The organism is Streptomyces sp. NBC_01471, from assembly GCF_041438865.1.
Lineage (GTDB): Bacteria > Actinomycetota > Actinomycetes > Streptomycetales > Streptomycetaceae > Streptomyces.
In genome coordinates this window covers 112,840-169,695 of sequence record NZ_CP109450.1, presented here as the reverse complement: position 1 = coordinate 169,695, position 56,856 = coordinate 112,840, and the positions used below count along the sequence as shown (strand labels likewise).

Sequence of the window (56,856 nt, the reverse complement as noted above, 5' to 3'; positions counted from 1 at the left end):
GGCCACCTCCACCCAGAGCCAGCTCGCGGCCAACTCGCTGTAGTTGCGGCCGAGATCGCCGAGGTGCAGCGTGCGGTGCAGGCTGTCGAACCAGGCCCGGACGGGCAGCCACTCACCGGTGGTGCGCAGGGTGCCGAGGACTTGACCGTTGTACGGATTCACGAAGGCGGTTCGGGTGTCGCCCTCCGGCAATCCCTTCACGTCGAAGGTGACGCGCGTGCTGTCGGTGGCGCCCGCCCCTCGCGTCACCGACACCAGATGACCGCCGGGGACGGCGAGTCGCGCCGCCTCGACCTGCGCGGCGAGCGGTTCCCTCGCACCCTGCGCGCTGACCTTCAGCTCGTGCCCGTACACCACCGACTCGATCTGCGGAGTCGCCGTGTACAGCAGGCCCGTGACGGCGGCCGTCAGCAGGATCGGCCCCATCAGGATGCCCGCATAGAAGTGCAGCCGCAGCAGCAGGGGCCGCAGCCCGCTCCAGGTGCCCGGGCTGCCGGGCGGATGCGCGTCCTCTCCCGTGGCGGAGGGGAGCGGTATCCGGCCGGCGGGTACGGGCCCCGCCGGAGGAGATGAGTGGGGAGGAGCGGCAGGTGCGGTATCGGTCATGAGTGGCTTCCTTGTACGGGAACCGGGGACGGGTCTCGCACAGGAGTCGGCTCACCGGACCGATGAGTTCCCGTGAATCTTGCGTGAGGGCGGCCACCTCTCCGTGCCACTTCCGCGCCCGGCGTCTCGGTCGTCCACTGCTCTCAGCTACCGCTGCGGCGGGCAGCCCGGAGTCCAGAACCGACGCTCCGCCGAGCACGGCGAGTGCGAGCGAAGCCACGTGAGTCGCTCTTGGCTGTTACCGAACCGAGCGACAGGTGCCTGACCGGTGAAGTGCCAGGTCAGGCACCTTTTCGTAGGTCCCTAGAAGAACCCGAGCTTCTTCGGCGAGTAGGACACCAGAAGGTTCTTCGTCTGCTGGTAGTGGTCCAGCATCATCCGGTGGTTCTCCCGCCCGATGCCGGACTGCTTGTATCCGCCGAACGCCGCGTGCGCGGGGTAGGCGTGGTAGCAGTTCGTCCAGACGCGGCCCGCCTGGATGGCGCGGCCCGCACGGTAGGCGGTGTTCATGTCCCGGGTCCATACGCCCGCGCCGAGTCCGTACAGCGTGTCGTTCGCTGTGCTGATCGCGTCGTCGAAGTCGGAGAAGGACGTGACGGCGACGACCGGGCCGAAGATCTCCTCCTGGAAGACCCGCATCCTGTTGTCGCCCTCGAAGATCGTCGGCTGTACGTAGTATCCGCCGGCCAACTCGCCGTCGTACTCGATCCGCTGCCCGCCGGTGAGGATCTTCGCGCCCTCCTGCTGGCCGATGTCCAGATACGAGAGGATCTTCTGCAGCTGGTCGTTGGAGGCCTGTGCGCCGATCATCGTGTCCGTGTCCAGCGGGTGCCCCGGCACGATCTGCCGGGTGCGGGCGATACCCGCCTCCAGGAATTCGCTGTAGTGACCGCGCTGGATCAGCGCGCGCGACGGGCAGGTGCACACCTCGCCCTGGTTGAGCGCGAACATCGTGAAGCCTTCGAGCGCCTTGTCGCGGAAGTCGTCGTCCGCCGACCACACGTCGTCGAAGAAGATGTTCGGGGACTTGCCGCCGAGTTCGAGCGTGACCGGCTTGATGTTCTCGGAGGCGTACTGCATGATCAGCCGCCCGGTCGTGGTCTCGCCGGTGAACGCGATCTTCGCGACCCGCGGACTCGACGCCAGCGGCTTGCCCGCCTCCGAGCCGAAGCCGTTGACGATGTTGACCACACCGGCCGGCAGCAGGTCGGAGATCAGACTCATCCAGAAGTGGATGGAGGCCGGGGTCTGTTCGGCCGGCTTGAGGACCACCGCGTTCCCCGCGGCCAGAGCCGGAGCGAGCTTCCACGTCGCCATCAGGATCGGGAAGTTCCACGGAATGATCTGGCCGACCACGCCGAGCGGCTCGTGGAAGTGGTACGCCACGGTGTCGTCGTCCAGCTCGCTGAGCGTGCCCTCCTGGGCTCGCAGCGCGCCCGCGAAGTAGCGGAAGTGGTCTATGGCCAGCGGGATGTCGGCGGCCAGCGTCTCACGGACCGGCTTGCCGTTCTCCCAGCTCTCGGCGACCGCCAGCTCCTCCAGATGCGCCTCCATCCGGTCGGCGATCCGGTTGAGGACCGTCGCCCGGTCACCCGCCGCGGTCCGGCCCCAGCCGGGGGCCGCGGCGTGCGCCGCGTCCAGGGCGCGTTCGACGTCCTCGGCGGTGCCGCGGGCAATCTCGGTGAACGGCCTGCCGTTCACCGGGCTCGGGTTCTCGAAGTACTGCCCGCGGGCGGGCGGGACGAACTCCCCGCCGATCCAGTGGTCGTAGCGCGACTCGTACGAGACGATCGCGCCCTCGGTGCCTGGCGCTGCGTAACGGGTCATCTCAGTGGCCTCCCGGAATCCGCGCCGCCCGCCCTTGGACGGCGCTCGGAGCCGAGAGTAGGGACCATGACGTTGCAACCACGTTGCGAAGACGGGGGATCGCACCCCGGCCACATGGGCTGCGCCCCGGGCCACGCGGGACATCGCCCCGGCCACGTCTCCCGTCCGGGCCGGCCCACCGATCAGCCCTCGATCAGCCCTCGATCCGTTTCCGATCAGCCCGGTTGATCAGCCCTCCTTGATCATGTCGGCGCACTTCTCGCCGATCATCATGGTGGTGATGCACGGATTCACGGTCGGCAGGAACGGCATGACCGACGCGTCGGCCACTCGCAGCCCGGTCACGCCCTTCACCCGCAGCTGCGGGTCGAGCGGGGAATCCGGGTCCCCGGCCGCGCCCATCCGCACGGTGCCCGCGGGGTGGTACACGGTGTTGTGGGTCTCGCGGATGTACGAGAACAGCTCGTCGTCGGAGCGTGCGGCCGGCCCCGGCGCCAGCTCCGTGCCGGCCCATTCGGCCATCGCGGGCTGGGAGACGATCTTCCGCGCGAGCCGCAGGCCGTAGGTCATCACCCTGATGTCGTGGTCGTCGGTGAAGTAGCGCGGATCGACGCGGGGCTTGTCCCGGAAGTCGCGGGTACGCAGCCGGACCGTGCCCATCGAGCGGGCCCGGGTGACGTTCGGGGTGAGACAGAACGCGTTGTCCGTCGTCGGATAGCCCCGCCGATAGGTGTTCATGTCGAAGGGCACCGAGCCGTAGTGGAACATCAGGTCGGGCCGGTCCAGGTCCGGTTCGGTGTCGGAGAAGATGCCGATCTCCCACCACTGGGTGGAGGAGGTGACCATGGGCCGCTTCGCTTCCCACATGATCACGCCCTCCGGGTGGTCCTGAAGGTGGGATCCGACGCCGGGGGAGTCCACCCGTACGCCGATCCCGCTCTCGCGCAGGTGCCCGGCCGGTCCGATGCCCGACAGCATCAGCAGCTTCGGCGAGTCGATGGCCCCGCAGCTGACGATCACCTCGCGGCGTGCGGTCACCGAGCCGCTGTGCACCGTGTCGGGCTCCAGGTACTCCACACCGGTGCACCGCTCGTCCGCGTCGAAGAGCAGCCGCTTGGCCTGGAGCCCGGTCCGGATCTCCAGATTCGGCCGGTCCGCGAGCACCGGGTGCAGATAGGACACCGAAGCCGACGAACGCGTGCCGTCCTCACGGGCGTTGATCTGGAACCAGTGCGCCCCGCGCACCACCGTCGTCCCCGTGTTGAAGGGGGTACGGGGAATCCCGGCCTCCGCGCAGGCGTCCAGCAGCGCCGCGCCGCACGGGTCGGCCGGCGGGACGGTCCGGATGGTCACAGGACCGGAACGGCCGTGGTGGTCACCGGGCGCGTCATTGCTCTCCAGCCGTCTGTAGAGCGGAAAGCAGTCCGCCGCGCTCCAGCCCGTACAGCCCAGCGCGCCCCACTCGTCCAGGTCCTCGGCCGGTGCCCAGAAGGCGATGCAGGAGTTGTGCGACGAGCAGCCGCCCAGGACCTTGGCCCTGGCGTGCCGCATGAAGCTGTTGCCGTTCTCCTGCGGCTCCACCGGGTAGTCCCAGTCGTAGCCGGACTCCAGCAGGGCCATCCACCGGTCGAGCCGCAGCACGTTGTCGTCGCCCGCATCCGACGGACCGGCCTCCAGCACGCAGACCGTGACGGAGGGGTCCTCGCTCAGCCGGGCGGCGACGACCGCGCCCGCGGTACCGCCGCCCACCACTACGTAGTCGTACGTGCCGCGGTCGCCGGCGCGCTCGGACGTTTCCTCGGACATCGCTGCTCCAGATCAGGGGGTTCCGGCGGGGGAGAGGGGAAGAGGGGGAGGAGAGGGAGGGGGAGGTAGAGAAAGCCTCGTGGGTGGGGTGCGGCCGGGGGATTCATACGGCGGGCGGCTGCGGGTCCTCCAGGACGGCGCGGTGTGCGTCCAGCACGCCGGTCTTCTTGCGCTGGACGAACCAGTAGTACGCGAACCCGCCACCGCCGACGATGCCGATGAAGACGAACGCGCCCCACTGGAGGTACCAGTGGTGCGGGCCCGTCGCGTTGTAGACCTTGCTGCGGGGCCAGGCCAGGTTGAGCGACATGGCGAAGCCCCACAGCACCGCGAGGATGTTGATGGGCAACCCGAACCGGCCGAGCGAGAAGCGCCCTTCGGCCGGCTCCCAGGTGCCGCGCAGCCGCCGGATCAGCATCGGGGTGGTGACCAGCAGATACGCCACGTAGATCATGATGATCGCGATGCTCGTGATCACCGAGAAGATCTGCGGCTGGTTGATGTTGATCACCAGGATCACGATGCCGACGATCCCGATGATGATCGCGGGAAGGACCGGTGTCTTGAACCGCGGGCTGACCCGGGCGAGCAGGGACGACGCCGGCAGGCAGTTGTCGCGGGCCATCGCGAAGGCCAGCCGGATGCCCGCGGCGTGCACGGCCAGTTCGCAGACCGTGATCGCGACGACCACACACCACAGCACGATCTGGCCGATCGTCGAGCCGAGCGTGGAGAGCACCACGTACTGGAGACCGTCAGCGGCCAGCTTCTTCGAGGTCAGGTCGGGCACGGCCAGCAGCGCGAACAACAGGATGAGCCCGCCGAGCAGGAACGAGAAGAACAGGGCCCGCAGAATCGCCCGCGGAGCGTTCCGGCTGGGATCCACGCTCTCCTCACCGAGCGAGGACGCCGTGTCGAAGCCGTACATCACATACGCGGAGGCGAGCGAAGCGGTCAGGAACGCGCGGAAGTAGCCCAGGGTCTGCCCCGCGCCGATGCCGTGGGTTTCGGTGATCGCGGAGGGGCCCCGGGTGATGTGCGCGGCCAGCAGGATGATCAGGACGACGGCCGCGATCAGCTCGACCATGACACCGGCGGAGTTGATCCGGGCCATCAGCTTGACCCCGAAGGCGTTCACCAAGGTGGTGAAGAGGATCAGCACGCTGCCCAGCAGGACGGCGTTCTCCGCCGCGTCGGTCTTGCCGGTCCCGTCCCCGACGAACTGGAACGTCGCGGAGATCTGCGGCAGCGTGATCTGGTACGCGAGCGCCACGGCGGCCAGCGACACCATCGTGGCGGTCATCATCATCCAGCCGCCGAGCCAGCCGACGTGCGGGCCGCCGAGCTTCTTCGCCCAGTTGTAGACGGAGCCCGCCACGGGGTACCGGGCGGCCAGCTCGCAGAAGCAGAGGGCCACCATCAGCTGGCCGATGAAGACCATCGGCCAGGACCACCAGTAGGCGGGCCCGCCGAAGCTGACACCGAAGTAGAACAGCTGGAAGGTACCGGTCAGGATCGAGATGTAGCTGATCCCGGCTGCGAAGGTGTGGAAGTTGCCGAGGGTGCGCTTGAGTTCGGGCTTGTATCCGAACGCCGAGAGCGAATCGTCGTCGTCCTGGCTCTGCGTACGGGCCGCGCCCGCGGGATCCGGTGTGGTGCCCTCCCCGCCGGTACCGCCCGCTCCGGCCGAGCCGGGCCGCCTCACTCGAACCACCTCAGCGGACGCGGCGACAGGTTGCGCCACACGTGCTTGGCCTCCTGGTACTCCGCGAGACCCGCGGGGCCCAGCTCGCGGCCGAAGCCGGACTGCTTCATTCCGCCCCACTCGGCCTGCGGTACGTACGGCTGGAAGTCATTGATCCATACGGTGCCGGCCCGCAGCCGGGACGCCACCCGGTGGGCCCGGCCGACATCCTGGGACCAGACCCCTCCGGACAGTCCGTAGACCGTGTCATTGGCGAGGGCGACCGCTTCGTCCTCGTCGCTGAACCGCTCGACCGTCAGGACCGGGCCGAACGACTCGTCACGCACCACGGACATCTCCGGAGTGCACTCGTCCAGCACCGTCGGCAGGTAGTAGAAGCCGTCGTCCAGCGCCGGGTCCTCCGGCCGTGCGCCCCCGCAGCGGAGCACCGCGCCCTCGGCGAGGCCGGCCGCGACATACGCCTCGACCTTCTCGCGGTGTGCCGCCGAGATCAGCGGACCGGTACGCGCACGCTCGTCGAAGGGGCCGCCCAGCGGGATGGCCCGCGCCCCGGCCACGACGTCCTCGACGAACCGGTCGTGCAGCTCGTCCTGGACGAGCAGCCGCGCACCTGCCGAGCAGACCTGCCCGGAGTGGAGGAACACGGCGGTCAGGGCGTAGTCGACGGCGCTCTCGTACTCCGCGTCCGCGAAGACGATGTTGGGGTTCTTGCCGCCGAGCTCCAGGGCGACCTTCTTCACCGTGGGTGCCGCGGCGGCCATGATGCGGCGTCCGGTGACCAGCCCGCCGGTGAAGGACACCATGTCGACCCGCGGGTCCTCGCTGAGCGGTGCGCCGACGTCCGGACCGGTGCCCAGGACGAGGTTGGCGGCCCCGTCCGGCAGCCCGGCCTCGGTCAGCAGCCGCATCAGGAAGACAGCGGTGTGCGGCGTCAGTTCACTCGGTTTTAGGACGAACGTGTTGCCGGCGCCCAGTGCCGGCGCGACCTTCCACGCGGTCTGGAGCAGCGGATAGTTCCAGGGGGTGATCAGCGCGCACACACCGACCGGTTCGTGCACGATCCGGCTGTCGACACCCGGGTCCCCGGTGTCGACGACACGGTCGGTGCCGCCGGACGCCACCAGATTGCCGAAGTAGCGGAAGCAGTTGGCGATGTCCGCCATGTCGTACTCGCTCTCCACGAGCCGCTTCCCGGTGTCCAGGGACTCGGCGCGGGCGAGCGCGTCCTGGTCGCGTTCGATCAGGGCGGCGACCCGCAGCAGCAGCGCACCCCGCTCGGCGGCCGGGGTCGCGGGCCACGGCCCGCGGTCGAACGCCTCACGCGCCGCGGCGACCGCCGCCGAGGCGTCCCGCGCCCCGGCCTCGTCGACCGTGGCCACCAGGGTGCCGTCGGCGGGGCAGCGGATCTCGCGGAGCCCCCCGTCAGCGGCGGCCGTCCAGGTCCCGCCGATGAACAGCTCAGGCATGCGGACTCCTCGGGGTTCGGGCGACCGGCTTGCGCGCGGACGGTCCATGCGGTCGCTGTACCGACCGGCGGTGCGTTACCGACCGACGGTGCTTCACCAGCCGGTGGCGCCACCGACCGGCAGTGCTGTACGAACCGAGAGTAAGGAGCCCGGGGCGTCCGCGCAGTGCGGGCGGGGCAGCCGGGGGAAGCGGGCGCCGGTCAGGAACGCTGCCAGGTGTCCAGTTCGCGCACCCGCGACACGGCGGCCGACCGCTGCCGGTCGGGCTGCGTGGTGGCGAGCGCCCGCCAGACGGGGAGGTCGTCCTCGCCCCAGGGGCTGTACGCCCAGTCAGCGAGCAGCCCCGGATCCCCGCGTGTGATCAGCGCGTCCCGCAGCTGGTCGGCGAGACGCCGGCGCAGCCGGACCACAGCGGGCGCCCGCGATCCGGGCAGCAGGGGACCGGCGTACGCGTTCATCGCCAAGGTCACCGCCCCGGACGCCAGCAGGCGGGCCACCCCGGCGAAGTCCGTGTCGACGGGGCCGGCCAGCCGGTAGGGGCGCGACCGCAGCAGTTCCGGACCGAGCAGTCCGCGCAGCCGGAACAGCTCCGCACGCAGGGTCACAGGGGTGACCGTCTCGTCCTCGTACAGCTCGACGAGCAGCTCGTTCCCTGTGAGGCCCTCCGGGCGCTGGGCGAGCAGCGTGAGGATCTCACTGTGGCGCCGGCTGAGCTCGTACTTGCGGCCGTCCGCCACGAGCAGCGCCGCGTCCCGCCCCAGCACCGACAGCTGCACGGATCCGGCGGCGGGCGGCGGCGCGAGCAGCGCGAGCTGTGACTCGGCGGCCCGTGCGACCGCGCCGACGAAGGCCAGGCTGTGCGGATGGGCGAGCCGGTCCCCGCCGGTGATGTCCACCGCGCCCAGCAGCCGCCCGGTGCCCGGGTCGTGGACGGGCGCCGCGGCACAGGTCCACGGGTGGACGGGCCGCTGGAAGTGCTCGGCTGCGAAGACCTGGACGGGACGGTCCACGGCTATGGCGGTGCCGGGCGCGTTGGTCCCGGTGGCCGCCTCCGCCCAGCGCGCCCCGGGAACGAAGTTCATCAGGCCCGCCGCTCTGCGGGCTGTCGCGTGCCCCTCCACCCAGAGCAGCCGCCCGTGGGCGTCGCACACCGCCAGCAGATGTTCGCCGTCCATCGCGTAGGCGCCCATCAGCTCGCGGAAGAGCGGCATCACCCGGGCCAGCGGATGGCCGTCCCGGTACGCGGCGAGCCCGTCGTCGGACAGTTCGACGTGCGCCGTGCCTTCGCGGCTGACCCGTGCGCGGGCCGAGCGCCGCCAGGACTCCGCCACCACGCTCCGCACGGGGCGCTCGACCCGCCCCGCGGCCGCGAACGACTCGTACGCTCCGCGCAGCGCCCTGCGGCGCCGCGCGGGATCGGCTCCTGTTTCCAGAGCCACCCATGTGTCGGTCAACTGGCCTCCCCGGCCCCGGTGCACGGGACACTGTCCATCGTCACCCCGGCGGCGGAACGGGGCAAGCGTCCCGTCAGGCGCGGTTGACCAGCCGCAGGTACCGCACCCAGTCCCAGTGGGGGCCGGGGTCCGTGTGGTCGGTCCCCGGGACCTCGACATGTCCGATGATGTGGGTGCGGTCCTTCGGGATGGAGTAGCGGTCGCAGACGGACGCGGTGAGCGCCGCCGACTTCTCGTACAGGGCGTCGGTGAAGTACTCGGGCTTGTCCACCCAGCCCTCGTGCTCGATGCCGACGCTGCGGGTGTTGTAGTCCCAGTTCCCGGCGTGCCAGGCGATGTCGTGCTCCCGGACGCACTGGGCGATGTACCCGTCGGCCGAGCGCACCACGTAGTGCGCGGTGACCGCCTTCGCCGGAGTCCGGAAGATGGTCAGGGTGTTGGCGAAGGTCTCCTGGGTGACGTGGATGACCACCCGGTCCACCGCGTACGCCGACGGGCGCGTGGACCGCGTGTAGTTGGCGGTGGACGCGGGGGTCCAGTGGGCGGTCGGGTAGTCGGTGTCCGCCGCGCTGTCGGCGTCCGCGTGGCCCGCGGGCAGCAGGACGCCCGCGGTGGCCATGAAAGCCGCGCTCTGCAGCAGGCGTCTGCGGCTGGGACCTGATCCGTTGGGTGCCATCTGTCTCTCCTGTGGTGGGGGGGAACGTGTATCTGTGGCGGTGCGGTCGGGGTGCGGTCAGGGCCGGGGGAGTACCGCTGCGGTCTCCCTGAGATGACGGTGCAGACCACGGTGCGGTTCGCCGGCCGGCAGCCATTCCTTGCGGATCTTCGCGACACACGTGTAGTTGGTGTCGCACACGTTGGCGAGCGGGGCCTCGCCCGCCTGGGAGAGCAGTTGGTACGCGTCCAGTTCGGACAGCCCGTAGTCGCGCGCCAGCCATTGCACCAGATCGAGCTGCGAGATCCGGAACGCGTCCTCCAGCGGGCGTGCCGAACCGGTCGACATCAGGTGGGTGTCCGACTCCAGGCGGGGCCAGGGCGTCGCCACCCCCTTGAGGAGCTCGACCACGATGACGGTGTTCATGGCGCACTCCACGGCCACCCCGCAGGTCTCGCCCTCGCCCTGCCGGGCGTGTCCGTCACCGAGGCTCAGCAGCGCGCCTTCGACGTTCACCCCCAGATAGCAGGTGACGCCCGCGCGCATCTCCGGCGTGTCCATGTTCCCGCCGTGTGCGTCGGGCACCAGCGCGGAGCGCACCTCCAGATTGGCCGGGGCCACCCCGACCGTGCCGTGCATCGGGTCCATCGGCAGCGCGATCTCGATGTCGCTGTCCCGCGCGCGGAAGAGGCAGGTGCGCCGCTCCCGGTCCAGCTCCCACATCCACACGACCTCGGGCAGCGGGGGCTGCAGGGAAGCCGTCGCGTGGGTGGACGTCAGGGCGCCGAACAGCGGGACGGTCGTCGACGCGGCCCAGTCGCGGGCCGGTTCGACCGACACGAAGTGCACGGCCACCGTGTCGCCGGGCTCGGCGCCCTCGATGTGGAAGGGGCCGGTCTGCGGATTGAGGAAGGGGAACTCGCAGACCTCTGACACCAGGTCTTTCTCGGAGCGCACCCGCCCGGCGAAGCAGTCCTCGGTGAACAGGTCCAGGACGGTGCCGGGAGCGATGCGCGCCACCGGGGCCGCCCCGCCGAACGTCCAGGCGTACTCACCCTCGCCGGGCCGCACCGTCAGGATGCGCGGATCAGTCATGCGCGTAACTCTCCCGTCTCATCGGTCGTGTTGCCGGTCGCAGTACCCTTCCGGAAAAGGACCTCGTGCAGCCCGATGGCATCGCGTCGCAACCCCGGGGCTGATTCCCCGGGATGCTCCGACCTCCTGGGTCCGTCGACCGGCACGAGTCCCGCGCGCCATACCGTACGGGCAGACGCGGGAGGCGTGGAAGGGGCCGACGCGCCCGCGCGGCCCGGGAGTTGAACCGGACGGCGGGTGGGTGGGAGCGTCACTCGCGGTGCTCCTTCCCGCGCAGCAGCGTGCCCGCCTCGGAGAGTGTGGCCCCGATCCGGTGCAGAGCCGGCTCGTCCACGGCGAGCGGCGCGTACTGGGGGCCTCGCGCGGTGTCCCACCGCCGTGCGACCCCGGTGGCGTCCTCGCCGAGCAGCAGCCCCGCCGCCTGCGCCGCCGCACCCAGCGCCACCAGTTCCTTCGCCACCGGCACCTGGACGGGCCGCCCCGACAGCCGCCGTACGGTCTCCCGCCAGGCGGCTCCCTGGGCCCCGCCGCCGATCAGCAGCAGCGGGGCGCCGGGGTCCGCGTCCTCGTCCAGGACCCGGCCCAGGGCGGCGAGCAGCGCGTAGACCGCGCCGTCATAGGCGGCCTGGAGCAGTTGCCCGCCCGTCGTGTCGTGGCGCAGCCCGTACATCAGGCCTGCCGCGTGCGGCAGATGAGGGGTGCGTTCGCCGCCGAGGAAGGGCAGCACCACGGAACCGCCCCCCGTTTCGACGGCCTCCCGGTCGAGGTGGAGCAGCGCGGCGATCCGGTCCACGGCCAGGGTGCAGTTGAGGGTGCAGGCCAGCGGCAGCCAGTCACCCCGCGCGTCGGCGAATCCGGAGACCGTGCCCGAGGGGTCGACGGGGCGCTGCCGTGACACCGCGTACACCGTGCCCGAGGTGCCGAGGCTGAGCACGGGCCGGCCGGGACGCAGCCCGAGGCCGAGCGCGGCCGCGGCGTTGTCGCCGGTGCCCGGCGCCACCAGGGTGCCCGGGGCGAGCGGCAGGCCGGGCAGTGCGCGCACGGTGCCCGCTGCCTCCGACGGACCCGCGACCTCGGGCAGCAGGTCGGGGGAGAGACCGGCGAGCAGCAGGATCTCCTCGTCGTACTTCTCGGTCCTGGTGGCCCACCATCCGGTACCCGAGGCGTCGCCCCGGTCGGTCGTGCCCCGTCCGGTGAGCCGTTCGGTGAGGTAGTCGTGCGGCAGCCGGACCGCCGCCGTGGCACGGGCCGCGTCCGGTTCGTTCTCCAGCAGCCAGGCCCATTTGGTGACCGTCATGGCTGGCCCGGGCGGACCCCCGGTGCGCTCGGCCCAGGTGCCGGCGCCCAACTGCCCGATGAGGCGCTCGCTCTGCGGGGCGGAGCGGACATCGTTCCACAGCATCGCCGGGCGAACCGGCCGTCCGGCCGCGTCCAGCGTCACAAGGCCGTGCTGCTGTCCGCCGACCGCGATGGCGGCGGCCCGGCCCGCGGCAGGGCCGCACTGCTGGAGCGCGTCGGTGAGGGCCCGCCACCACTGCTCGGGATCGCTTTCGCGCGCGCCGTCGCTGCCGGTGACGGTGTGCGGGGCCTGGCCGTGTGCGACGACCTCGCCGGTCGCGGAGTCGACGACCAGCGCTTTGGTCGACTGGGTGGAGGAGTCCACGCCGATGACCAGGGGGCCTTCGGGTGCTGTCATCGATCTGCTCCGCTCTGAGGGCCGGGCGCCGGGTGGCTTTCCGGCGGCGCCCTGGATACTAATTTGTTAAGCCTCATGACGAAATGGGCCGACGGCGGGGCGGGTTCTCCCGTCGGTACGGAAGCGGGTTCTCCCGTCGGTACGGAGGGGTCTCTCCCGTCGGCGACGTGCGGATCGGGCCGGAACAAGGGGATGCAGCCGCAGTTCGCCCCTGAACCGGTCAGGACTACGTTGCCGCAGGTCAAGCCGGCCGTTCAATCGCCCGGGCGGGCGGGTGCGCGGACCCGTGTTCCCGGCGCGCGAGGATCATGTCCTCGTGCGCCGGTGCTCCGCTCCCCTCAGGTCCGCCCGGTTCGGCCCCGTTCCGCGCCGCTCTGCGGAGCGCGACCGCGCCGCTTCTCGTCCGGCCCCGCCCAACTGCCTTTCCGTCACTCGTCGTCGGTCACCGCGGCCAGCGCGGCCGCCGGGTCGGGATCGGCGGGCCCGGCGGGAGTCCAGCGGCCCGACTCCTCGCGGTAGGGCCACCAGCGGCCGTCCTGCCCGTACCGCAGCTGGGCACCTGCCCCCACCACGGTCCAGCGGTTGTCGGCCAGGTCGAACCGCGGACAGGCTCCCTGCTCCCACGCCTGGTCCAGCTGTACGCGCGCCCTCGTCAGTGCCTCCGCGCCGGGCGTCCACCGTTCCTCCAGTACGGACAGCGCCGCCGCGCCACCGCAGCGCCAGGCCCGGACCGCAAGGGCCAGTTCGGAGCGCTCGCGTCCCGAACCCGCGGCGAGACGGTCCGTCAGCCACGCGTCCGTGGCCGCGGCGGCCAGCCGTACGGCATCCTGCTGGGGTGTCAACTCCACGGCCGGAGGGCGGTGTTCGTGGTCCGGAGCGAGCGCCTCGGCCAGCAGGAGCACCGCCCTGCGGGCCGCGTCCGCCGCCAGGAACTCCAGTGCGCCGGGGTCCAGGCCGGGCGCCGGACCCGTCTCGGTGTCGAGGGACGGCGGCTGTCCCGGCGCGTCCGGGACCGGCGATGGCGAAGGCAGCGGCGGCAGTGTGTCCACCGCGGCGAACGCCTCGTCGGCCCGCACGCCCCCCTGCTCACGGTCCTCCCCGCACACCCCGGCACTCTCCGGGCCGGCCGTCTGTCCGGCGCTGCGTCGCTGCAGCTCGTCCAGCAGCTCCCGCTCACCGCGCCCGCGCATCAGCAGCAGTACGAACGGGTCCTCGTCGAGGAGACGCGCCACCTGGTAGCAGAGCGCGGCCGTGTGCGGGCAGTGGTCCCACGCGTCGCAGGAGCACTCCGGTTCCAGATCGCCGAGCCCCGGCAACAGGTCCACCCCCGCGGCGGCCGCGTCCTCCACCAGGTGCGGCGGCATCTCGCGGTCCAGCAGCGCCGCGATGTGCCCCGCGCTCTCGGCCGCCATCCCGAGGAACCGGTCCCACTCCTGGTCGCTCAACTGCTGCAGCAGCACATCGCTGCGGTACCGCGATGAGTCCGGATCCCGTACGACGGCTGTGATCCTCCCCGGCAGTACGGACACCGCGCCGACGGCGCCCTGGCGGGCGTACCTGCGGCCCTTCTTCAGCTGCTGTCCGTCGAGAGCCGTGTCCTCCAGGGCTTTCAGCCAGGCCACGCCCCACCAGGTCCCGGCGAAGGCGCGGCCCTGGGCCGGTGCCAGGGCGGCGAAGGTGCGCTCCGGTGTGTCCGTACCGCTCATCGTCCACTCCCTCGCAGTTCCACCAGATCCGCCAGCTCGGCGTCGGTCAGCCCGGTCAGCGCGGCCTCGCCGCCCCCGAGCACCGCGTCGGCCAGTTCGCGTTTGCGGTCGAGCATCTCGGCGATCCGGTCCTCGATCGTTCCCTCGGCGATCAGCCGGTGCACCTGGACCGGCTGGGTCTGCCCGATGCGGTACGCGCGGTCGGTGGCCTGGGCTTCGACGGCCGGGTTCCACCAGCGGTCGAAGTGCACCACATGCCCGGCCCGGGTGAGGTTGAGGCCGGTGCCCGCGGCCTTCAACGACAGCAGGAAGACGGGCACTTCGCCGGCCTGGAAGCGGTCCACCATGTCCTGCCGGCGGGCGATCGGGGTCCCGCCGTGCAGGAGCAGGGTGGGCACCCCGCGGGCTGTCAGATGCCGGTCGATGAGCCGCGCCATCCGTACGTACTGGGTGAAGACGAGTACGCCCGCGCCCTCGGCGAGGATCGTGTCGAGCAGCTCGTCCAGCAGCTCCACCTTGCCCGAGCGCCCCTCGGTGAGGGGTTCGTCCTCCTTGAGGTACTGCGCGGGGTGGTTGCAGATCTGCTTCAGCGCGGTCAGCAGTTTCACCACGAGGCCGCGGCGGGCGAAGCCGTCCGAAGCGGAGATCTCCGCGAGCGTCTCCCGCACCACGGCCTCGTACAGACCGGTCTGCTCTCTGGTGAGCGATACGGCGCGGTCGGTCTCCGTCTTCGGCGGCAGCTCGGGCGCGATGCCTGGGTCGGACTTGCGTCTGCGCAGCAGGAACGGAGCGACCAGCCGGGAGAGCCGCTCCGCCGCGGCCGGGTCCTTCCCGCCCTCGACGGCCTGTGCGTAGCGCGTGCGGAATCCGCTCAGCCTGCCCAGCAGACCGGGTGTGGTCCAGTCGAGGATCGCCCACAGCTCGGAGAGGTTGTTCTCCACCGGGGTGCCGGTGAGCGCCACGCGGGCGCGGGTGCCGATGGTCCGCAGCCGGCGGGCCGTCGCGGAGTACGGATTCTTCACGTGCTGCGCCTCGTCGGCGACCACCAGCCCCCACGGGGTTCCGGCGAGCCGATCGGCGTCCAGCCGCATGGTGCCGTAGGTGGTCAGGACGAACTCCCCGCCGGCCAGGTGCTCCAGGCTGCGTGCCGCACCGTGGAAGCGGCGTACGGGAGTGCCCGGCGCGAACCTCTCGACCTCCCGCTGCCAGTTGCCCATCAGGGACGCCGGGCAGACCACCAGGGTGGGGCCCGCCGAGTCCTTGTCGCTCTGCCTGTGCAGATGCAGGGCGATGAGGGTGATGGTCTTGCCGAGCCCCATGTCGTCGGCGAGGCAGCCGCCGAGACCGAGCGAGGTCATCCGGTGCAGCCAGTTCAGTCCGCGCAACTGGTAGTCGCGCAGGGCCGCGTCGAGTGCGGCGGGCTGCCCGATCGTCTGCTGGCCGGTGCCCTCCGGGTCACCGAGACGGTCGCGCAATCGCGCGAGCGGGCCCGTCGCGGTGACCTCCACCTGCCGCCCGTCCACTTCCGTCGTACCGGTGAGCGCCGCGCCCAGCGCCGCGATCGGAGCGATGGCGCGGCCCCGGGTGTCGCGGGCCTCGCGGGCGCGCCGTATCTCCTCCGGGTCGATCAGCACCCACCGGTCGCGCAGCCGCACGGCGGGCCTGCTCGCCTCGGCGAGCTGGTCGACTTCGGCGCGGCTCAGCTGCTGATCTCCCAGCGTGAAGCGCCAGTTGAAGGCGAGCAGGGTGTCGGCGGACAGCACGGACGGCAGATCCGTGGCGGGCCTCTCCGCAACCCGTGCCGAACCAGCAGCGGTGTCCGCTGCCGAACCGGCGTCGTCGTCCGTGCCGATGACGGCCCGCGCCGTCAGCGTGCGGGAGAACTCCCGGGGCCAGTGCACCTGTACGCCCCCGGCCGAGAGCGACCGGGCCGCCTCGCCGAGCAGTTCGGCGACTTCCTCGTCGGCCAGCTCGACCGCGTCGGGAACGGCGGCCGAAAGCAGCGGTCTGAGCGGAGCCCAGGCGCGGGCCGCCCGGCGCAGGGCGAGCAGGGCGTCCATCCGGGCCCGCGGCCCGAAGCCGGGTGCCGAGCCCGACCAGACGTCCGCCGCGTCGGCGGTGAGGGAGGGGTCGCTGACGCCATGCATCTGGAGGACGGCACGGAAGGCCGGCCCGTCGTCGGTTTCCGCGCCGGTGGTGGACAGCCCTGTCACCTCCACCCGTAGGGAGACGCGGACGCCGGCGTCCTGACCGGCCGCGACATCGGCGGCCCAGGCCTGCTGCCCGGGCAGCTTCCGCGGTTCGGCGGCGGCGAACGCGGGGCCTCCCGCGGCGAACGAAGCGGCGGGTGTCCGCGGCAGCCCGTCCGCCACGGCATCCAGGAAGGCGCGCACCAACTCCTCGGGCGCGGGCAGGCGTACGGGGTCGGCAGCCGGGTCCAGCGGCACGGCGTGCGCGGCGGGCGGCATGGCCGCGGCGAGGTCCCGCACGCGCACCAGATCGGCGGCGTCGAGGGGTCCGGCCCGCCATGCCTCGTAGCCGCCGGGGCTGAGGCCCGGCAGCAGCCGCCCGCGGGCGGCGAGTTGGAGAGCCAGCAACGCGGCCGATCCCCAGAAAGCGACAGCCGCTGACGCGTGTGCGCCGCCACGGCCACGGGTGAGGACGGGCAGGGCTTCCTGTACGGTCAGGACAGTCGCCCGTACGGAGTACGGGCGGATGTCGCCGCCGACGACGAGCAGCTCCTCCATGGAGCCGGGGCTCGTGGGCGGCTCGCTGCCATCGGGGTGCCAGAAGGCGACCCTTCCGGTACGTGCCGGGTCCGCAGGCAGGAAGACCGCGGAGCAGCGGGAGAGTTGGGCGATCTCGGAGAGCGTTGCCGTGGGGAGTCCTTGCACAGCGATAGCGCATTCCTCAAATTTGACTACTGTGGGTCGGGATCGCCGAGGGTACCTCATCAGAGGGCCGCCGGTGACGCCGTCACTGTGCGGCGCGGCATGCTCCGGCGCGCAGTGGAGGTAGCACCACCTCTTCGGCAGGGGGCTGTCCCCCTCTCTCAGCCGGGTGGTGGCGCCATGGTCCCCGCAGTCCCGAAACCATACGTTTCATGAGGTCAGCGCATGGGCCAACAGACCGGAGACCGACATGCCACAGACCGCCTCGCTGCTCGTGGAACCCGAGCAGAAGACGGGCAGCGACTTCGCCCCCCTCCTGAGGGCGGTGAAGGCACATGGGCTCCTGGAGCGGCGCACCGGCTGGTACATCCTCAGCACGAGTGCCAACCTGCTGGCCCTCGCCGCGACGATCGCCGGCATCGTCCTGGTCGGTGACTCCTGGTGGACGCTCCTGCTGGCGCTCCCGCTGGCCGTCCTCTGGTCGCGCACCGCCTTCTTCGGGCACGACGCCGGACACGCGCAGATATCCGGTGACCGCAGGGTGAGCCGCGCGGTCGGCTTCTTGCACAGCAATCTGCTGCTCGGTATGAGCTACGGCTGGTGGAACGACAAGCACAACCGTCACCACGCCAACCCCAACCACGTGGACAAGGACCCCGACGTCGGCGTCGGCGTCATGGTCTGGACGCAGAAGCAGGCGGCCGAGCGCGAGGGCCTGTCCCGCTGGCTCACCCGCAACCAGGCGCGGCTCTTCTTCCCTCTGCTGCTGCTCGAAGGCATCGCCCTGAAGATCTACGGCTTCCAGACCGTGCTGTCCCGGGAGAAGCACGACGGGTGCCGTCAGCCGGGCCGCGAGCGGGCCGTCGAGGGCCTGCTGCTCCTGGTGCACCTCGCCGGGTACGCGACACTCCTGCTGACGGTCATGTCGCCCGGCAAGGCCCTCGTCTTCGCCCTGGTGCACCACGCGCTGTTCGGGCTGCACCTCGGGATGACCTTCGCCCCGAACCACAAGGGCATGGAGATGCCCGACCCCGACGGCGAGCGCTGGGGGCATCTGCAGCGCCAGGTTCTGACCTCGCGCAACGTACGCGGCGGAGTGCTCACCGACTGGTTCCTGGGCGGGCTGAACTACCAGATCGAGCACCATCTCTTCCCGAGCATGCCCAGGCCCCATCTGCGGCTCGCCCAGTCGCTGGTGAGCGCGCACTGCCGGACGCTGGGAATGCCGTACGCGCAGACCTCCCTGATCGACTCCTACCGGCAGGCGCTGACGCACATGCACGAGGTCGGAGAGCCGCTGCGCGCGGCGTAGCGGTACGCAGTGGAACCGCGGGGCTCGCCCGTGCGTTTCACAGACAGAGAGCGGCATCAGCCGCTGAGGAGGCGTTGATGTCCAAGCCCGCAATGATCGCCGTCGGCGGCGTGGTCGCCGGCATCATCCTGATGATGCTGATCGGATTCCTTCCGGGGCTGCTGGTGCTGGTCGGAGTGCCCGTCGTGGCGTATCTGCTGCTCGACCCCAGCCAGCGCAGGAGGCTGCGCAGGATCACCCGTAAGGAGATAGGCCGCTGATTCCCGGCCCCCGGAGGGAGTGCGCACCGCACCTCCGCAGGGGGCCGTATGCGCTGTCCGCGGAGGGGCGGGCGGCTGCGGTCCCGGTCAGGCTGGGCGCACGGCCAGCTTCTCCAGGGCCTCCAGCAGCGCCGGCAGGGCGGGGCCGCGCCCGACCGGCACGACGTCACCCGGCTGGTCGTCGAGGAGCAGGAAGGCCATGTCGTCGGTCCTGGCGACCAGCGACCAGCCGGGGCCGTCCGCGCGCAGCGTGCGGGCACCGCCCGGCGCGAAGGCCGACCGTATGCGCCCGAGCGGCGGCGGCGTGTCCAGGTAGGCATGCAGCTCGTCGATGACGCGCCGGGCGGGCCCGGGCTCACTCTCCGCTTGGCCGGCGGGCGTACCGACCTCCGCGGGTTCCCCGGGTCCTCCCGGTCCCCGGGGTTCTCCGGTATCCGCCCGTTCCTCTGGTTCTTCGGAACCCTGGGGGCCGACGGGTACGAAGGTCTCGTCGTCGCCGATCTGCTCACGCCACTGCGTCCACTGCAGCGCGATCTCATCGGCGCCCAGCCGCCGCTGCGCCGGTCCCCAGGTGTCCGACGCGGGGGGAGCCAGCGGTGCGCGGCCGCCGTCGGGCAGCTCCTCGGGGTCGTGCGGCGCGGGGATCCCCGGCGCGGCGACAGCGACATCGAGCGGCCAGCCCGGGAGCGAGGCGACGATCGACCGGTCGTCCGGCGACAGGTCGTACTCCATGCCGCAGTCCCAGGAGGCGATGGCCACGGCGACCAGCGACACATCGTCGATCGCCACGGTCCACCGCGCGCCCGCGCCGTCCTGTCCCAGGACCACGCCGTATCCGTCGGGGCGCGGATCGAGCCCCAGGGAGTGGCACGCCGAAGGGAAGTCGTCGCCGAGCACGCTCGGGAACTGCGCTGGGGTCAGCAATACCGCAGTCAGGACATACAGCGCGTCGTCGCCGGTATCGTCCGTCCCCGTCACGTGAGCCTCCTGTTGATCAGTCGTGGGCGCACCCTAACCAGTCAGTAACGCCAACGTCGAGTGTTTGTTCGGAGGAACCTCCTCCGCTTGTGGAGACTCGGCGCCGCAACGGTGGCGGGGTGGTCCCGGACAGAACATCTAGCCGTTGCGCACGGCAAGTGCGAGAAACCGGTCCGGCTCATCGGTGTACGAGCTCATCCGCCACCCCGATGCGGCGAGGAGTGTGCGCAGCCGCCCCTCGCCGCGCAGGTCGTCATCGGTGAGCAGGCGCCCCTGCCGGGCCGCCAGTGCCGCCCGGCCGATCGGATGGAACAAGGCCAGCAGGCCACCGGGCTTGACGGCGCGGGCCAACTCCCGCGCTCCGTCCTCGGGGTGGGGCAGATGTGCGATCAGGCCTGCGGCGAACACGGCGTCCAGCGACTCCGTGAGGACAGGCAGCCGGGCGACGTCCGCGAGCAGCAGCTGGGCGTCGTGGTGCCGGCCCGCCCGCGCGGCCGCCGCCAGCATCTCGGGCGTCAGGTCGGCTCCGATGACGTAGCCCGCCGTGCCGACCGCATCGCGCAGCGCGGGCAGCGCCCGTCCGGTACCGCAGCCCGCGTCGAGAACCGCGTCGCCGGGGCGCAGCCCCATTTCCGTGACGGCGGCGGCGAAGGCGGGGCCGTCGTCCGGGAACCTGGTGTCCCAGCCGGCGGCCCGGGCGCCGAAGAACTCCTGGACATGTGTGTGGTCATCGGTCATGAGGAGATGATCCCCCGGCCGGGCGCCCCGGACGCCCCCGCGCCGGGTGCCCGTGCGCGTCCGGGTCCGGAACCGCTGCGTACCGGGTCTGTGGCCGCTCCCCTCCCCATGTCGCGCGGTATCGAATACCATAAAGAGCAGCAAAAGGGGCATATCGGCCCACCGCGTGAATCCTGGGTGGCCGACCGGGGTGGGGTGCCTCCGGAACGGAGGAGGATCAGAGATGGCTACGAGCCATACCGCGCGCGCCCCCCGAACCCATTTCGTCCTTGACGAGCATCTGCCCGTCGACCACAGACTGAGCCGCGTCTACCGGTTCGGTGCCGGTCTCATGGGCCTGATCCTGCTGGCGTTCGGGATACTCGGTGTGATCGACAAAATCGGCTTCTTCAGCACCGGCGGAGACATGGTCGCCGGGCTGAACACCAACGGCGCCCTGAGTGTCCTGTCGATCGTGATCGGCCTGATCCTGATGGCGGGCGCCGTCATCGGCGGGAACATCTCGTCGATGCTCAACATGGTCATCGGCGTGCTCTTCATCATCAGCGGGTTCGTCAACCTCGCTCTGATCGGCACGAGCTCCAACTTCCTCGCGTTCCACATCCAGAACGTCCTGTTCAGCTTCGTGTACGGGATCCTCCTGATGACGTTCGGGATGTACGGCAGGGTGTCCGGTGGTCTGCCGCACGACAACCCGTACTGGCGCGCCCGGCACGAGAAGCACGAGCGGCACGCACAGCAGGCCACCGCGCGCTGACCACGCCCGTGCCCCGGTTCAGCCGCCGGAGGCGTCGAGGCCGGCCAACTGCCGGGCCAGTGTCTCCGTCGACTGGAACGTCGCGCCCAGCAGCGCCACATGCTTCCAGTGGAGCGTCCCGTCGGGGGCGATCAGGAACACGGCGCGGCGCAGGCCGATTCCCGGCGCCGCGATGCCGAGAGCCCGTGCCACGGACCGGTCGGTGTCGGCGAGCAGCGGCATCCGGAGGCCGTACTTCCGGGCGAACTCCTCATGGCTGTCCACGCTCTGCGGGCTGATCGCCCAGACCTCGGCGCCGCAGTCCGTGAACGTCTCAAGACCGCTGGAGTACGAACAGAGCTGCTTCGTGCAGACGCTGGTGTCGTCGCCCGGATAGAAGGCGAGGACCAGCGGATGCCCGCGCTGCTCGCTCAGTACGAATTCGCGCCGCTCGAAGACGTCGGCCCTGAGAACGCCGCCGGGCAGGGAGAAGTCCGCAACGGCTCGGCCGGGCGTGGGTGTTGATGCCATCAGTCACTCCAGAGAAGTACGGGTACCGCCGAGTATGCCGACCCGGCGGGTGCCGGTGCTGGGGGAGGGGCGTCACTCTGCCGTGACCACGACCGAGTGCCAGCCGCTCGCACCGTCCGGGATCGTGTCGGTGCGTTTGGACGTCTGCGTCGTGCCGGTGCGGTCGGTCGCCCGGACGGTCAGGGTGTGGCTGCCCGACGCCGTGGGCTTCCAGGGGAACGACCACTGGCGCCAGGTGTCGGTGGTGTCCTGCGACGCGAGGTGTGCGCTGTTCCACGGGCCGTCGTCCACACGGACCTCGACCCGCTCGATACCGCGGTGCTGGGCCCATGCCACCCCCGCGATCATCACGGTTTCCCCGTTCTTCGGGCGGGCGAACGGCTTGGGCGTGTCGATGCGCGACTCGGTCTTGATGGGCCCCAGTTTGGACCAGTCCCGCTTCACCCAGTACGGGTCGTAGTCATCGAACGTGGTCAGTTCGATGTCCTCGATCCACTTGCAGGCCGACACATATCCGTACAGGCCCGGGACGAGCATCCGCACCGGGAATCCGTGTTCGAACGGCAGCGGCTTTCCGTTCATGCCGACCACGAGCATCGCGTCACGGCCGTCCATGACGTCCTCGACGGGGCTCCCGATCGTCATTCCGTCCACCGAGCGCGCCACCAGCTGATCGGCGGGCCCGCCCTTGGACGGCGGCTTCACACCAGCCTCCTTGAGCAGGTCGGCCAGGCGCACCCCGATCCAGCGGGCGGTGCCGACGTAGGGCCCGCCGACCTCGTTCGACACACAGGTCAGAGTGATGGTGCGCTCGATCAGTTCGCGGTGCAGCAGACCCGTGAAATCGACGGTGAGGGGGCGGGCGACCCCCTTTCCGTGGATGCGCAGCTTCCAGCTGTTGGCGTTGACCTTTGGCACCACCAGGGCGGTGTCGACCCGGTAGAAGTCCGAGTTGGGGGTGATGAAGGGGCTGACGCCCGGAATCCGCAGCTGGGCGCCCTTGGGCACGGGCGCGGCGGGGGAGGCGGGCCTGGGCAGCGTGACCGCGTTCCGGGAGGCCACGGCGTTGCCGCCGCTGGCGTTGTTGAGCGACCTGCCCAGCGCTCCGGCGCCGGTGGAGACGGCGGCTGCGGCGGTCGCGGCGATGACGAAACCACGCCGGTCCCAGCCCCGCTCCTCGTCCGGTTCCGCCTCGTCGACGGCGGATCCGGCGGGATCCGGGCCCGCGGCCGCTGCCGGGGTGAGCCGGCCGATCAGCCAGTACAGCAGGCCCGCTGCCACGACCGCGCCGACGACCGAGGGCAGGGCGTCGGAGAAACCGGTGGAGTCGGGGCGGCTGGTCGCCGCCACGCTGCCGATCACACCGAAGACCAGCACACCTGCCGCGCCGGCCCGCCGGTGGTGCAGGGCCACTGCCCCGAGGGCGGCGGCCAGCAGGGTGAGGACGGCGAGGATGCCGAGCTGGAGCACCAGCTTGTCGTTGGTGCCGAAGTGCCGGATCGCCCAGTCCTTGAGTGCTGGGGGCGTGCGGTCGATGGCGGCGGAGCCCACTGCCACGACCGGCCCTGATTCCGGGCGGACGGCCGCCGAGACCAGTTCGGCGACGGCGAGAGCCGCATAGCCTGCGAGCAGCCCGCACAGCGCCGCCAGCGGCATACGGATCCATGTGCTGGGAGTTTTCGTCACGGTCTCTTCTTCGGAACCGGCCGGCCTCCGGATTGGTCCGGGCGCCACCCGGGTGATCGCTGCGGCATTCGGCTCACCTGCGGCGTCCGTGACCAATCCCCGGCACTCCCACCACCGAATAGCGGGTGAATGGATGCCGGCCTTCCCGCCGGTCCACAAGACTGGGAGGTGCGGTGTCGGTCGATGACGCGCATACGGCGATCGGTGCTTATGCGCTCCATGCACTCGGCGATGACGAGCGGGTCAGGTTCTTGGCGCACTGCGCCGAGTGCCCCGCGTGCTCGCAGGAGGCGGACGAGTTCGCCGAGACCACGGCGAGACTCGGTATGGCGCTGCGGACCGGTGTTCCCGCGGGGCTGAAGGAGCGGGTCCTGAGCGATATTGAAGGCGTGCGGCAGGAATCGTCCGGACGGTTGGCCACCGGGTTCGCATGGTGGCGGGCGCTCGTGCGCGGGCCGAGCGCGTACTGATCCACCACGCCATGCCGCTCGACCACACATGAGTTCCCCGTCCGGCGTGCTGATCACCGCACGGATTTCTCTCACCGCACGTACTGGTCGGTGCCGGTGCTAATCCGCCACCGCGGCCTGGGCGAGCACCTTCTCGATGCGCACCCGGACGAGGAGTTCGCCCGGTACGCCGTTGCGTTCGGCGAATTCCGCCGCGCGTTCCTCACCCATGTACCGGGCTCCGATCAGGCCGGCCCAGTGCCCCACTTCGGACAGATCCTCACTCAGCGTCGCGTGCCCCTGGAGCACGACGAACGAGAACGGCGGCCGGTCGTCGTCCACGCACAGGGCCACGCGTCCGTCGCGGGCCAGATTGCGGCCCTTGACGGTCCCCTTGCCCGTGTTGAACACCAGGTCCTGCCCGTCCAGGACGAACCAGATCGGGGCGATGTGCGGGCTCCCGTCGGCGCGTACGGTCGAGAGCTTGCCGGTGCGGGTGGAGTGCGAGACGAAGGCCCGCCACTGTTCCTCGGTCATCTGCTGTGCCATGACAGCATCATCGGCCGTTGGCGGCCGCGTCGCGAACCGAACGCGCCCCGCACGCGTCTCCTTGCCCGGAGCGCGGCTGTGGTGAAGGCTGGCCGGAGTTCGCGGGGGACCGGGGAGACGAAATCAAGGGGGAGGGGCGGGTCATGGCGCTGAGCAAGGGACTCGACTGGCTGCTGGACGACCTGGCGAACCGGGTCGAGCACGTCCGGTACGCGCTGGTGCTGTCCAACGACGGACTGGTCACCGGGGTGAGCAAGGATCTGGCGAGGGAGGACGCGGAGCATCTGGCCGCGGTTGCCTCCGGTCTGCACAGCCTGGCCAAAGGGTCGGGACGGCATTTCCGCGCGGGTGGGGTCCGCCAGACGATGGTCGAGTTCGACGAGGGGATCCTCTTCGTCACCGCGGCGGGCGAGGGCAGCTGTCTCGCCGTCCTGAGCACGGCCGAAGCCGATATCGGGCAGATCGCGTACGAGATGACTCTGCTCGTCAACCGGGTCGGCGAGCACCTCGCGGTCGCCGACAGGCAGCCCGACGACGCTTCGTCCGCAACCTGGTGACACGGCGCTGACCTGCGCAGTCCGTCCTGCTCACGGAGTTTTCCACAGGCCGGCCGGGCGGTGGGGCTCCCCCGGCTACTCTGATTACAGAGAGTATTCGTTCCTCACGGGGGAGGGTATCATGGCTGTAACCGAAGCGGACCGCGGCAACACGACGACCGCGGCCGGGAGTGCCGGAAAGGCGCTGGCTCCCGGCCGGGCCGCGCGGGAACTGGGCCTGAAGCGAGGCGAGTTCGAGCTGGCCGTCCAGCTCGGCCATATCGGAGTCACGACGGACGGGGTTGGTGCGCGTCGCCGGATCGCCATGGAGGAGGTCGACCGGCTCAGGGCGATGGAGGGTTTTCCGGACACGCTGCGGGGTCGCGTGATGACGGTGGGGACGGCCGCGGCGGCCGAGCTCGTCGGCATCAGTCCGGCCCGGTTCACCAGGCTGGCGCGCGCCGGCTGCTTCACGCCCGTCTCGTTCCATCTGAACCGCTACCGGGCTGTCGTCTGGATGTATCTCGCCGCAGAGGTCGAGGAGTTCGCGTCGGATCAGCCCGCGCTGCTCACGGGCCGGGCCCCGGAGGCACTGCGCGGCAGGCTGGCGGCGGGGGAGGACTGGCGCGCACGGAACTGGCGGGGCCGCCGGCAGGCGCTCTTGCTGCGGCGGGCGGAAGGCGCCTGGGCCCGGGCTGCCGTGCTGGCGGGTGCGCTCGATCCGGTGCAGCTCGCAGAAGTGGTCGACGATCCGTACGAGCGCGCGTATCTGAACAGGCTCCGGCCGGAACCAGTGGCTGTACGGCCGGACTCCCCGGCGGCGCGGGAGGCGGCCGAGAGGCTGCTGTCGCCGGACGACCCCGACGAGATCCTCTGGTGCAGGACGAGTCTGATTCTGGCCCTGGAAGAGGCCCGCGCGGGCGTGGGTGCCCCGCGGCCGGGTGACGCCGTCCGCCCGGCCGCCGTCGTGGTGGCCCGGCCGGAAGGCGGTGGCCGGGCGAGGGCGTTGCTGGCGAAGTGGCGGCTCCGGGAGCCTGGTGGGGACTCCGCAGGGGCATCGGGAAGGGCCGGCGGCCACTCCGCAGGCTGACAACCCATGGTTGACAGTGACTCTGCTGTCAACCATGGGTTGTCACATGGTGAATCCAGTCCCGGCGGCTCATCCGGTCCGGCTAGACGACCTGATCGAAGCCATCAAAAAAGTCCACTCCGACTCTCTGGAACAGTTGACCGACGCGGTCATCGCCGCCGACCACCTGGGCGAGGTGGCCGACCATCTGATCGGCCACTTCGTGGACCAGGCGCGGCGGTCGGGCGCATCCTGGACCGACATCGGCAAGAGCATGGGCGTGACCCGGCAGGCAGCGCAGAAGCGCTTCGTCCCCAAGGGCTCCGGCGAAGCCCTGACTCTCGACCCCAGCCAGGGGTTCGACCGCTTCACGCCGCGCGCGAAGAGCGTCGTGACGGCGGCGCAGGACGAAGCCCGCGCGGCGGGCAGTGCCGAGATCGGAGTCGGGCACCTGACGCTCGGGCTCCTGGCCGAGCCCGACGCACTCGCGGCGCAGGCGCTGATCTCGCAGGGCGCCCAACTGGACGCCGTACGCGAGGCGGCCACCGCCACCCTGCCGTCCGAGTCCGAGTCCGAGTCCGAGACGGCGCCGGAGCTGATCCCGTACGACGCCGCCGCACGCAAGGTGCTGGAACTGACCTTCCGGGAGGCCCTGCGGCTCGGCCACAACTACATCGGAACCGAACACATCCTGTTGGCGTTGCTGGAGTTCGAGGACGGTGCGGGGGCGCTGTCCGGCCTCGGTATCGCCAAGGCGGCCACCGAGTCCCACGTCGTACAGGTACTGGCGGCCATCACGGCCGGCCGGGGGCAGAAGTGATCCGCCCCGCCTGAGGCGCACTGCCCGGCCAACGGCGCGGCCCCTCAGACGGGTTCCGCCTCCTGGCCGGCTCAGGCAGCTGCGCAGGGGGCGCAGAGATGGAGGAGAGGTGGCGCCCCTCGCTCGCGACTGTGCGCGTTCCGCTGCCCGGGGGCGGACACGGTGAAGCACGGTGAGTCGGTGGCGGACACGGTGAAGTGCGGCCGTTCCGAGGGCCCTTAGGACCGCAGCCGTATCCAAGTCACCGGCTGCGGTACTGATCACACCTCCTACCGGATACGGTTCTGGGTGTGATCAATGGGGACGATATGACACCGGGCACCGCGCTGCTGCTCGCGGCCGCTCCGGAGGGCAAGGGCCGGCTGACCGACGCGACCTCCGTGCTGGCGACGCTCGCGGCGGTGCCCCCGAGCGCACTCACCGGCACCGCGGTCGCGACCGTTGTCGAACTCGCGGACCCCATGGATCCGCAGACGGTCCTGACACGGCTGCGTGCCGTCGCGGCCGCTCCCGGGCCGCTCCATCTGTACATGGCGGGCCAGCTGCAACTCGACCGCAGACAGCGGCAGGTGCACCTCGCCCTCGCCCGCACCACGGCGTCCACCGTGCGCTACAGCGGACTGCCGTGGCACTGGCTCACGACCGAACTCGCCGTACGGCCGCCCGGCACGACGACCGTGGTCGTCGACCTGGTGGCCGACTCCGAGACCTGGGAGCAGCTCGCGCACGGAGACTTCGGCCTCGGGCCGGGAGTACGGCTGTACGGGCGGGTCGCACCGCCCCCCGGACGCCGCACGGTGCTCGGGCCCAGCTATCTGAAGGCCATGGCGGAGATCTGGCGCACCGGAGCGAGACCGCCGATGGGCCAGCTCCACGAACTGGCCGCGGCGCAGGGCGGATCCGATGGCGCCCTGCTGTTCGGTGCGGGCGAGGGCGTTCCGACGGCCACGGTGCCCGGCCTCGTGCCGCAGCACGATCGGGCCCCCGTCCCGCCGCAGGCCGGCCGGAACACCGCAACCCTCCCGCTGCAGGCCGGCCAGAACACCGCTCCCGTCCCGCTGCAGGCCGGCCGTGCGCCTGTCCCCGGTGCCGCGTCGGTCTCGGTTCCCGCCGCTTCCGCAGCCGTGGTCCAGGCCTCCGCGCCGGAGCCTGCCCCCGATCCGCACCCCGCGATCCTCTCGGCTGCGCGTGCCGGACGCCATACCGAGGCCGCCGCCGCGGCCGCTGCCTGGGAGAGCGAGGCGCTGCGCGCCTACGGGCCGGGTTCGGCGCAGGCCCTGCACTGGCTCGAGGTGCGGGCCGACCTCGCCCATCTGGCCGGAGACGCGGGGCGCAGCTGCGAACTGTGGCTGATGGCCGCGGGCGCGCGCCTGCAGAGCGGCCAGGCCGAGGACGACGCCGAGGTCGAGGCCGCGGTGGACCGTGCGCACCATGAGTGGGGGCAGATACCGGACCCCGCACGGGTTCGTACTCTCGCCCCGGATCTGGTCGGGCTGCGCCGCCGGGTCCCCGGACGCCAGCGTGGAGCGCTCCAACTGCTCCAACAGCGCCTGGAGCGGCTGGAGATCCATAACCCCGGCGCGGCCCGTCAGGCATAGGGAAACCGCCGACAGCGGGAGGCAAGCGCCAGGGACGCTGTGACGCGCAGGCTCTTATGGGGAGTGGGTAGTGCATCGCGCGGAAACCAGCCTTCTTCGCGCGCACGGAGCCACGGAGCCACGGAGCGACGTGTGGTGAGCTACTGGGTTGTCACAGGGTCTCGCCGTCCACGCCCTGCCGCACTCGCGTGACATGGGGATTGCCGGCTGTCTCACGGCTTGACCGAAGTGTTCTGTCTCACTGCCGTGTCCCTTCCTCACTCGGGACTGCCCGCGTGCGGCGCCCGCTGCTGCTTACCTGGCGGAGGAGTGCGAGGGCCTCTTCGGAAGAGGAGCCGGCGGAGGTTGTGCACACGATGAGCACCTGTTCCGATGCGCGGGCGATCGACAGCGTCTGCTGGGTCACCGTCACCATGCCGACGACGGGATGGTGCAGTTCGTAGGACGCGGCGTCGCACGGCGCCACCCGGTGGTCCGCCCACAGTGCGACGAACTCCGGGCTCTTCATCGTCAGCTCGCCGATGAGCGCCGCGAGCAGCGGGTCCTCCGGATGCCTGCTGACGGCGATGCGCAGGTTGCCGACCACCGCACGCGCCTTGCGCCTCCAGTCCGCGTACAGCTCCTGACCGTGCGGGTCCAGGAACAGCATCCGGCTCATGTTCGGACGCCGTACCGGGTCATCCGGGTCAAGGAGGCCCAGGTGACCGGCCAGCAGGGCGTGCCCGAGGACGTTCCAGGCCAGCACATCCGTACGGCGGCCGAGCACCATCGCCGGGACACCGTCCACGGCGCGCAGGAGGTCGCGGGTTTCCTCGGTGAGGGTCTCCGGCCGGGGGCGGCGTGGCCTGCGTGCGTGGCGGCCGGCTTCGGCGAGCCGGTCGAGGTGCTCGCGTTCGTGGTGGTCGAGCAGGAGAGCGCGGGCGATCGCGTCGAGCACCTCGGCCGAGGCCCCTCGGGACTGGCCCTGTTCCAGCCGGGCGTAGTACGAGACGCTGACGCCCGCCAACTGCGCCAGTTCCTCGCGCCGGAGGCCGGCCACCCGCCTGCGGGGCCCCAGGTCGCGCAGGCCGACGTCCTCGGGCCGTAGCCGCGCCCGTCGGGCTTGGAGGAAGGTGCCAAGTGGGCCGGGTGCGTTCATCGCCCCAGTATTCGGTGCGCCGCCCGTCCCAGCCACACCCTGCGAGGGGTGGGACAGGACGGGAGTGGCTCGCGCCCGTCCATGCGGCCAAGCTCGTTCCCGTCCGGCGACGTACCCCCGGCCCGAGGACGGACCACATGGATCACAACCCAGAGCAGATCACCCTTGGCGATGTCACCATCACCCGCGTCAGAGAGTTCTACGGCTCGGCCGAGATGCCACCCGCCACGTTCTTTCCGGACAGCCCCAACGGCTCGTGGACCGAGCACCGTGACTGGCTGGCGCCCGACTTCTGGAACCCGCGTACGGACGAATGCCGTACGGCGATCCAGTCCTGGCTGCTGCGCAGTGAGGGGCGCACGATTCTTGTCGACACCGGCGTGGGCAACCACAAGGACCGGCCCTATGCGCCGGTATGGAGCCGTCTGGACACGGACTACCTCGACAACCTCGCCGCCGCCGGAGTGCAGCCCGAGGACGTGGACATCGTGGTCAACACCCACCTGCACGTCGATCACGTCGGCTGGAACACCCGCCTCGACGGCCGGAACTGGGTGCCGACCTTCCCCAATGCCACCTACCTGATGGCCCGGCGGGAATTTGAATTTTGGGACCCGGCCAACGGGAACAAGAGCGTGCTGGGCCGCGGGAACCAGAACGTCTTCGAGGACAGCGTCACGCCGGTCCACCAAGCGGGACTGACACACCTGTGGGAGGGGTCGTACCGGATCGACAGGAACCTGCGTCTCGATCCCGCTCCCGGACACACCCCCGGTTCATCCGTGCTCACTCTCGAATCCGGCGCCGATCACGCCGTGTTCGTCGGGGATCTGGTGCACACCGCACTGCAGATCGCGGAGCCGGACATCAACTCCTGCTTCTGCGAGGACCCGGCACAGTCCCGCGCCACCCGGCACGGGCTGCTCGGCCGCGCGTGCGAGAACAACGCGCTGGTGTTCCCGGCCCACTTCGGCGGCCACGGCGCCGCGGAGATCGCACGCAGCGGCTCGAAGTTCGCGATCAAGGAGTGGGCGGGCTTCTCCCGCATCTCCTGATGTCCCCTTCCCAGCCCCTTCCAGTTCCCCGCCCCTTCCAGAGAGGAAGCTCCCATGCTCCGGCAGGCATATCCGGTCGTCGAAACCCCTTCGGGCGCCGTACGCGGCCTGCGTGACCGAACCGGCGAGCGCTACCGCGCCCTCCCCTACGCGGCCGCACCCACCGGCGCCGGCCGCTTCGCCCCGCCCGCACCGCACCCGGGCTGGTCCGGTGTCCGGGACGGCACGCGGCCCTCGCCCACCGCTCCCCAGCCGGCCCGCGACTTCGGCCGACTCGACATGACCCCCTACTTCGGGCCGGGCTGGGTGCCCGGCGGGGAATACCTGACCGTCGACGTCCATACACCTGCACCCTCCGGCAGACGCCCCGTCATGGTCTTCGTGCACGGCGGTGGCTTCGTCACAGGCTCGAACCGCGCGGCGCTCTACGACGGCAGCGCGTTCGCCCGCGACGGCGTCGTCCTGGTGACGGTGAACTACCGGCTCGGCATCCCCGGGTTCCTTGATCTGGCGGGCGCTCCACCGAACCGCGGGCTGCTCGACCTGCTCGCCGCACTCGGTTGGGTACGCGACACCATCGCGGCCTTCGGCGGCGACCCCGAGAACGTCACGGTCTTCGGCCAGTCCGCAGGCGCCACGCTCGTCGGCGCGCTGCTCGCGACACCGCGGGCCAAGGGCCTGTTCCGGCGAGCGATCGTCCAGAGCGGCAACGGCACCGGCGCATTCACCCCGGAGCAAGCACAACGGGTCACCGCCGCAGCGGCCGCCGCGCTGGGCGTCGAACCGACCGCCGAAGCATTCGCCCCGATCCCCGACGAGCACTTTCTGGCGGTCCTGCCCGCACTGGCCGGCCTCGACCTGCGCACCGGTACCGCCCCAGACCCGCTGGCGGGTCTCAGCCCGTTCAGCCTGGTCCTGTCGGTCCAGCCCGCCGACGCCCTCGCTGACGGCCCGGCCGCGGACATCGACCTGCTCATCGGCACCAACACCCAAGAAGGGCACCTCTACCTCGCACCGCGGGGCGACCTGGAGTCCACCACGCAGGCCGACGTACTCGCTGTGGCCACCCGGGCGCATGCGGACCCGCAGACGGTCCTCGCCGCACTCCGTGCGGCACGGCCGGACGCAACACCGGGCGAGCTGCGCTCCGCCGTGCTCGGGCAGATCCTGTTCGAGACCGGTACGACGCGTATGGCGCGGGCCCACGCGCGGATCTCGGGAGGCCGCACGCACCGCTACTCGTTCGGGTACCGCTCGACGGCCCTGGACGGGCGACTCGGCGCCGCCCACACTGTCGAACTGCCCTTCGTGTTCGACCTTGCCGACGAGCCCTGGCTGCACGGGGACGCCGATCTGCTCGGCCCCGCCCCCGCCCCCGCCGGGCTGGCGGCCCAAGTACACGGCGCCTGGGTCGCGTTCGCCCGCACCGGAAACCCGGGCTGGGCTGCCTGCGCCCCGCAGCGACCCACCGTGGAAATCCTGGGCGAAGAGGAAACCGGCTGACCGGCCCGTCTCAGCCTGGTGGCCGATGAGCCATCGGGTGGCCACCTGTCCCCTGTGCCGTGGTGTCGCAGATCCCCGTCGGAGACCTGATTGCCGCCGACCGGTTCGGGCCAGGCATCCAGGAACAAGCCTGGCGCAACAGGCGGTACGGCTTCCTCCGTGAGGGCGTCGACCGGACGGTCGGCGCCCTTGCCGGTGATGACACGGGCCGCCCCCCCCGGGATTGATGAAGTCTTTGCCCGTGGCTCGAACTCGTCGTTCTGCCGGTCGGAGCCGGAGCCACAAGACGGCCACGGCTGGGCTTCCTTCGACCGGGGTCCACCGTCACCCGGAAGCCGAACGGCTGAAATGCCTGGGTAGAGAACGGCGCCCGCGTTAACGGTGCGTTGACTGCATGCAGTCGTGTGACTCACGCTCGTCATATAGGTGCTGATTACAACTGATCCGGTCCGGTAGCCCGTTCGCCCGTGTATCCGCTGGTCAACGCGGGGGTACGAGGCTCTGGCCGTGGTCGGAAGCAGGAGGAACACATGTGTGGGATCACCGGCTGGGTTTCTTTCGACCGTGATCTGCGGGCCGAGTCCGAAACATTGGATGCAATGACCGAGACGATGGCCTGCCGTGGTCCGGACGACCGCGGCACCTGGATCAACGGTCCTGCGGGCCTCGGGCACCGCAGGCTGGCCATCATCGACCTGCCCGGCGGACGTCAGCCGATGACCGTCGCGACCGACCAGGGTGACGTGGCCATCGTCTATTCGGGCGAGGCGTACAACTTCACCGAGCTCCGCCGTGAACTGACCGGCCGCGGACACCGCTTCGTCACCGAATCCGACACCGAGGTCGTGCTGCACGGCTATCTGGAGTGGGGCGAAGGGGTGGCCGAGCGGCTCAACGGCATGTACGCCTTTGCCATCTGGGACAGCCGCCACCAGAAGCTCGTGATGATCCGTGACCGGATGGGCATCAAGCCCTTCTACTACTACCCCACATCGGACGGTGTGCTCTTCGGGTCCGAGCCCAAGGCGATACTCGCGAATCCGCTGGCCCGGGCGAAGGTCACTCTCGACGGGCTGCGCGAGCTGTTCGCCTTAGTCAAGACCCCCGGTCACGGATTCTGGGACGGCATGCACGAGGTCGAGCCCGGCACGGTCGTGACCGTCGACCACGGCGGTCTGCGCCGGCACGTCTACTGGTCCCTCGAGACCCGGGCGCACACCGACGACCAGGAAACCTCGATCGCCAAGGTGCGTACGCTGCTCGACGACATCGTCCGCAGGCAGCTCGTCTCCGACGTGCCCCGCTGCACGCTCCTCTCCGGAGGTCTCGACTCCTCCGCGATGACCGCCATCGCGGCCCGCCAGCTCGCGGAGACCGGTGAGACCGTCCGCAGCTTCGCCGTCGACTTCGTCGGACAGGCCGAGAACTTCGTCGCCGACGAACTGCGCGGCACGCCCGACACACCGTTTGTCCACGATGTGGCCCAGGCATCCGGCACGGACCACCGCGACATCGTGCTCGACTCGCACGCGCTGGCCGACCCCGACGTACGCGCCCGGATGATCACTGCCCGCGACATGCCCATGGGCTTCGGCGACATGGACGCCTCCCTGTTCCTGCTCTTCAAGGCCATCCGCGAGCAGTCGACGGTCGCGCTCTCGGGGGAGTCCGCCGACGAAGTCTTCGGCGGATACCTCCAGTTCTTCGACGAGGGGGCCAGGAACGCCGACATGTTCCCGTGGCTGGTGCGCTTCTCGGAGCACTTCGGGGACGACTCCGACGTCCTGCGGTCGGACCTGAGTGCCAAGCTGGATCTCCCCGGTTACATCCGGGACAGCTACGCGGGAGCCGTTGCCGGCATCGAACGGCTCGCGGGTGAGAGCGACTTCGAGTACCGCATGCGCAAGATCTGCTATCTGCACCTCACCCGGTTCGTGCGGGTGCTGCTCGACCGGAAGGACCGGGCGAGCATGGCGGTCGGCCTGGAGGTCCGGGTGCCGTTCTGCGACCACCGGCTGGTCGAGTACGTGTACAACACACCCTGGTCGCTGAAGTCCTTCGACGGCAGGGAGAAGAGCCTGCTGCGGGAGGCGACGGCGGACGTGCTGCCCAAGTCCGTCTACGACCGGGTGAAGAGCCCGTACCCCTCCACCCAGGACCCCAGGTACGCCGTCGCTCTCCAGGAGCACGCCAAGGACCTGCTGACCAAGCCCTCCCACCCGGTCTTCGACCTGGTCGACGCGGACCGGGTGCGCCGCGCGGCCCAGCGGGACGTCCCGCAGATCACCCAGGCGTCCCGGCGCGGGCTGGAGCGCACGCTCGATCTGGCGCTCTGGCTCGACCTCTACAAGCCGGAGCTGACGCTCTCCTGAGCTGTTGTCCGTGAGCCGTTCCTGAGCCTTCGGGCGGGCTGCCGCAGCTGTGCGGCGGTCCGCCCGTGCGTGTGCCGCAACGCCGCTGTGGGCCCCTCCGCGCGAGGGCGTCCGGGTGAGGCTGCAAAAGACCAGGTCAGGCCGGTGCTGCTGCTGCGCGTTGCGGATTCACCCGGATGGGGTGATTCTGGTGGAAGTCATAGTGTGTCCATCCGATTACTTTCGGTGTCCTCGGGGCTGTCATGTCAGACGAGGTGAGGCCGGTACACCGCCGCCCACCCTGATGAGGAGACGCAGTCGTGATCACTGAAACACCCCGCGAGTACGTACTGGACCTGGAAGCAACACCCGACAGGGTGCCGCAGGTCCGGCGTATCGTCGCAGCGCATCTTCGCCACTGGCAGCTCGACGGGCTGATCCAGCCGGTCAGTCTGGGCGTGTGCGAACTGCTCACCAACGTCCATCTGCACGCCGGCGAGGACAAGCGCTGCACCCTGGAACTGCGCTGGACCGGCCGCAACTTGACCGCGGCCGTGCTGGACGCCAGCCCGCGGCTGCCGCAACTGCGCTGTGCCAGCCCGCTGGTCACCCACGGCCGTGGCCTGCCGATGGTGTCCACGCTCAGCGACAGCTGGGGTACGCACGCCACCGAGGACGGCAAGGTCGTCTGGTTCACGATCCGCGCCCAGGCCGCGACCGGCAGCCGGCTGGAGCCCCGGAACCCCCTTCCCGCCGTCTCGACGGCGGCCCGCAGCCTCGTCGTCGCGGAGCCGTCCGGGCTGCCGCAAGGGCGCACCGAGGACGCCCGGCTCGCGGAACTCGTGGACGCCGGCTCCTGACACCACCACGGTCCTGCGACGCCCGGCGGCGCAGGACAGCACCGGTTCCACCGTGCCCTGCGCCGGCAGTTCGGCCGCGCAGGGCACGCGTGGTGCCCGGTACTGTCCTGCCGCCCCTGCCCGGCGGGCGGCGGTCAGTCCCGGAGCAGCCCGGCCACGGCACGGCCGAAGAGCAGCCTCCCCGACTGCGAGGTGAGTACGTCGAAGGCGCCCGGCAGCCTCGCGACCCGCAACTCCTCGCGCCACACGACCCGGCAGCCGCACCCCTCGGGGCGCACCTCGATCGAGGCCCGCCCCAGCACCACCCTGCCCCGCTTCTCCAGGCCGCAGAAGCCGGGACGTCCGGACCCCGGTGGTTCCCAGCGGACGACCTCCATCGGATCGTCGAACCCCGCGGGCCCGATCCCCGTACGTGCGACGAACCTGGTTCCCACCCTGTTCGGGCCCGGGGTCACCACGGTGATCCTGGTCAGCGGCACATGGGCGGCGTGCAGTTCCCACCGGGTGAGGCGCCGCCAGGCTTCTTCCGGGGGCAGCGCGCTGCATCGTTCGATGCGGAACTCAGCCATGGGGGCGGACATCCGGACGGTTTCGGGCGGGCGCGGTACGGACCGTGTACATGTGCGGCGAGGCTCCCTGGTCGTCGGTCGGTGACGGGTCGTCGCTCCGGCGGAACCCGCCCCAGGTTAGGCGCAGGCCCGGGGCGTCCCCGGCTCCCGGCACCCGGCAGAGGGTGGTGTGTCTCCACGGGGGAGACACACCACCCTCTGCCGGGCCGGCCGCGCCCCAGCCGCGTCCGGAACGCGCCGGGCCCGCGGCTTCAGTGGCCGGTGCCCTCCGTGTCACCACGCTCCTTCGCGGTGTGACCGTCGTCGTACTGGATCTGCTCCTTGCGGACCTCGGCGGAGACTTCCTTCTGCTCGGTGACCTTCTCGGTCTCCATCCGAACCCGCTCCACCTCCACGGTCTCCTTGCTGACCACGGGCTGCTCGGCGTGCAGGATCACCTCGGACTCCGCCTCGCCGATCCGGGCACGGTCCCCGGTGGTGCGGTGGCCGTCCTTGATCGGCTCCCGTACGACGTGGACCTCTTCGTGGCTGACCGGGACGGTGGTCGTCACGTTCTCGGTGACCACCACCTTGCGCAGCCGTGCCCGGCCCGAGACATGCTCCTCGGTGCCGACGTGCAGCTGCTCCTCGGAGCGTATGAGCTCCTCGTTCTCGTTCATGGCCGCACGGGAGCCCATGCCTGCCGGGACGCCGCGTGCACCGGCGGTCGTGTCGGTACCGCCCGGGGCGTTGGCCCCGCCGTACATGCCGCCCTGTGCGTCACGGCTGCCCATGCCGGCGGCCGGGCCGGTTGCCTTCGCCGTGCCGCGGGTGCCCGCGGTGTCCGCCGCTTCACCGTGCAGCGGACCGGCTGCCTTCCTGTTCGCGGATCCGGCCGCTCCTGCGGCCCCTGCCGCTCCGGCGGCCGCCGGAGCCCCGGCGGACTGTCCCGGGTGGGTGAGGCCGTAGTGCTGGTACAGCTCCTGCTCCTGGGCGAGATCGAGGTGCTGGTCGGCGTCCAGCCGCGGGGCGTCCTTGACGAGTTCCTTGGCGTGGGGGATGTGCAGGGCGTTCTCCTCACGCCGGGCACCTTCGAGCGGGATGAAGGTTTCCTTGGTGCCGAACAGGCCGGTCTTCACGGTCGCCCACTCGGGGCGGCCACTCTGGTCGTCGAGGTAGACCTGCTCGACGCCGCCGATCTTGTCCCCGGTGATGTCGTAGACCATCAGGCCGGTCAGCTCATCGGGGCTGCGGAAGTCGGCTGCCATCTGTGATCACTCCCTTGTACGTGGTCCGGCAGAGGCTCGGACGGCCCCGCCCGCGGATTGCACGCGTTCTTCCATCGGGTACTCATTCCCGCCTCCCGGCAACACGAATGGACCTGGCCGACTGTCCGAATGCCCGATGAGGGCGGTCGGCGCGCCCTGACGCCCTCTTCGCGAAGAGGGCGACCCGTTACGCCATTCGAGTGAATTGGGGTGGGTGTGCTCCGGGGTGCGCCGACGTTGTCGCGCAAACGATCGCTCCGGGTGCCGTTGTGCGGGCCGGTGAATGAGGCGAGCATGGGTCCGGAGGTCGATCTTGCTGAGGACACGCGCCGCCAGGCTGTCCGACGCCGCGGTGCTGCCCCTGCTGGCAGCCGCGGCGGGTGCCGTGGACGCCCTGGCCTTCATCGCCCTCGGCCATGTCTTCGCCGGTGTCATGACCGGCAATCTGATCCTCATGGCCGTCGGTCTGGGCAGCGGATCACCGGGCGACGCGGCGTATCCGCTGGTCGCGCTCGCCGGTTTCGCGCTCGCCGTGGTCGTCGCGGGACGGTTCTGCCGTAAGCGCGGCGGTGCGCGTACGGATGCGGCCCCCGCCGATGACGAATCGGGCGCCACCTGGAGCCGGGGCGTGTTCGTCTGTCTCACGGTCGAGGTCGCCGTCCTCGCTGCTGTGGGCGTGGCCTGGGCGGCCACCGGTGGGCACCCGGACGGTGACGGGCGCGCCGCGCTGATCGCGGTCCTGTCGGTGGCGATGGGCCTCCAGACGGCCGCGATGTTCGCCGCCGGCCCCACCGGCGCGCCGACGACGTACTTCACCGGGACACTCAGCTCCCTGCTGACCGATCCGTCGGGCGGACGCCCGGCCGGGCGCAGACTCGCCGCACTGCTCGCCGGTGCGGTGGGAGCCGCCGCACTGCGGACCTGGGCACCGGCCTGGGCGGCGCTCCCGCCACCGCTGTGCGCGGCCGGGGCCCTGGCACTCGCCCTGTCGGCCGGATCGCGCGCTCCGGAGCCATGAGTTCGCGGGCACCGAAGCCATGAGAGGGCCGTCCCGCACGTACGGCTCCCGTTCCTCGTAACCGAGTAACCGAGTAACCGAGTAATCGAGTAACCGATCCGAGGGTTCCGTCCCAGGAGGCGCCATGTGCTGGAGTGCGACGGCCGACCTGGTGGCGGGCTCCGGCATCGCGGCGGTCGGCGTGGCCTGTCTGGCACTGGTGCGCCGCTCGCAGGATCTGCCGCTGGCCGCGCTGCCGCTGCTCCTGGGAATCCATCAGGTCATCGAGGCCGGCGTCTGGCACTCCGGCGGTGGCACCGGCCCCGCCACCACGGCATGGGCCGTCATCGCGTTGCCGCTGCTGGCCGTCTGGGTGCCCTGCGGCGTACTGCTCGCCGCGCCGCGCCCGGTGCGCCGCCGTCTGCTGCTGCCGCTCGCGGCCGGGATCGCGACGGCTTCCGTCCTCGCGCTCTGCATCGCCGTCCGCCCGGTCACCGCCGAAGTCCGCGGCCACACCGTCGGATACGTGGTCGACCTGCCGCTTCCCGCGCTCGTCGTCGCCGGATATCTGCTGGCCACTGTCGGATCACTGCTGCTCACCCCGGACGCGCTGCTGAGGCTCCTCGGTGCGGTCGTCGGTGCGGGAGCGCTGATCTGCTTCCTCCTCTGGAAGCTGGAGTACATCTCCACCTGGTGCGCCTTCGCCGCGGTCAGCGCGGTCCTGATGCTCGGCTGGGTCCGCCGGGGGCCCGGAAAACCCGCGCGCACCGCCGGACTCCGTACCCCCTGAAGCGGCTCCGGGCGGGGGATCCGGCGCCCGACACCCGGCCGGGATGCGGACCCGGCCAAGTGCGCACACCCTGGAGAGGAGGGGGATCCGCTGCGAGGAGGACGACTCATGTCCATGATGGACAAGCTGAAGCAGATGATGAAGGGCCACGAAAGCCAGGTCGGGAAGGGGGTCGACAAGGCGGGAGACGCCGTCGACAAGAAGACCGGCGACAAGTACAAGAGCCAGGTCGACACCGGCCAGGACCAGCTCAAGAACCGGTTCGGCGACCAGAACGACCCGCCCCGGTCCTGAGCGAGCCCCGCGCCCCACACATCTCGCTCGCTGCTCATGGCGGCTCCGGCCCCGGGCGGTGAGGCCCGGCGAGTCCGGGCCTCACCGCCCGGGGCCGCTGTGTGCGGGCCGGGCACATACGTACCGAGCTGATCAGTCGGCGAGTTCGCCCTTGATGGACGAGACGCTCAGTACGCCTTCGAACTCGGAGAGTTCCGCCACCAGTTGATGGACGCTGCCCGTCCCCTCGATGTCCATGTGGACGAAGGCCGTCCCCGCTTCGTCGTGTCTCAGCTCCGTGTCCTCGGGCGCTTTGTCGTCCGCACGGTCCACCCGCACCTGAACGACCTGGAAGCCCTTGGTTGTTGCCCGCTCCAGAATCCTGGTCAGCACACTCGTGCCGATCGTGTACGCGAGGTGCAGCCGGGTCTGCTCCGTCGTCGCGATCGACGGGATGCGCCGCGTCACCCAGGAGTAGCCGTGGACCACCAGGAAGTGGACCATGGTCGCGCCGATGGCCAGGAGCGGCAGCCCGCCGCCGCACGCCATGCCGATGGCGCAGGTGAGCCAGACCGTGGCCGCGGTGGTCAGCCCGCGGACGGCATCCCGGCGTACGAAGATGAGCCCGCCGCCGATGAAGCCGATGCCGGAGACGACCTGGGCGGCCACGCGTGACGGGTCGAAGGAGACGTTGTGCAGCGCGAGGACCGCGTTGAACCCGTGCTGCGACACCTCCATGAACAGGGCGCTGCCCACGCCGACCAGCGTGTGGGTGCGCAGCCCCGCGCTCTTCTGCCGGGTGGCCCGTTCGGCGCCGATGAGGGTCGACAGGAGCAGGGCCAGGCCGAGTTCGGCGAACTGACGTGCCCCTTGACCCGCGCCGGGGTCGAACAGGGGCGTGGCTACAGCGTGCAACAGACCCTCCATACCGTGCTGGAACTACAGCTCAGACCCTACGGCCTCACCCGCTGAGGCCTGCGGCCGCCACGGCTCCCCGCGCTGTGCACCAGTATGCGACCGCACTCTTGACAGGTCCAGACCAATCAGGCTTGAGTGCCCTCACCCCCACAAGCGGACATCGTTGTCCCGATGGCCGCGCGAAGGAGTGATCACGTGTCACGACGCCTCACGGCTCTGCTCACCGCCCTGCTGGCGGCCATCGGATTCGCGGCCTTCCTGCCGATGACCCCGGCCGCGGCCGCGACCTGCGCCTCGGCCTGGAATTCCTCGTCCGTCTATACGGGCGGACTGGTCGCCTCGTACAACGGCCACAACTGGTCCGCGAAGTGGTGGACCCAGAACGAGACCCCCGGCTCCGCCGACGTCTGGTCGGACCAGGGTGCCTGCGGCGACGGCGGCACCGTGCCGCCCGTCGACTCGGACTTCGTCGTCAGCGAGGCCCAGTTCAACCAGATGTTCCCGAACCGCAATTCCTTCTACACCTACAGCGGGCTGACCGCGGCGCTGAGCTCCTACCCCGCCTTCGCGAACACCGGCAGCGACACGGTGAAGCGCCAGGAGGCCGCCGCGTTCCTCGCCAATGTCAGCCACGAAACCGGCGGTCTCGTCTACGTCGTCGAGCAGAACACCTCCAACTACCCGCACTACTGCGACGCGACGCAGCCCTACGGATGCCCCGCGGGCCAGGCTTCCTACTACGGCAGGGGTCCGATCCAGCTCAGCTGGAACTTCAACTACAAGGCGGCGGGCGACGCGCTGGGCATCGACCTGCTCAACAATCCGAGCCTGGTGGAGACCGACCCGGCCGTGGCATGGAAGACCGGCCTCTGGTACTGGAACACCCAGACCGGCCCCGGCACGATGACCCCGCACAACGCCATGGTCAACAGTGCCGGTTTCGGCCAGACCATCCGCAGCATCAACGGCAGCATCGAATGCGACGGCGGCAATCCGGCGCAGGTGCAGAGCCGGATCGACAGCTACCAGCGGTTCGTCCAGATCCTGGGCACCACCCCGGGGTCGAATCTCAGCTGCTGACCCGTGGTGAGCGGGCCGGCGGGCCGGGGAGCGCACGACGGGCGCCCCGTCCGCCGGCCTTGTTCAGGCGGGCGGCTCACCCAGCACGTACAGCCCGGGAAGGTTCACCACCACGGCCTCCTGCGTGCTCCGGGCGATGACCACGACAGCGGTCTCGTCGGGACTCGGGTTCTCCTCCCGGTGCGGCACATACGGCGGAACGAAGACGTAGTCGCCCGGTGAGGTACGGATCCGCACCTCCTCGGGGGCGCCGCCGGCATCGTCGAGGAAGACGAACTCCGGATGTCCCTGGACGACATGGATCGCCGTCTCCGACGCCCCGTGGTGGTGGTTGGACGACGCCGTGTCCGGGGCGACGTGCGTCTCGCCCATCCAGATGCGTTCCGAACCGACGGTCCTCCCGCTGATCGCGGCGAACCTCCGCATACCGCCGCTCTGAGCGGTCCCGTCGTCGAGCGACCCGGCGCGTACGTGGTGCAGCCTGGCACGCAGCGGTCCCGCGTTCCGATCGGTGTCCCCAGGCGTGAAGTCGGGGTGGAACGCGTCATGTTCCGCCGCGGGGGAGCCGCCGGCGGGCGGACGGGGGTGCGAGACCATGGGATTCCTGTGTTTCGGTGCGGACCGGTTCCAGGCGCCGACCGTAGAGAGCCCGGCGAACGGAAGTCAAGACGCGTCCAGCGCCGGCCGACGGGTCCCGCGACGCCGCCGCCGGGCCGCGGCGGCTCGAAGGGCGCCCCGGCGGAAAGCGCGATCGCCGCCCCGCGCAGTGCGGAGCGGCGATCGGTGGGCCATCCGGTACGGGTGTGTCCGTCAGGCGGCGTTCTTGTACGAGGACGACTGCTGCGGCGGGTTGCCGGAACGGCCGCGGGGGGCACCCGCGGTGCGTCGTGCCTGAGCGGGGCGGCTACGCCGGCCGCGGGCGGACGAGGGGCTGCCCTTGGTGCGCTCGGCGACCGGTGAGGAGACGGTCACCGGCACACCCGAAGGCGCCTGGGCGCCGGTGATGCGGTTCAGCTCGGCCTCTCCGGACCGCACCTGCGCGACGTTCGGGGTGATGCCGGCGTCGGCCATCAGACGGGTCATCTCGCGCCGCTGGTTGGGCAGCACCAGGGTGACGACCCTGCCGGACTCGCCCGCGCGCGCCGTACGGCCGCCCCGGTGCAGATAGTCCTTGTGGTCGCTGGGCGGATCCACGTTGACGACCAGGTCGAGGTTGTCGACATGGATGCCGCGGGCCGCGACGTTGGTGGCCACCAGCACGGTGACATGCCCCGTCTTGAACTGCGCGAGGGTCCGGGTGCGCTGCGGCTGGGACTTCCCGCCGTGCAGCGCGGCGGCCCGTACACCGCTGTTCAGCAGGTGCTTGGTCAGCTGGTCCACGGCGTGCTTGGTGTCGAGGAACATCAGCACCCGGCCGTCACGGGCGGCGATCTCGGTGGTCGTCGCGTACTTGTCGGCCCCGTGGATGTGCAGCAGGTGGTGCTCCATCGTGGTCACCGCACCCGCGGAGGGGTCGACGGAGTGGACCACCGGGTCGTGCAGATAGCGGCGGACCAGCAGGTCGACATTGCGGTCCAGGGTGGCCGAGAACAGCATGCGCTGCCCGTCGGGGCGCACCTGGTCGAGCAGTTCGGTGACCTGGGGCATGAAGCCCATGTCGGCCATCTGGTCGGCCTCGTCCAGCACCGTGATGCTGACCCTGTCGAGGCGGCAGTCGCCGCGCTCGATGAGGTCCTTGAGCCGGCCGGGCGTCGCGACGACGATCTCGGCGCCGCCCCGCAGGGCACTTGCCTGCCTGCCGATCGACATGCCGCCCACCACGGTGGCCAGCCGCAGCCTCAGCGACCGGGCGTACGGGGTGAGCGCGTCGGTGACCTGCTGGGCCAGCTCGCGGGTGGGCACGAGGACCAGGGCCAGCGGCTGGCGCGGCTGGGCGCGCTGGCCGGCCGTACGGACGAGCATGCCGAGACCGAAGGCGAGGGTCTTGCCCGATCCGGTGCGCCCGCGGCCCAGTACGTCCCGGCCTGCCAGCGAGTTCGGCAGCGTCGCGGACTGGATCGGGAACGGCTCGTTCATACCCAGGCTGGTGAGCATCTTCAGCAGCTCGGGCGGCAGCTCCATGTCGGCGAACGAGGCGGCCGGGGGCAGTGCCGGGGTGATCGTGACGGGCAGCGCGAACTCGCCCTGCGGGGCGGGCCTGCGGCCGCGGCCACCGGAGCGGTTGGGCGCGCCGGAGCGGCCGGAGCCGCCCGAGCGGCTCGGCGCCTGGGAGCGGAAGCCGCCCCTGCCGGAACCTGCGCCACCACCTGTGCGGGTACGTGAGTAACGGTCGTTCGTGCGTGCTGTGCGGTCCATGCGGATCCTTCCTCGATGTGGCACGTATCGAGGAATTCTCGGCAGGGCACAAGAGGCCGAAGAATCGCAAGAACGAGCCGAAGTGAAGAGCGAAATCAAGGCCGGGCAGATCGGGGAAAAGCCGGGGCGGTGAGATCGAAACGGCCGGAAACTGCCGAACAGAGGCGGCTGGTGTACCGGCACATCAGGGGTTCAGGCGGGCCTTCGTCCGTCCTCCGGGAGCGACGGGCGGCGCACCTGGCCCCGGCGGGGCTGCGGTGAGCACCTGGGAACGGGCCCACTCCGGAACCGTAACAGGGAACCGGCCGGAGCCCGGACAAAGCAACGAGCTGGGGCCCGCACCCCAAGGTGCGGGCCCCAGCTGCGTGTCATGCGTCAGGCGGGAACGATGTTCTCGGCCTGCGGGCCCTTCTGGCCCTGCGTGACGTCGAAGGTCACCTTCTGGCCTTCCTGGAGCTCGCGGAAGCCCTGGGCGGCGATGTTCGAGTAGTGGGCGAAGACGTCAGCGCCGCCACCCTCCTGCTCGATGAAGCCGAAACCCTTTTCCGCGTTGAACCACTTAACGGTGCCAGATGCCATGTGAAACTCTCCTTCGGGGCAAAATGCCCGGAGGCCCGCACTGTGCGAACCCCACGTCGCCGCGATGATTACCACGTCCGGAATACTCCGGAAATACAAAAGTGCGCCCACCGGCACAGAAAGCCAGTGAGAGCACTTGAAGTCTTTGGGAACCACAACTGCAACTGGTAACGACAGTAGCACGCTGAGCACCCCGATGCGTGGCAGGTTTTCCCGATGGATGCTCGGATCGCGGAAAATCAACACATCGCGCCGTTATTCCTGCCGGGCGGAAATTAAATGGTGGTGGCCGCCACCCCTTCCGCCGGTTCGGCCGCCGCCACCGCCCTGACGAGCGGGGCCAGCTCCGGATCTGCCGCCGCCCGGTCGAGAGCGCTGCGCAGAGCCGCGTCATTCGTGGGGCGGGCCTGTTCCAGGAGCAGCGCCCCTGCGGCGGTGACGTCGGTGTAGATGCCGCGCCGGTCGGTGGGGCAGAGGTACCTGGAGAGCAGCCCCCGGTCCTCCAGTCGCGTGACGAGCCGGGTGGTGGCGGAGTGGCTGAGGACCACCGCGTCAGCGACCTGCTTCATCTGCAGATGGCCGCCCTCCCCGTCGTGCTGGCGGCTCAGGACGTCGAGCAGCGAGTATTCGCGCACACTCAGCTCGTGGCCGGCCTGGAGCGCGCGCTCGATGTGCGCCTCGATCCTCCCGTGCAGCAGGGAGAGAGCGCACCAGCTCTGGCTCAGGGCGGTCATCGCCGGGTCCGTCGCGGTCATCGGTGCCTCCTCCGGAGGGAGTCACCTGGGCGGTTGTCGACCTGAGGTGCCCGTGCCCTCCGCAGCGGCAAGTATAGCGCGCCTGCAATTAAGCGGCGCCTGCAAGTACCCGTCGCGCTGTCGGGGAGGGGTGGGCCGGGCGATCAGGAAGGTCAGGCGCCGAGGATGTCCGCGAGCCCGGGACCGGCCGGTTCATCCAGCTGTTCGTACGTGCAGCTCCGCGGGTCCCGGTCCGGGCGCCACCGGCGCCACTGGGTGGTGTGCCGGAACCGGGCGCCGTTCTCCATGTGGTCGTACGCCACTTCCAGCACCCGCTCGGGCCGGAGCGGAATCCACGACAGGTCCCTCTTGCCGCTCCAGCGGCTGGGTGCTCCCGGCAGCCGCGCCGTCTCGTGCGCCGCCTCCTGCGCCCACGCCGCCCAGGGGTGACCCTCCGCCGACTCCATGCGCAGGGACTCCAGCTCGGTGACGAGCTCCGCGCGGCGCTTCATGGAGAACGCCGCGCAGACGCCGACGTGCTGGAGTGTGCCCTCGCCGTCGTACAGCCCCAGCAGCAGTGACCCGACGACCGGGCCGGACCGGTGGAGGCGGTAGCCCGCCACGACGACGTCCGCCGTGCGTTCGTGCTTGATCTTGTACATCGCGCGCTCGTTGGGCAGATACGGCAGACCGAGCGGCTTGGCCACCACGCCGTCGAGGCCCGCGCCCTCGAAAGTGCGGAACCACTCCTCGGCCAACGCCGCGTCGGTCGTGGCGGGTGCGACATGCACCGGCGGCCCGGCATCGGCCAGCGACGCGGTGAGCCGTTCGCGCCTGACGGCCTGGCCCGTGGCCATCAGTGACGCGTCACCCAGGGCCAGCAGGTCGAACGCGATGAATGAGGCGGGGGTCTGTCCGGCGAGCAGCTTCACCCGGGACGCCGCGGGGTGGATCCGCTCGGTGAGCGCGTCGAAGTCCAGCCGGCCGTCCCGGGTGATGACGATCTCGCCGTCCAGGACGCACCGCTGGGGCAGATTTCCCAGCAGCGCATCCGCCAGCTCGGGGAAGTACCTGGTGAGTGACTTGCCCGTACGGCTGGTCAGTTCGACCTCCGGGCCGTCCCGGAAGACGATCGCCCGGAAACCGTCCCACTTGCCCTCGTACTGCATATCGGGCGGGATCTTCTTCACGGACTTGGCGAGCATGGGCCTGACGGGCGGCAGAACAGGCAGATCCATACTCAGATTCTGCGGCCGGACGCCCTCTCCCGCCCGATATGCGAAGTACGCACCCTGCGCTTAGCGTGACGCGCATGGGTGCAGCAGTGGAGCTCGAAGCGGGGGAGCGGACGGTACGGCTCTCCAGTCCCGACAAGATCTACTTTCCGGAGCGGGGCTTCACGAAGCTCGATCTCGCCCAGTACTACATCGCGGTCGGCGCGGGCATCACCCGCGCGCTGCGGGACCGGCCCACCACACTCCAGCGCTACCCGGACGGACTGGACGGCGAGTCCTTCTACCAGAAGCGCGCGCCGAAGAACCTCCCGGACTGGATCCCCACCGGCACCATCACCTTTCCCAGCGGCCGTACCGCTGACGAGATGTGCCCCACGGAGCCGGCCGCGGTGCTCTGGGCCGCGCAGTTCGCCACCTTCACCTTCCATCCCTGGCCGGTGCGCCGCCAGGACCCGGACCACCCCGACGAGCTGCGGATCGACCTCGACCCGCAGCCGGGGACCGACTTCACCGACGCCGTGCGCGCCGCCCACGAACTGCGCGCCGTACTCGACGATTTCGGCGGGCTGCGCGGCTGGCCCAAGACGTCCGGCGGCCGTGGACTCCACCTCTTCGTGCCCATCGAACCCCGGTGGACCTTCACCGAAGTGCGGCGGGCCGTCATCGCCTGCGGGCGCGAGCTGGAGCGACGCATGCCCGACCGGGTGACCACGGCCTGGTGGAAGGAGGAGCGGGGCGAGCGCATCTTCGTCGACTTCAACCAGACGGCCCGCGACCGCACCATCGCCTCCGCCTACTCGGTCCGCCCCCATCCCCGCGCTCAGGTCTCGGCGCCGCTGCGCTGGGACGAGGTCGACAGCGTGCGCCCCGCCGACTTCGACATCGCCTCCATGCGGGACCGCTACGCCGACCTCGGCGACGTGCACGCGGACATGGACGACCGCCGCTTCCGCCTCGACGCCCTGCTGGAACTGGCCGACCGGGACGAGCGGGACCGCGGCCTGGGCGACCTGCCGTATCCGCCCGAGTACCCGAAGATGCCGGGTGAGCCCAAGCGTGTGCAGCCGAGCCGTGCCCGGCACGACTCGGAGCACGACGCATGACCGGGACACGACGCAAGCGGGGCACGCGACGGGCGGCCCGGGCGGTACCTCAGCCGCGGGCCGTCATCGACGCGGTGTGCTCGCGCACCTGCTCCGGGGTGAGATAGGAGTCCGTGTACTCGAAGTCCCGCAGGGTGGCGGCCTTCTGCGACTGGAACCCGGTGCGCACGAAGTCGTCCCCGGCGACAGCGTTGATCAACCAGTTGGTCATCACCCGGGTCTTGGCGACATTGGTGCGCAGCGCCGACCAGTGGTAGCCGCGGGCCACGGCCTGTGCCGACAGACCGCGCAGCTCGATTCCGAGCGGCTTCGACACGGCGTCCCTGCCGCCCAGGTCGACCACGAGTCCCAGATCCTTGTGGACGTACGGCTGGAGCGGCTGGTGGCGCAGCGCGGCCACGATGTTGTCCGCGAGCTTGCGGCCCTGGCGCATCGAGTGCTGTGCGGTGGGCGGGCAGATGGCACCGTCGCCCTTGGCCAGGTCCGGCACGGCGGCGGCGTCGCCGAGGGCGTAGACCCCGTCGAGCCCCGGCACGTTCATCTCGGGTGTCACCGCGAGGCGTCCGCGTACCGTCTCGGCACCGAGTGTGCCGATCAGCGGACTCGCCGCGACACCCGCTGTCCAGATCAGAGTGCGGCACGGGAGGACCCGTCCGTCGGTGAAGGTCACCTTGTCCGCACCGGCCTCGGCGATCGACACCCCGAGCGAGACCTCGATGCCGCGACCGCGCAGGATCTCCAGCGCACTGCGCCCGAGTTTGTCGCCCAGCTCCGGCATCAGCTTCGGGGCGATGTCGATCAGATGCCATTTGACCAGCTTCGGATCGATGCGCGGATAGTGCTTCACGGCGTTCGTGGTGAGGCGCTGCAGGCAGGCGGCTGTCTCGGTGCCCGCGTAGCCGCCGCCGACCACCACGAACTGGAGCCGGGAGGCCCGCTCCGCCTCGTCGTGGCTGGCGTCCGCCAGGTCCAGCTGGGCGATCACATGGTCGCGGATGTACGCGGCCTCGGCGAGCGTCTTCATCCCGCGCGCGTTGTCGAGGAGGCCGGGGATGTCGAACGTACGGGTGATGCTGCCCGGCGAGAGCACGATCTGGTCGTAGCGCTCGTTGACGATCTCACCGGTGATCTTGCGGATGACGCAGACCTTCGCCTCGGTGTCGACCCCGATGGCCCCGCCGGGAATGATCCGCGTGCGGTGCTTCTGGCTCCGGCGCAGCGACACGGCCACCGACTGCGGGGTGAGGACGCCGGACGCGACCTGGGGCAGCAACGGCAGATAGAGCTGGTAGGAGAAGGGCGCCACAAGCGCGATCTCCGCCTCTCCCGGGGAGAGGCGCCGCTCCAGGCGGCGTACGCACTCCACTCCGGCGAAGCCGGCGCCCACTACGAGAATCCTGGGTCGTCCCACGGTGTTCGTCCCTTCTCAGGTCTGCTCGGTCGTCCCCCTCCCGCCTGCCCCGTGGGACGGGTGACGCCACGTGTGAATCGCGGCCCGACCGCTGCCTGGGTACAGCCCATCTTCGCGGGCCTGAGGAGAGTCCGCCTGCTGAACCCCGTGAAAGGGGCCGGCGGGGCGTTTCGGTGAGGCGGCCGTGCGGTTCGCCGGGGCGGCCTAGAGTGCTGTGCATGGGGGATTCCCGGCCGACATCGGCGTTCTACTCGGAGAACATCACACCTGCGGCCACCGACCGGCTGGTCGGGGCACTGGACGCACAGGCGGCGAGCGCGGGCGTGCGCCGACTGCGGGAGTGGGCGCACCACGCGCTGGCTGCCCGCCCCGGTGAGCGCGCACTCGACATCGGGGCCGGGACCGGTTCGGAGACCCAGGTGCTCGCGGCCGCGGTGGGCGATGGCGGGGCCGCGACCGGAGTGGAGCCGAACCCGGGGCTGCGGGCGGCCGCCGAGCAGCGTGCGGCCGAAGCACGGAGCAGCGCCCGCTTCGTGCCCGGCGACGCCTGCGCGCTCCCGGTGCAGGACGCCTGCATCGGCCTGGTCTGGTGCGAGCGGGTGTTCCAGCACCTCACGGAGCCGGACAGGGCGGCGGCGGAGATCGCCCGGGTGCTGCGGCCCGGTGGGCGTGTTGCCCTTCTCGACACCGACTGGGCCACGACGATCCTGCACCCCGGAGACCCGGAGGTGGTGGCGGTTCTCACCGGAGGCGCCCTCATGGCGGCGGCCAACCCGACCGCCGGGCGCAGGCTGGCCGGCCAGCTGGCAGCCGTGGGGCTGGAGATCGACGACCTCGGCTCGCAGGCGCTCATCCAGGACCGCCGTAAGGTCAGCTGGCCCGTCATCCGGATGCTCGGTGAGACGGCCGTGAAGCGCGAACTGATCACGGAGAAGCAGCGGGACGAGCTGTACGCGGATCTCACGACGGCCGCGGAGCACGGTGCGCTGCACATGTCCGTCACCATGTTCGGCGTCATCGCACACCGGCCGCTCTGACACCCGCCGCGCCGCTGCCCCGTCCCCTCCGCCGGTATCGTGCGGACCCATGACGACCGACACCGGCACCGTGAGGGGCCGCTCGCACGACCGGGCCGGTGCATCCCGGCGTACGACGAGTACCACCGTGGCCCGTACCGTCACCGATGTACTCCAGCCGCGTAACGTCCTGTTGGCCGGGATGCCCGGTATCGGCCTCGCGGCGGCGGGGGACTGGACCGGAATTCCCTGGGGACTGCTCGGCGCCCTCTGCGCCGGTCTGGTCCCCGCGGCGTTCATCGAGTGGGAGCGCCGGCGCGGCACCTGGGGCGACCGGCACGTGGTCGACCGCAGGCAGCGCGCCCCGATCTTCCTCGTCATCCTCGGCTCGGTCGGGACCGGCGCGGCCCTGATGATCGCGGGCGGCGCGCCCCGGGGCGTTCTGCTGGCCATGCTCGCCCTCTGGGCCATGACCGTCGTCCTCCTCGTGGTCAACACCGTATGGAAGATCAGCGTGGACTCGGCGGTGGCATCGGCGGTCGTCGCGATGCTGGCCGCCGTGCACGCGCCGTGGTGGATCGCCGGGTACGTCCTGGTGGCCGCCGTCTGCTGGTCCCGTGTCGCGCTCGCCTACCACTCCGTCGCACAGACGGTCGCGGGTGCCTCGCTCGGCGCGGCCACCGCCGCCGTTCTCGTCCTGGCGTAACGCGGTCCGCGCGGGATTCGGGGACCGTACGGACAAGGGGCGACCGGCGCGGCCGGGTCCGAACTCCCAGGCCCGAACTCCCCTCCACGGGAACCGTTTTGGAGATCCGGGGGCGGGCTCCGTACGATCCGGTGATGATCATGAGAAAACGGCTGGCGGCCGGGGTGTGCACACTCCTGGCTGCCCTGGTCGTCGGAACCTTCCCCACCGGCGCCGCCGCTGCCGATGAACCGTCCGGGAAACCATCGCCGAAGGTCGAGTTGGTACTCGACGTCAGTGGATCGATGCGGACGCGCGACATCGACGGCGGCTCGCGGATGACGGCGGCGAAGCAGGCGTTCAACGAAGTACTCGACACGGTGCCCGAGCAGGTGCAACTGGGCATACGCACGCTGGGTGCCAACTACCCCGGCAACGACCGCAAGACCGGGTGCAAGGACACCCGGCAGCTCTACCCGGTGGGACAGCTCGACCGGACCGAGGCCAAGACGGCGGTCGCCACGCTCGCGCCCACCGGCTGGACACCGATCGGACCGGCCCTCCAGGCGGCGGCCCGGGACCTCAAGGGCGGTGAAGCCACCCGGCGCATCGTCCTCATCAGCGACGGCGAGGACACCTGCGCGCCCCTCGACCCGTGCGTCGTGGCACGCGACATCGCGGCCCAGGGCATCCACCTCGTCATCGACACACTGGGCCTGGTGCCCGACGCCAAGACCCGCAAGCAGCTGACCTGCATCGCCGAGGCCACCGGTGGTACGTACACCTCTGTGCGCCACACCAATGAACTCTCCGGTCGCGTGACGCAGTTGGTGGACCGCGCGGCCGACCCGGTCGCCACACCCGTGGCCACCGAGGGCGCGGACAGCTGCACGAACGCCCCCCAGCTCAAGGCCGGGCTCTACAGCGACCGGGAGAGGTTCGCCGAGCACCGCTGGTACCGGGTGGACGTCCGACCCGGCCAGGAACTGCGCGCCTCCGTCAGCGTCGCCGCCGACCGGGCCGTCAACAACGACTACGGAGTACTGCTCCGGGCGCTGACCGTGCACGGGCGGGAGCTGGTACGGGGGCAGGAGTCGGGCACCGGGCGCACCGACGCCATCTCCACAGGCCTGCGTTATCCGAAGCCGCCCGCCGACTCGGACGACGCACAGACCGGGGCGGAGACCGTCTGCCTCCAGGTCAGCAACTCCTTCTCGGCACCGCCCGCGGTCAAGACCGCGCCCGGTCTGCCCGTCGAACTGAACATCGCCGTGGTGGACGCTCCCGACAAGGCATCAGACGTGGCCTCCTTCGGGCTCGGCCGCGGCTGGTGGCTGCTCGGCGTCCTCGCACTCACCGGGCTGGTCTCGGGCGTGCTGTGGGGATGGATCTCACGCCTGCGCTTCGCCGGGAGGACCAACTGATGCGGATCAACCGGATAGTCCCGCGCTCCGCCCTGGCCGGTCTGGCCGTTCTGGCCGGGCTGGCTCTCTTCGGCGGGGCGGGGACCGCCGCGGCCGACACCCCGTCCCCCTCCTCGTCCTCTTCGGCGGGCGGCAGCGACGCACCGTCCCAGGCGGGCACGGCATTCCGTACGGCGACCGCCGCCCGCCAGGGCCAGCACGCCACCGCGAGCGCCTCCACGGGCGACTACCTGTACTGGGTCTTCCCCGCCGACGCGGGCCAGTCGGCCACGGTCGACGCCACGGTGAAGCTGCCGGAGGCCTCCGCCCGCCACGGCGCCTCGACCTGGCAGCTCGATGTCTACGACGGGCTGCGCAGGCGGCAGTCGTGCCAGTACGGCAGCCAGACCCGGGTGGCGGCGGCGGACGCCGAGTCCGTCACCATGACCTGCCATCTGCGTACGGTCCGGTCCTGGGCAGAGCCGTGGGCCAACGACCCGCTGCCGGGCAGCTATTACATCCGGCTGACGGTCCTCGACCTGCCGCAGGAGGACCTCGGGCTGCCGGTGCGGGCCGAGGTCGTGGCCACATCGTCCGGCAGCGGCGGAGCACATGCCGTGGACGGTTCGCTCGCGTCCCCGCTGACGGCAGTCACCGCGCCGGACGCCTCATCAGCCACGCCGGCCCCGTCCGGCACCTCGGACACGGCGGGCGCGGCGACGCCCGCGGGTACCGCCGCCGGGCCGGAGGACGGCTGGTCGTCCGGATGGTGGTCCGACCGCTGGATCTGGACCGTGGGCGGCGGAATCCTGGGCGCGCTCGCAGGTGTCGCCGGGTACTCGATGGCACGCGGCCCCGGCCGGCTGTCCTACCGGCGCCCGCCGGGCGTCTGAGCCGGCGGGCCTCCCGCCCGGCGCGGTCCGTGCCGGGCGGGGACCGGCGTCGAGCGCGGCGGGCCGGTCCGCCCGCGCAGTCGGTTCCCGTCATTGCGGAACGCGTCGGCGTACCGCCCCGTGTCAGCCGGAGCGCCGTGCGAGCTCTGTGAGCACGGTGACCGCTTCCCCGGCCCGCTCCAGCGGCACAAACAGGTGGTCGTGGTGGAAACCGGCCACCACATTGCAGCTCAGCCCGTGCTCGGCGAGCTCCCGGGCCACAGCGGCGGTCAGTCCGACGGCCTCCAGCGCCGAGTGGACTCGCAGGGTGATCCAGCCCGCGGCATAGTCGTACGCCAGCCCGGCCGCGTCGGCATCCCCCTGCGGGACCACGAGAGTGAGGCCCTCCGGCTCCCGGACCGTGACCACGGGGTCCACTCCTGGGGGAACCGGCGCCGACGGGGCGAGGGCCGTGAAGACGTAGCAGCCGGGATTGAGTTCCGGCCGCATACCGCTCAGCAGTTTCCGCAGGTCTTTCTCACCGCTCATGAGGGCCAGGTTACGGGGAGGGGCGGCCCCCGGCAGCTGCCGGGGGCCCGCACCCAGCGCTACTCGGGCCAGGCGGAGTTCAGGATGATGTCCACGAAGTCCTGCCGGGTGAAGCCCGGCACGAAGTGGGCGAGCACGTCGTCGTTCATGGTGCCGAAGGTGGTGTCGGGCCGGTCCTTCATCCCGTCGGTGAAGGCCCGCAGGATGCGCTGCTTGAAGTCGGGCCGGTGGTGGGCGCCGGTGACCGCCTCGATCTGCCCGGCGGTGATCTCACCGAGGCCGAGACCGAGGACGTCCGTCTCCACGCCCGCGGTGACGAGAGCGATCTCCGGGTCGAGGTGCTCGGGGATACCGGGGGTGGTGTGCAGCGCGATGGCCAGCCAGACCGCGCGCGCCTCCGTCTCGCTGCGGCCGTGCTCCAGCAGGAAGTCCCGGGCGAGATCGGCCCCGTCCACCTCGAAGCGCTGGTCGGTGCGCCGGTAGCGCTCGGTCAGCCCCAGGTCGTGGAACATCGACCCGACATAGAGCAGCTCCGGGTCCGGGGTGAGCCCCCGCCGCATCCCCTTCAGCGAGCCGAAGAGGAACACCCGCCGTGAGTGGTCGAAGAGCAGCGGGCCGGCGGCCTCCCGGACCAGCTCGGTGGCCTCACGGGCCAGCGCGGTGTCGGGAATGGTGATCCCCGCGATCGTCTCGGTCATCGTGGTCTCCATCGGTGTCGGCCGCTTGCTTCGGTACCTATAGCGTGGGGCCGGCCAGGGGTGCCGCGCTCCCCGTGGTCGGCCACACTCCGCACGAATCCGGACGCAGACCCCTCCTGAGGAGCCGCTATGACCATCGCCGGGAGCTCCCGCCCGCACCGGGTGGGGGTCGTCGTCTTCGACGGGGTGAAACTCCTCGATGTCGCCGGTCCCAGCGAGGTCTTCAGCGAAGCGAACCAGCTGGGCGCCGACTACGCACTGGAACTGTGCGCCGTCGGCGGCGCCGAAGTGGTCTCGTCGACCGGGATGCGGATCCCGGTCGACGCCGACGCTGCGCAGACGGGTCTGGGCTACGACACCCTGCTGGTCATGGGCGGGGACGCGCTCCCGACGTACCCGATCGGCCACGCGCTGCGCGATGCCGTCGCCGCGCTGGCCGGCCGCTCCGGCCGGGTCTGCTCGATCTGCACGGGTGCCTTCATCCTGGCCGAGGCGGGCCTCCTGGACGGCCACCGTGCCACCACGCACTGGCGCCACACCGAACTGCTCCGCAGCGCCTATCCCGAGATCTCGGTGGAGCCCGATGCCATCTTCGTCCGGGACGGCACGACGTTCAGCTCGGCCGGTGTCACGGCCGGCATCGATCTGGCGCTGGCGCTGCTGGAGGACGATCACGGGGAGGACATGGCCCGGCAGGTGGCCCGGTCGCTGGTGGTGTTCCTCCAGCGGCCCGGCGACCAGTCGCAGTTCTCACCGGCCCTCCAGGGCCCCCGGCCACGGACGTCGGCGCTGCGTGCGGTCTTCGACGCGGTGCTCGCCGACCCGGCCGCCGGACACTCCATCGCGGAACTCGCGGCGCGGGCGGCCCTGAGCCCACGGCACCTGACCAGGCTCTTCCGCGAGGAGCTCGGCACCACACCCGCGCGCTACGTCGAGTCGGTGCGCTTCGACACCGCCAAACGGGCGCTGGACGCGGGCCACACGGTCGGTGAGGCCGCGGCGCGGGCCGGTTACCGGAGCGCGGAGACCCTGCGGAGGGCGTTCGTGTCGCGCCTCGGGGTGTCTCCGCGGACCTACCAGCAGCGCTTCCGGTCGGCGCAGCGGCGCGACGCGGAGCTGCCGGCCGGCCCGGGGCGTACCGAATCGGGGCGTGCCGTGGGCGGCTCGGCTCCTGTGGGCCCTGGGCGCCGCGGCTAGTGCTGCGGCTGGCAATCGTTGCCTGACGCGGCACTAGATCCCGTCGGCGGCAGCGTGGATCGCGGCCAGATCCAGCTTCTTCATGCCGAACACGGCCTTCATCGCCCGCTCACCGCGCGCCGGATCGGGATCATTGAGGATTTCGTGCATCCCGCTGGGCGCGACCTGCCAGGACACCCCGTACCTGTCCTTGAGCCAGCCGCACGGACCTTCCTGGCCGCCCTCGCTCAGCCTGGCCCAGTAGTAGTCGATCTCCTCCTGGTCGGCGCAGTTGACCAGCAGGGAGACGGCCTCGTCGAAGGTGAATTGGGGACCGCCGTTGATCGCGGTGTACTCCTGGCCGTCCAGGACGAAGTCGACGGTCAGCACGGTGCCCGCGGGCCGCGGGCCGGCCGCGGTGTAGTACGTGACGTTCTTGATCTCCGAACGGGGGAACACCGACACGTAGAACGCGGCGGCCTCCTCGCTCTCGGTGTCGAACCAGAGGTTCGGGGTGATCCGGGGCATGGGATTCTCCTGCGGTCGTCGTGTCGGCTCGGGCTTCTGTATCTGTACCGACTCTCGCGCCGACCGGAAGTCATCGCTGACGCTCAGGTCCGTACGGGGGATTCCGCCGGCAGCCAGGAGAGAACGAGGGCGCCCGCACCGAGGACCAGACCGGCCAGTACCAGCATGCTGGTGCCGAGCGAGTCGGTGAAGGCGGTGATCACGGCCCGGTGCAGCTCCGGGTCTGCGGTCATGCCCTCTGCGCCGGCCACCGTGGTGGGCGCGTCCGGGCCGCGCAGCCGTGCGGGCAGCCCGGCCGTGAAACCCGAGGTGATCAGGGTGCCGGTGAGGGCCACACCGAGTGCACTGCCCAGTTCGCGGGTGAGGCTCTGCAGCCCCGAGCCGAGACCTGCCCGGTCCGGTGGCAGGGCCGACATCAGGGTCTCGGAGAGCAGGGGCGTGGCCAGCCCGCACCCGGCGGCGGTCAGCCCGGCCCCGAGTGCGTACACCGGATAGGGGGTGTCGGGGCCGACCCGCGAGACGGTGCAGAGTCCGCCCGCCAGGACGAGCAGTCCGAGGCTGATGACGGTGCGGTTCTGAAGATGGCGGCGCAGCGCCGTCGCGCAGCGCGGGGCCAGCAGCAGCGCGGCAGCCATGGGCAGCAGGCGGACACCGGCCCCGAGGGCGGAGTAGCCCTTGACGTACTGGAGGTACTGGCCGTTCAGGTAGAACAGGCCGAACATGCCGAGGAACACGGACACCATGCCCACGGTGCCCGCTCGCACGGCCGGGCCGGCCAGCAGCCGGGGATCGAGGATCGGGTGTTCCGCACGCAGTTCGTGGACGGTCCACAGGGCCAGCAGGAGGACCGCGGCGGCGAAGGCGCCCAGAACCTGCGCGCTTGCCCAGCCCCGTTCCGGTCCGGAGACGACGGCGAAGAGCAGGGCCAGGAAGCCGACGGTCAGCAGCAGAGCGCTGACCGGGCCGACCGGGCGGGTGAGACGGGGAGACGTGGGGGCGACGACGGCGGCGAGCAGCAGGGCGACGAGCGCCAGGGGAGCCGCGTACAGGAACAGGGAGCGCCAGGATCCGCTCTGGATCGCCGCGCCGCCGCCGATGTTGCCGAGCACGGCGGCCAGTCCCGTCATGGACGCCCACAGCGCGATGAGGCGCGACCGCCGGTCGTCGGGGGCGCCGGTGACCATGAGCGCCAGGGTGGTGGGGAGGACCGCGGCGGCCCCCACACCGCTGAGCATCCGGCCGGCGATCAGCACGCCCACATCGGGTGCCGCGGCGGCGAGCACGCAGCCCAGGGTGAACAGGACCAGACCGGTGAGGAGCACGCCCTTGCGGCCCATGCGGTCGGCCACCGCGCCTGCGGGGACGACCAGACACGCGAAGACCGCCACATAGCCGTCGACCACCCAGAGGACGGCCGCCGCGGAGGGGTGCAGTGACCCGGCCGACAGTGAGGGGATGGCCAGATTGACGGCCGAGACCATGCCCACCACCAGGGTGACGCACAGGCACATGACGACGACGGTCGCGCGCGGTCCAGCTGTCCGGCGGCCGCTCGTACGGCT

Annotated in this window: 52 protein-coding genes (1 of these 52 only partly in view); 22 read left to right on the top strand and 30 right to left on the bottom strand. The window is 71.0% G+C overall.

The annotated features are described in order from the left end of the window. From OG285_RS00805 to OG285_RS00755, 11 genes are all read right to left on the bottom strand, one after another. Positions 1-606 carry the 5' portion of a PepSY-associated TM helix domain-containing protein gene (locus tag OG285_RS00805; protein WP_371789807.1) on the bottom strand. Its footprint begins 852 nt before the window's first position, so the window shows 606 of its 1,458 coding nt (coding positions 1-606); its start codon is at positions 604-606; its stop codon lies off the left edge, out of view. A gap of 303 nt (positions 607-909) precedes the next feature. Beyond that, entirely contained in the window at positions 910-2,433 is a 1,524-nt protein-coding gene (locus OG285_RS00800; protein WP_356832846.1) for an aldehyde dehydrogenase family protein, read from the bottom strand. A gap of 228 nt (positions 2,434-2,661) precedes the next feature. Continuing rightward, on the bottom strand, positions 2,662-4,239 hold the full coding sequence (locus OG285_RS00795) for a GMC family oxidoreductase (protein ID WP_371789806.1): 1,578 nt from the start codon (positions 4,237-4,239) through the stop codon (positions 2,662-2,664). A 103-nt stretch (positions 4,240-4,342) separates the two neighbouring features. Further along, positions 4,343-5,944, bottom strand: coding sequence for an APC family permease (locus OG285_RS00790; protein WP_356832850.1), 1,602 nt, complete (start codon positions 5,942-5,944; stop codon positions 4,343-4,345). Continuing rightward, positions 5,941-7,410: an aldehyde dehydrogenase family protein gene (locus tag OG285_RS00785; protein WP_371789805.1), complete on the bottom strand. Its 1,470-nt coding sequence runs from the start codon at positions 7,408-7,410 to the stop codon at positions 5,941-5,943. The genes OG285_RS00790 and OG285_RS00785 overlap by 4 nt, the downstream gene beginning before the upstream one ends. Before the next feature lie 200 nt (positions 7,411-7,610). Continuing rightward, positions 7,611-8,864 (bottom strand): GAF domain-containing protein, encoded by a 1,254-nt coding sequence (locus OG285_RS00780; protein ID WP_371789804.1) that lies wholly within the window; start codon positions 8,862-8,864, stop codon positions 7,611-7,613. A 73-nt stretch (positions 8,865-8,937) separates the two neighbouring features. Further along, positions 8,938-9,540 (bottom strand): N-acetylmuramoyl-L-alanine amidase, encoded by a 603-nt coding sequence (locus OG285_RS00775; protein WP_356832856.1) that lies wholly within the window; start codon positions 9,538-9,540, stop codon positions 8,938-8,940. A 57-nt stretch (positions 9,541-9,597) separates the two neighbouring features. Continuing rightward, the gene (locus OG285_RS00770) at positions 9,598-10,614 is read right to left on the bottom strand and encodes an acetamidase/formamidase family protein (RefSeq protein ID WP_371789803.1); all 1,017 of its coding nucleotides are present in this window, start codon (positions 10,612-10,614) and stop codon (positions 9,598-9,600) included. Positions 10,615-10,864: 250 nt separating this feature from the next. Continuing rightward, positions 10,865-12,310, bottom strand: a complete 1,446-nt coding sequence (xylB, locus tag OG285_RS00765) for a xylulokinase (RefSeq protein WP_371789802.1) — start codon at positions 12,308-12,310, stop codon at positions 10,865-10,867. A 428-nt stretch (positions 12,311-12,738) separates the two neighbouring features. Beyond that, positions 12,739-14,016 (bottom strand): SWF or SNF family helicase, encoded by a 1,278-nt coding sequence (locus tag OG285_RS00760; RefSeq protein ID WP_371789801.1) that lies wholly within the window; start codon positions 14,014-14,016, stop codon positions 12,739-12,741. Then, a complete protein-coding gene (locus tag OG285_RS00755; RefSeq protein WP_371789800.1) occupies positions 14,013-16,970 on the bottom strand; it encodes a DEAD/DEAH box helicase in 2,958 nt (985 codons plus the stop codon). Before OG285_RS00755 ends, OG285_RS00760 begins: the two co-directional genes overlap by 4 nt. A 187-nt stretch (positions 16,971-17,157) precedes the next feature. Here OG285_RS00755 and OG285_RS00750 point away from each other — a divergent pair, with 187 nt between their 5' ends. Next, positions 17,158-18,219, top strand: coding sequence for an acyl-CoA desaturase (locus tag OG285_RS00750; protein WP_356832866.1), 1,062 nt, complete (start codon positions 17,158-17,160; stop codon positions 18,217-18,219). Between the two features lie 77 nt (positions 18,220-18,296). Next, complete coding sequence (locus OG285_RS00745; RefSeq protein WP_266861614.1) at positions 18,297-18,479, top strand: hypothetical protein; 183 nt, start codon at positions 18,297-18,299, stop codon at positions 18,477-18,479. Positions 18,480-18,566: 87 nt separating this feature from the next. Here the strand turns inward: OG285_RS00745 and OG285_RS00740 are convergent, their stop codons facing one another. Continuing rightward, a complete protein-coding gene (locus tag OG285_RS00740) occupies positions 18,567-19,457 on the bottom strand; it encodes a hypothetical protein (protein ID WP_356832868.1) in 891 nt (296 codons plus the stop codon). Positions 19,458-19,595: 138 nt separating this feature from the next. Beyond that, complete coding sequence (locus OG285_RS00735) at positions 19,596-20,195, bottom strand: class I SAM-dependent methyltransferase (protein ID WP_356832870.1); 600 nt, start codon at positions 20,193-20,195, stop codon at positions 19,596-19,598. A 223-nt stretch (positions 20,196-20,418) separates the two neighbouring features. Here OG285_RS00735 and OG285_RS00730 point away from each other — a divergent pair, with 223 nt between their 5' ends. Beyond that, positions 20,419-20,952 (top strand): DUF4383 domain-containing protein, encoded by a 534-nt coding sequence (locus OG285_RS00730; protein WP_356832872.1) that lies wholly within the window; start codon positions 20,419-20,421, stop codon positions 20,950-20,952. Between the two features lie 18 nt (positions 20,953-20,970). Here OG285_RS00730 and OG285_RS00725 read toward each other — a convergent pair whose 3' ends face one another. Both OG285_RS00725 and OG285_RS00720 read right to left on the bottom strand, forming a co-directional pair. Further along, positions 20,971-21,462 carry a peroxiredoxin gene (locus OG285_RS00725; protein WP_356832874.1) on the bottom strand — a complete coding sequence of 164 codons (492 nt, stop codon included), beginning with the start codon at positions 21,460-21,462 and terminating at the stop codon, positions 20,971-20,973. Between the two features lie 72 nt (positions 21,463-21,534). After that, positions 21,535-23,118: a molybdopterin-dependent oxidoreductase gene (locus OG285_RS00720; RefSeq protein WP_356833087.1), complete on the bottom strand. Its 1,584-nt coding sequence runs from the start codon at positions 23,116-23,118 to the stop codon at positions 21,535-21,537. Positions 23,119-23,321: 203 nt separating this feature from the next. On the opposite strand from OG285_RS00720, the gene OG285_RS00715 reads away from it, so the two are divergent. Continuing rightward, positions 23,322-23,618 carry a zf-HC2 domain-containing protein gene (locus OG285_RS00715; RefSeq protein WP_356832876.1) on the top strand — a complete coding sequence of 99 codons (297 nt, stop codon included), beginning with the start codon at positions 23,322-23,324 and terminating at the stop codon, positions 23,616-23,618. 99 nt (positions 23,619-23,717) lie between these two features. On the opposite strand, the gene OG285_RS00710 is transcribed toward OG285_RS00715, so the two are convergent. Then, on the bottom strand, positions 23,718-24,146 hold the full coding sequence (locus tag OG285_RS00710; protein ID WP_356832878.1) for a PPOX class F420-dependent oxidoreductase: 429 nt from the start codon (positions 24,144-24,146) through the stop codon (positions 23,718-23,720). Positions 24,147-24,289: 143 nt separating this feature from the next. Between OG285_RS00710 and OG285_RS00705 the strand changes: the two genes are divergently transcribed. The 4 genes from OG285_RS00705 to OG285_RS00690 all read left to right on the top strand — a co-directional run bounded on the left by OG285_RS00705 (position 24,290) and on the right by OG285_RS00690 (position 28,169). Further along, positions 24,290-24,703, top strand: coding sequence for a roadblock/LC7 domain-containing protein (locus tag OG285_RS00705; RefSeq protein WP_356832880.1), 414 nt, complete (start codon positions 24,290-24,292; stop codon positions 24,701-24,703). A 121-nt stretch (positions 24,704-24,824) separates the two neighbouring features. Then, positions 24,825-25,772 carry a DUF6397 family protein gene (locus OG285_RS00700; RefSeq protein ID WP_371789799.1) on the top strand — a complete coding sequence of 316 codons (948 nt, stop codon included), beginning with the start codon at positions 24,825-24,827 and terminating at the stop codon, positions 25,770-25,772. Positions 25,773-25,818: 46 nt separating this feature from the next. Beyond that, a complete protein-coding gene (locus OG285_RS00695; RefSeq protein ID WP_371789798.1) occupies positions 25,819-26,571 on the top strand; it encodes a Clp protease N-terminal domain-containing protein in 753 nt (250 codons plus the stop codon). 290 nt (positions 26,572-26,861) lie between these two features. After that, on the top strand, positions 26,862-28,169 hold the full coding sequence (locus OG285_RS00690; protein ID WP_371789797.1) for a hypothetical protein: 1,308 nt from the start codon (positions 26,862-26,864) through the stop codon (positions 28,167-28,169). Between the two features lie 238 nt (positions 28,170-28,407). Here the strand turns inward: OG285_RS00690 and OG285_RS00685 are convergent, their stop codons facing one another. After that, positions 28,408-29,307, bottom strand: a complete 900-nt coding sequence (locus OG285_RS00685; RefSeq protein ID WP_371789796.1) for a helix-turn-helix domain-containing protein — start codon at positions 29,305-29,307, stop codon at positions 28,408-28,410. Positions 29,308-29,444: 137 nt separating this feature from the next. Between OG285_RS00685 and OG285_RS00680 the strand changes: the two genes are divergently transcribed. From OG285_RS00680 to OG285_RS00665, 4 genes are all read left to right on the top strand, one after another. Then, the gene (locus OG285_RS00680; protein WP_371789795.1) at positions 29,445-30,362 is read left to right on the top strand and encodes an MBL fold metallo-hydrolase; all 918 of its coding nucleotides are present in this window, start codon (positions 29,445-29,447) and stop codon (positions 30,360-30,362) included. 54 nt (positions 30,363-30,416) lie between these two features. Beyond that, complete coding sequence (locus OG285_RS00675; RefSeq protein ID WP_371789794.1) at positions 30,417-31,865, top strand: carboxylesterase/lipase family protein; 1,449 nt, start codon at positions 30,417-30,419, stop codon at positions 31,863-31,865. Between the two features lie 530 nt (positions 31,866-32,395). Beyond that, entirely contained in the window at positions 32,396-34,237 is a 1,842-nt protein-coding gene (asnB, locus tag OG285_RS00670; RefSeq protein WP_356832892.1) for an asparagine synthase (glutamine-hydrolyzing), read from the top strand. Between the two features lie 299 nt (positions 34,238-34,536). Beyond that, complete coding sequence (locus OG285_RS00665) at positions 34,537-35,076, top strand: ATP-binding protein (RefSeq protein WP_371789793.1); 540 nt, start codon at positions 34,537-34,539, stop codon at positions 35,074-35,076. Between the two features lie 134 nt (positions 35,077-35,210). Here OG285_RS00665 and OG285_RS00660 read toward each other — a convergent pair whose 3' ends face one another. Then, complete coding sequence (locus OG285_RS00660) at positions 35,211-35,645, bottom strand: SRPBCC family protein (protein ID WP_356832896.1); 435 nt, start codon at positions 35,643-35,645, stop codon at positions 35,211-35,213. A gap of 251 nt (positions 35,646-35,896) precedes the next feature. Continuing rightward, positions 35,897-36,892, bottom strand: coding sequence for a PRC and DUF2382 domain-containing protein (locus OG285_RS00655; protein WP_371789792.1), 996 nt, complete (start codon positions 36,890-36,892; stop codon positions 35,897-35,899). A gap of 313 nt (positions 36,893-37,205) precedes the next feature. Between OG285_RS00655 and OG285_RS00650 the strand changes: the two genes are divergently transcribed. The 3 genes from OG285_RS00650 to OG285_RS00640 all read left to right on the top strand — a co-directional run bounded on the left by OG285_RS00650 (position 37,206) and on the right by OG285_RS00640 (position 38,973). Further along, positions 37,206-37,910, top strand: a complete 705-nt coding sequence (locus OG285_RS00650) for a YoaK family protein (protein ID WP_356832900.1) — start codon at positions 37,206-37,208, stop codon at positions 37,908-37,910. 124 nt (positions 37,911-38,034) lie between these two features. Beyond that, entirely contained in the window at positions 38,035-38,679 is a 645-nt protein-coding gene (locus OG285_RS00645) for a DUF6629 family protein (protein ID WP_356832902.1), read from the top strand. A gap of 108 nt (positions 38,680-38,787) precedes the next feature. Next, the gene (locus tag OG285_RS00640; protein ID WP_356832904.1) at positions 38,788-38,973 is read left to right on the top strand and encodes an antitoxin; all 186 of its coding nucleotides are present in this window, start codon (positions 38,788-38,790) and stop codon (positions 38,971-38,973) included. Positions 38,974-39,105: 132 nt separating this feature from the next. Here OG285_RS00640 and OG285_RS00635 read toward each other — a convergent pair whose 3' ends face one another. Continuing rightward, positions 39,106-39,867 carry an MgtC/SapB family protein gene (locus OG285_RS00635; protein ID WP_356832906.1) on the bottom strand — a complete coding sequence of 254 codons (762 nt, stop codon included), beginning with the start codon at positions 39,865-39,867 and terminating at the stop codon, positions 39,106-39,108. Positions 39,868-40,065: 198 nt separating this feature from the next. On the opposite strand from OG285_RS00635, the gene OG285_RS00630 reads away from it, so the two are divergent. Beyond that, positions 40,066-40,950 carry a glycoside hydrolase family 19 protein gene (locus tag OG285_RS00630; protein WP_356832908.1) on the top strand — a complete coding sequence of 295 codons (885 nt, stop codon included), beginning with the start codon at positions 40,066-40,068 and terminating at the stop codon, positions 40,948-40,950. A gap of 63 nt (positions 40,951-41,013) precedes the next feature. Here the strand turns inward: OG285_RS00630 and OG285_RS00625 are convergent, their stop codons facing one another. From OG285_RS00625 to OG285_RS00605, 5 genes are all read right to left on the bottom strand, one after another. Further along, the gene (locus tag OG285_RS00625) at positions 41,014-41,547 is read right to left on the bottom strand and encodes a cupin domain-containing protein (protein ID WP_371789791.1); all 534 of its coding nucleotides are present in this window, start codon (positions 41,545-41,547) and stop codon (positions 41,014-41,016) included. 213 nt (positions 41,548-41,760) lie between these two features. Continuing rightward, a complete protein-coding gene (locus OG285_RS00620; protein WP_356832912.1) occupies positions 41,761-43,305 on the bottom strand; it encodes a DEAD/DEAH box helicase in 1,545 nt (514 codons plus the stop codon). A 375-nt stretch (positions 43,306-43,680) separates the two neighbouring features. After that, positions 43,681-43,884 (bottom strand): cold-shock protein, encoded by a 204-nt coding sequence (locus OG285_RS00615; RefSeq protein ID WP_164265153.1) that lies wholly within the window; start codon positions 43,882-43,884, stop codon positions 43,681-43,683. Between the two features lie 275 nt (positions 43,885-44,159). Next, complete coding sequence (locus OG285_RS00610; RefSeq protein ID WP_356832915.1) at positions 44,160-44,639, bottom strand: MarR family transcriptional regulator; 480 nt, start codon at positions 44,637-44,639, stop codon at positions 44,160-44,162. Positions 44,640-44,791: 152 nt separating this feature from the next. Continuing rightward, entirely contained in the window at positions 44,792-45,856 is a 1,065-nt protein-coding gene (locus tag OG285_RS00605; RefSeq protein WP_371789790.1) for an ATP-dependent DNA ligase, read from the bottom strand. A gap of 74 nt (positions 45,857-45,930) precedes the next feature. On the opposite strand from OG285_RS00605, the gene ligD reads away from it, so the two are divergent. Then, complete coding sequence (gene ligD / locus OG285_RS00600; RefSeq protein WP_371789789.1) at positions 45,931-46,956, top strand: non-homologous end-joining DNA ligase; 1,026 nt, start codon at positions 45,931-45,933, stop codon at positions 46,954-46,956. Between the two features lie 49 nt (positions 46,957-47,005). On the opposite strand, the gene OG285_RS00595 is transcribed toward ligD, so the two are convergent. After that, positions 47,006-48,367, bottom strand: a complete 1,362-nt coding sequence (locus tag OG285_RS00595) for an NAD(P)/FAD-dependent oxidoreductase (RefSeq protein ID WP_356832921.1) — start codon at positions 48,365-48,367, stop codon at positions 47,006-47,008. A 218-nt stretch (positions 48,368-48,585) separates the two neighbouring features. Here OG285_RS00595 and OG285_RS00590 point away from each other — a divergent pair, with 218 nt between their 5' ends. The 4 genes from OG285_RS00590 to OG285_RS00575 all read left to right on the top strand — a co-directional run bounded on the left by OG285_RS00590 (position 48,586) and on the right by OG285_RS00575 (position 52,364). Then, complete coding sequence (locus OG285_RS00590) at positions 48,586-49,404, top strand: methyltransferase domain-containing protein (protein WP_371789788.1); 819 nt, start codon at positions 48,586-48,588, stop codon at positions 49,402-49,404. 49 nt (positions 49,405-49,453) lie between these two features. Beyond that, on the top strand, positions 49,454-50,089 hold the full coding sequence (locus tag OG285_RS00585; protein ID WP_371789787.1) for a hypothetical protein: 636 nt from the start codon (positions 49,454-49,456) through the stop codon (positions 50,087-50,089). A gap of 134 nt (positions 50,090-50,223) precedes the next feature. Next, positions 50,224-51,492, top strand: coding sequence for a VWA domain-containing protein (locus OG285_RS00580; protein WP_371789786.1), 1,269 nt, complete (start codon positions 50,224-50,226; stop codon positions 51,490-51,492). Next, entirely contained in the window at positions 51,492-52,364 is an 873-nt protein-coding gene (locus OG285_RS00575; RefSeq protein WP_371789785.1) for a hypothetical protein, read from the top strand. The genes OG285_RS00580 and OG285_RS00575 overlap by 1 nt, the downstream gene beginning before the upstream one ends. A 123-nt stretch (positions 52,365-52,487) precedes the next feature. Here the strand turns inward: OG285_RS00575 and OG285_RS00570 are convergent, their stop codons facing one another. Then, complete coding sequence (locus OG285_RS00570) at positions 52,488-52,892, bottom strand: ACT domain-containing protein (RefSeq protein ID WP_356832930.1); 405 nt, start codon at positions 52,890-52,892, stop codon at positions 52,488-52,490. Between the two features lie 59 nt (positions 52,893-52,951). Next, the gene (locus OG285_RS00565) at positions 52,952-53,590 is read right to left on the bottom strand and encodes an HD domain-containing protein (RefSeq protein WP_356832932.1); all 639 of its coding nucleotides are present in this window, start codon (positions 53,588-53,590) and stop codon (positions 52,952-52,954) included. 129 nt (positions 53,591-53,719) lie between these two features. On the opposite strand from OG285_RS00565, the gene OG285_RS00560 reads away from it, so the two are divergent. Continuing rightward, positions 53,720-54,787 (top strand): GlxA family transcriptional regulator, encoded by a 1,068-nt coding sequence (locus OG285_RS00560; protein WP_371789784.1) that lies wholly within the window; start codon positions 53,720-53,722, stop codon positions 54,785-54,787. 33 nt (positions 54,788-54,820) lie between these two features. On the opposite strand, the gene OG285_RS00555 is transcribed toward OG285_RS00560, so the two are convergent. Together OG285_RS00555 and OG285_RS00550 are read right to left on the bottom strand one after the other, a co-directional pair. Further along, complete coding sequence (locus OG285_RS00555) at positions 54,821-55,294, bottom strand: VOC family protein (protein WP_371789783.1); 474 nt, start codon at positions 55,292-55,294, stop codon at positions 54,821-54,823. 83 nt (positions 55,295-55,377) lie between these two features. Beyond that, positions 55,378-56,805 (bottom strand): MFS transporter, encoded by a 1,428-nt coding sequence (locus OG285_RS00550; RefSeq protein ID WP_371789782.1) that lies wholly within the window; start codon positions 56,803-56,805, stop codon positions 55,378-55,380. Between the last annotated feature and the right edge of the window lie 51 nt (positions 56,806-56,856).

Coding starts and splice junctions, on each gene's coding strand:
- OG285_RS00615 (WP_164265153.1), bottom strand. CDS start 43,884: ATGGCATCTGGCACCGTTAAGTGGTTCAACGCGGAAAAGGGTTTCGGC.
- OG285_RS00620 (WP_356832912.1), bottom strand. CDS start 43,305: ATGGACCGCACAGCACGCACGAACGACCGTTACTCACGTACCCGCACA.
- OG285_RS00795 (WP_371789806.1), bottom strand. CDS start 4,239: ATGTCCGAGGAAACGTCCGAGCGCGCCGGCGACCGCGGCACGTACGAC.
- OG285_RS00575 (WP_371789785.1), top strand. CDS start 51,492: ATGCGGATCAACCGGATAGTCCCGCGCTCCGCCCTGGCCGGTCTGGCC.
- OG285_RS00585 (WP_371789787.1), top strand. CDS start 49,454: ATGACGACCGACACCGGCACCGTGAGGGGCCGCTCGCACGACCGGGCC.
- OG285_RS00685 (WP_371789796.1), bottom strand. CDS start 29,307: ATGAACGCACCCGGCCCACTTGGCACCTTCCTCCAAGCCCGACGGGCG.
- OG285_RS00550 (WP_371789782.1), bottom strand. CDS start 56,805: ATGTGCCTGTGCGTCACCCTGGTGGTGGGCATGGTCTCGGCCGTCAAT.
- OG285_RS00660 (WP_356832896.1), bottom strand. CDS start 35,645: ATGGCTGAGTTCCGCATCGAACGATGCAGCGCGCTGCCCCCGGAAGAA.
- OG285_RS00555 (WP_371789783.1), bottom strand. CDS start 55,294: ATGCCCCGGATCACCCCGAACCTCTGGTTCGACACCGAGAGCGAGGAG.
- OG285_RS00560 (WP_371789784.1), top strand. CDS start 53,720: ATGACCATCGCCGGGAGCTCCCGCCCGCACCGGGTGGGGGTCGTCGTC.
- OG285_RS00735 (WP_356832870.1), bottom strand. CDS start 20,195: ATGACCGATGACCACACACATGTCCAGGAGTTCTTCGGCGCCCGGGCC.
- OG285_RS00680 (WP_371789795.1), top strand. CDS start 29,445: ATGGATCACAACCCAGAGCAGATCACCCTTGGCGATGTCACCATCACC.
- OG285_RS00625 (WP_371789791.1), bottom strand. CDS start 41,547: ATGGTCTCGCACCCCCGTCCGCCCGCCGGCGGCTCCCCCGCGGCGGAA.
- OG285_RS00750 (WP_356832866.1), top strand. CDS start 17,158: ATGCCACAGACCGCCTCGCTGCTCGTGGAACCCGAGCAGAAGACGGGC.
- OG285_RS00770 (WP_371789803.1), bottom strand. CDS start 10,614: ATGACTGATCCGCGCATCCTGACGGTGCGGCCCGGCGAGGGTGAGTAC.
- OG285_RS00700 (WP_371789799.1), top strand. CDS start 24,825: ATGGCTGTAACCGAAGCGGACCGCGGCAACACGACGACCGCGGCCGGG.
- OG285_RS00785 (WP_371789805.1), bottom strand. CDS start 7,410: ATGCCTGAGCTGTTCATCGGCGGGACCTGGACGGCCGCCGCTGACGGG.
- OG285_RS00755 (WP_371789800.1), bottom strand. CDS start 16,970: ATGAGGTACCCTCGGCGATCCCGACCCACAGTAGTCAAATTTGAGGAA.
- OG285_RS00565 (WP_356832932.1), bottom strand. CDS start 53,590: ATGACCGAGACGATCGCGGGGATCACCATTCCCGACACCGCGCTGGCC.
- OG285_RS00775 (WP_356832856.1), bottom strand. CDS start 9,540: ATGGCACCCAACGGATCAGGTCCCAGCCGCAGACGCCTGCTGCAGAGC.
- OG285_RS00720 (WP_356833087.1), bottom strand. CDS start 23,118: ATGCCGCTGGCGGCGCTGTGCGGGCTGCTCGCAGGCTATGCGGCTCTC.
- OG285_RS00580 (WP_371789786.1), top strand. CDS start 50,224: ATGATCATGAGAAAACGGCTGGCGGCCGGGGTGTGCACACTCCTGGCT.
- xylB (WP_371789802.1), bottom strand. CDS start 12,310: ATGACAGCACCCGAAGGCCCCCTGGTCATCGGCGTGGACTCCTCCACC.
- OG285_RS00610 (WP_356832915.1), bottom strand. CDS start 44,639: ATGACCGCGACGGACCCGGCGATGACCGCCCTGAGCCAGAGCTGGTGC.
- OG285_RS00675 (WP_371789794.1), top strand. CDS start 30,417: ATGCTCCGGCAGGCATATCCGGTCGTCGAAACCCCTTCGGGCGCCGTA.
- OG285_RS00760 (WP_371789801.1), bottom strand. CDS start 14,016: ATGAGCGGTACGGACACACCGGAGCGCACCTTCGCCGCCCTGGCACCG.
- asnB (WP_356832892.1), top strand. CDS start 32,396: ATGTGTGGGATCACCGGCTGGGTTTCTTTCGACCGTGATCTGCGGGCC.
- OG285_RS00800 (WP_356832846.1), bottom strand. CDS start 2,433: ATGACCCGTTACGCAGCGCCAGGCACCGAGGGCGCGATCGTCTCGTAC.
- OG285_RS00730 (WP_356832872.1), top strand. CDS start 20,419: ATGGCTACGAGCCATACCGCGCGCGCCCCCCGAACCCATTTCGTCCTT.
- OG285_RS00570 (WP_356832930.1), bottom strand. CDS start 52,892: ATGAGCGGTGAGAAAGACCTGCGGAAACTGCTGAGCGGTATGCGGCCG.
- OG285_RS00745 (WP_266861614.1), top strand. CDS start 18,297: ATGTCCAAGCCCGCAATGATCGCCGTCGGCGGCGTGGTCGCCGGCATC.
- OG285_RS00695 (WP_371789798.1), top strand. CDS start 25,819: ATGGTGAATCCAGTCCCGGCGGCTCATCCGGTCCGGCTAGACGACCTG.
- OG285_RS00705 (WP_356832880.1), top strand. CDS start 24,290: ATGGCGCTGAGCAAGGGACTCGACTGGCTGCTGGACGACCTGGCGAAC.
- ligD (WP_371789789.1), top strand. CDS start 45,931: ATGGGTGCAGCAGTGGAGCTCGAAGCGGGGGAGCGGACGGTACGGCTC.
- OG285_RS00645 (WP_356832902.1), top strand. CDS start 38,035: ATGTGCTGGAGTGCGACGGCCGACCTGGTGGCGGGCTCCGGCATCGCG.
- OG285_RS00725 (WP_356832874.1), bottom strand. CDS start 21,462: ATGGCATCAACACCCACGCCCGGCCGAGCCGTTGCGGACTTCTCCCTG.
- OG285_RS00640 (WP_356832904.1), top strand. CDS start 38,788: ATGTCCATGATGGACAAGCTGAAGCAGATGATGAAGGGCCACGAAAGC.
- OG285_RS00605 (WP_371789790.1), bottom strand. CDS start 45,856: ATGGATCTGCCTGTTCTGCCGCCCGTCAGGCCCATGCTCGCCAAGTCC.
- OG285_RS00590 (WP_371789788.1), top strand. CDS start 48,586: ATGGGGGATTCCCGGCCGACATCGGCGTTCTACTCGGAGAACATCACA.
- OG285_RS00655 (WP_371789792.1), bottom strand. CDS start 36,892: ATGGCAGCCGACTTCCGCAGCCCCGATGAGCTGACCGGCCTGATGGTC.
- OG285_RS00710 (WP_356832878.1), bottom strand. CDS start 24,146: ATGGCACAGCAGATGACCGAGGAACAGTGGCGGGCCTTCGTCTCGCAC.